The 42,569-nt window shown below is 43.6% G+C and carries 30 protein-coding genes and 5 pseudogenes; 9 read left to right on the forward strand and 26 right to left on the reverse strand.

From position 1 onward, the window contains the following. Window positions 1-247: 247 nt before the first annotated feature. From AB5170_RS16710 to AB5170_RS16720, 3 genes and pseudogenes are all read right to left on the reverse strand, one after another. Window positions 248-475, reverse strand: coding sequence for an HPr family phosphocarrier protein (locus AB5170_RS16710; RefSeq protein ID WP_118580104.1), 228 nt, complete (start codon window positions 473-475; stop codon window positions 248-250). A gap of 262 nt (window positions 476-737) precedes the next feature. Continuing rightward, complete coding sequence (purF, locus tag AB5170_RS16715; protein WP_173715499.1) at window positions 738-2,162, reverse strand: amidophosphoribosyltransferase; 1,425 nt, start codon at window positions 2,160-2,162, stop codon at window positions 738-740. Between the two features lie 96 nt (window positions 2,163-2,258). Next, window positions 2,259-2,384 (reverse strand): annotated as a pseudogene (locus AB5170_RS16720) (DUF6783 domain-containing protein); the annotation flags it as partial. On the opposite strand from AB5170_RS16720, the pseudogene AB5170_RS16725 reads away from it, so the two are divergent. From AB5170_RS16725 to AB5170_RS16735, 3 genes and pseudogenes are all read left to right on the forward strand, one after another. Then, window positions 2,334-2,477 (forward strand): annotated as a pseudogene (locus AB5170_RS16725) (DUF6783 domain-containing protein). The pseudogenes AB5170_RS16720 and AB5170_RS16725 sit on opposite strands and share 51 nt — an antisense overlap. Window positions 2,478-2,731: 254 nt before the next feature. Further along, entirely contained in the window at window positions 2,732-4,831 is a 2,100-nt protein-coding gene (locus tag AB5170_RS16730) for a glutamine synthetase III (RefSeq protein ID WP_173772402.1), read from the forward strand. A 329-nt stretch (window positions 4,832-5,160) separates the two neighbouring features. After that, window positions 5,161-6,888 carry an ammonium transporter gene (locus AB5170_RS16735; protein WP_173769737.1) on the forward strand — a complete coding sequence of 576 codons (1,728 nt, stop codon included), beginning with the start codon at window positions 5,161-5,163 and terminating at the stop codon, window positions 6,886-6,888. A gap of 136 nt (window positions 6,889-7,024) precedes the next feature. On the opposite strand, the gene AB5170_RS16740 is transcribed toward AB5170_RS16735, so the two are convergent. The 6 genes from AB5170_RS16740 to AB5170_RS16765 all read right to left on the reverse strand — a co-directional run bounded on the left by AB5170_RS16740 (window position 7,025) and on the right by AB5170_RS16765 (window position 14,372). Continuing rightward, entirely contained in the window at window positions 7,025-8,857 is a 1,833-nt protein-coding gene (locus AB5170_RS16740; protein WP_173772384.1) for an ABC-F family ATP-binding cassette domain-containing protein, read from the reverse strand. A gap of 24 nt (window positions 8,858-8,881) precedes the next feature. Continuing rightward, window positions 8,882-9,550: a TRIC cation channel family protein gene (locus tag AB5170_RS16745; RefSeq protein ID WP_330589305.1), complete on the reverse strand. Its 669-nt coding sequence runs from the start codon at window positions 9,548-9,550 to the stop codon at window positions 8,882-8,884. A gap of 314 nt (window positions 9,551-9,864) precedes the next feature. Then, window positions 9,865-10,737, reverse strand: a complete 873-nt coding sequence (locus AB5170_RS16750; protein ID WP_226814790.1) for a carbohydrate ABC transporter permease — start codon at window positions 10,735-10,737, stop codon at window positions 9,865-9,867. Beyond that, complete coding sequence (locus AB5170_RS16755; protein ID WP_118580131.1) at window positions 10,734-11,714, reverse strand: carbohydrate ABC transporter permease; 981 nt, start codon at window positions 11,712-11,714, stop codon at window positions 10,734-10,736. The genes AB5170_RS16750 and AB5170_RS16755 overlap by 4 nt, the downstream gene beginning before the upstream one ends. A 233-nt stretch (window positions 11,715-11,947) precedes the next feature. Further along, window positions 11,948-13,300: a hypothetical protein gene (locus tag AB5170_RS16760; protein ID WP_148462812.1), complete on the reverse strand. Its 1,353-nt coding sequence runs from the start codon at window positions 13,298-13,300 to the stop codon at window positions 11,948-11,950. Between the two features lie 43 nt (window positions 13,301-13,343). Beyond that, the gene (locus tag AB5170_RS16765) at window positions 13,344-14,372 is read right to left on the reverse strand and encodes a LacI family DNA-binding transcriptional regulator (protein WP_118580086.1); all 1,029 of its coding nucleotides are present in this window, start codon (window positions 14,370-14,372) and stop codon (window positions 13,344-13,346) included. Window positions 14,373-14,941: 569 nt separating this feature from the next. On the opposite strand from AB5170_RS16765, the gene AB5170_RS16770 reads away from it, so the two are divergent. Continuing rightward, on the forward strand, window positions 14,942-17,377 hold the full coding sequence (locus AB5170_RS16770) for a glycosyl transferase (RefSeq protein WP_226814789.1): 2,436 nt from the start codon (window positions 14,942-14,944) through the stop codon (window positions 17,375-17,377). A gap of 63 nt (window positions 17,378-17,440) precedes the next feature. Here the strand turns inward: AB5170_RS16770 and AB5170_RS16775 are convergent, their stop codons facing one another. Together AB5170_RS16775 and AB5170_RS16780 are read right to left on the reverse strand one after the other, a co-directional pair. Further along, the gene (locus AB5170_RS16775) at window positions 17,441-18,787 is read right to left on the reverse strand and encodes an MATE family efflux transporter (RefSeq protein ID WP_204452334.1); all 1,347 of its coding nucleotides are present in this window, start codon (window positions 18,785-18,787) and stop codon (window positions 17,441-17,443) included. 150 nt (window positions 18,788-18,937) lie between these two features. Then, window positions 18,938-18,988, reverse strand: a pseudogene (locus AB5170_RS16780) (hypothetical protein); the annotation flags it as partial. Here AB5170_RS16780 and AB5170_RS16785 point away from each other — a divergent pair. Beyond that, a pseudogene (locus tag AB5170_RS16785) lies at window positions 18,967-19,035 on the forward strand (hypothetical protein); the annotation flags it as partial. The pseudogenes AB5170_RS16780 and AB5170_RS16785 overlap by 22 nt on opposite strands. Here AB5170_RS16785 and AB5170_RS16790 read toward each other — a convergent pair. Further along, window positions 19,018-19,062 (reverse strand): annotated as a pseudogene (locus AB5170_RS16790) (hypothetical protein); the annotation flags it as partial. The pseudogenes AB5170_RS16785 and AB5170_RS16790 overlap by 18 nt on opposite strands. Window positions 19,063-19,437: 375 nt before the next feature. On the opposite strand from AB5170_RS16790, the gene AB5170_RS16795 reads away from it, so the two are divergent. Further along, window positions 19,438-20,091, forward strand: coding sequence for an L-rhamnose mutarotase (locus AB5170_RS16795; RefSeq protein ID WP_118580077.1), 654 nt, complete (start codon window positions 19,438-19,440; stop codon window positions 20,089-20,091). A 38-nt stretch (window positions 20,092-20,129) separates the two neighbouring features. Here AB5170_RS16795 and selA read toward each other — a convergent pair whose 3' ends face one another. The 3 genes from selA to AB5170_RS16810 all read right to left on the reverse strand — a co-directional run bounded on the left by selA (window position 20,130) and on the right by AB5170_RS16810 (window position 24,990). Next, window positions 20,130-21,632, reverse strand: coding sequence for an L-seryl-tRNA(Sec) selenium transferase (selA, locus tag AB5170_RS16800; protein WP_368365107.1), 1,503 nt, complete (start codon window positions 21,630-21,632; stop codon window positions 20,130-20,132). A 70-nt stretch (window positions 21,633-21,702) separates the two neighbouring features. Then, the gene (locus AB5170_RS16805) at window positions 21,703-23,568 is read right to left on the reverse strand and encodes an ABC-F family ATP-binding cassette domain-containing protein (RefSeq protein ID WP_173715491.1); all 1,866 of its coding nucleotides are present in this window, start codon (window positions 23,566-23,568) and stop codon (window positions 21,703-21,705) included. Window positions 23,569-23,628: 60 nt separating this feature from the next. Then, window positions 23,629-24,990, reverse strand: coding sequence for an MATE family efflux transporter (locus AB5170_RS16810; RefSeq protein WP_173735339.1), 1,362 nt, complete (start codon window positions 24,988-24,990; stop codon window positions 23,629-23,631). Between the two features lie 355 nt (window positions 24,991-25,345). On the opposite strand from AB5170_RS16810, the gene AB5170_RS16815 reads away from it, so the two are divergent. Beyond that, complete coding sequence (locus AB5170_RS16815) at window positions 25,346-27,283, forward strand: glycoside hydrolase family 2 protein (protein WP_368361901.1); 1,938 nt, start codon at window positions 25,346-25,348, stop codon at window positions 27,281-27,283. Window positions 27,284-27,458: 175 nt separating this feature from the next. On the opposite strand, the gene AB5170_RS16820 is transcribed toward AB5170_RS16815, so the two are convergent. Then, entirely contained in the window at window positions 27,459-28,082 is a 624-nt protein-coding gene (locus AB5170_RS16820; protein ID WP_173715489.1) for a hypothetical protein, read from the reverse strand. Window positions 28,083-28,305: 223 nt separating this feature from the next. Here AB5170_RS16820 and AB5170_RS16825 point away from each other — a divergent pair, with 223 nt between their 5' ends. Further along, a complete protein-coding gene (locus tag AB5170_RS16825; RefSeq protein WP_347161068.1) occupies window positions 28,306-29,010 on the forward strand; it encodes a LytTR family DNA-binding domain-containing protein in 705 nt (234 codons plus the stop codon). Window positions 29,011-29,082: 72 nt separating this feature from the next. On the opposite strand, the gene AB5170_RS16830 is transcribed toward AB5170_RS16825, so the two are convergent. The 7 genes from AB5170_RS16830 to pta all read right to left on the reverse strand — a co-directional run bounded on the left by AB5170_RS16830 (window position 29,083) and on the right by pta (window position 37,621). Beyond that, window positions 29,083-31,032: a GHKL domain-containing protein gene (locus AB5170_RS16830; RefSeq protein WP_237963467.1), complete on the reverse strand. Its 1,950-nt coding sequence runs from the start codon at window positions 31,030-31,032 to the stop codon at window positions 29,083-29,085. After that, entirely contained in the window at window positions 31,010-33,091 is a 2,082-nt protein-coding gene (locus AB5170_RS16835) for a hypothetical protein (protein WP_368361900.1), read from the reverse strand. Before AB5170_RS16835 ends, AB5170_RS16830 begins: the two co-directional genes overlap by 23 nt. A 184-nt stretch (window positions 33,092-33,275) precedes the next feature. Next, window positions 33,276-34,163 (reverse strand): alpha/beta hydrolase, encoded by an 888-nt coding sequence (locus AB5170_RS16840; RefSeq protein ID WP_347087409.1) that lies wholly within the window; start codon window positions 34,161-34,163, stop codon window positions 33,276-33,278. Window positions 34,164-34,300: 137 nt separating this feature from the next. After that, window positions 34,301-34,483, reverse strand: coding sequence for a 50S ribosomal protein L32 (gene rpmF, locus AB5170_RS16845; protein WP_077610953.1), 183 nt, complete (start codon window positions 34,481-34,483; stop codon window positions 34,301-34,303). Window positions 34,484-34,488: 5 nt separating this feature from the next. Further along, a complete protein-coding gene (locus tag AB5170_RS16850; RefSeq protein WP_347087411.1) occupies window positions 34,489-35,016 on the reverse strand; it encodes a DUF177 domain-containing protein in 528 nt (175 codons plus the stop codon). Window positions 35,017-35,298: 282 nt separating this feature from the next. Beyond that, window positions 35,299-36,489 (reverse strand): acetate/propionate family kinase, encoded by a 1,191-nt coding sequence (locus AB5170_RS16855; RefSeq protein WP_118580050.1) that lies wholly within the window; start codon window positions 36,487-36,489, stop codon window positions 35,299-35,301. 127 nt (window positions 36,490-36,616) lie between these two features. Beyond that, window positions 36,617-37,621: a phosphate acetyltransferase gene (gene pta, locus AB5170_RS16860; RefSeq protein ID WP_118580048.1), complete on the reverse strand. Its 1,005-nt coding sequence runs from the start codon at window positions 37,619-37,621 to the stop codon at window positions 36,617-36,619. 165 nt (window positions 37,622-37,786) lie between these two features. Here pta and AB5170_RS16865 point away from each other — a divergent pair, with 165 nt between their 5' ends. After that, on the forward strand, window positions 37,787-39,100 hold the full coding sequence (locus AB5170_RS16865; protein ID WP_368365108.1) for a nucleotidyltransferase family protein: 1,314 nt from the start codon (window positions 37,787-37,789) through the stop codon (window positions 39,098-39,100). Between the two features lie 86 nt (window positions 39,101-39,186). Here AB5170_RS16865 and AB5170_RS16870 read toward each other — a convergent pair whose 3' ends face one another. From AB5170_RS16870 to AB5170_RS16880, 3 genes are read right to left on the reverse strand one after another with little or no spacing between them, the layout of a single operon-like run. After that, window positions 39,187-39,978, reverse strand: a complete 792-nt coding sequence (locus tag AB5170_RS16870) for an ABC transporter ATP-binding protein (protein WP_118580042.1) — start codon at window positions 39,976-39,978, stop codon at window positions 39,187-39,189. 3 nt (window positions 39,979-39,981) lie between these two features. After that, complete coding sequence (locus AB5170_RS16875; RefSeq protein WP_173769730.1) at window positions 39,982-40,914, reverse strand: ABC transporter permease; 933 nt, start codon at window positions 40,912-40,914, stop codon at window positions 39,982-39,984. A gap of 16 nt (window positions 40,915-40,930) precedes the next feature. Then, entirely contained in the window at window positions 40,931-41,956 is a 1,026-nt protein-coding gene (locus AB5170_RS16880; protein WP_173718134.1) for an ABC transporter substrate-binding protein, read from the reverse strand. Window positions 41,957-42,569 lie beyond the last annotated feature (613 nt).

The raw sequence follows: 42,569 nt of genomic DNA on the forward strand, positions 1-42,569 counted from the left end.
CCTGAACGATTTAGTCGCAGTTAGCAGTTAGTTCGCTGGAGCGTTGCGCCGGCGAGTGAGCAATCACCATTGTCCGAGTGCGTCCGCCTTGAACAACTTTCAACACACTAAATAGCAATTTGAGTTATAAAAAAAAACAGATGCTGTCGGGATACCATGCTGTCTCATATTTCAAGTCGTTCCCGGCAATATCTGTTTTTTGCGATTTTATGGACACCTTAAAAGGCGCCAGTTTACAACTGCTTAATCAGGCAACTGCAAACTTCTGTAATGTACGGTTAAATTCCTTGCTCTCGCCATGGCACTGTACAGTAAGAACCCTTGTAAGATCCATGCTCAGAACTCCCAGAATGGATTTTGCATCAATGATGATTCTGTTATAAAAAACATCTATGTCAAAATCACATTTACCTGCTGCCCTTACGAATTCCTGAACATCTTCCTTCGCATTCAGCTTAATCTGCTTCTGACACATCGTTATCACCCTTTCTGTTTTACAGGAATTATAGTTTCCTTTTCTATCAAAATCAAAGGCTCTTGAAAACGCTTTCCTTTGATTGAAGCAAATTATGCACCAAGTCTCCATATTTGTCAAGTTTTTTCTCATACACTTTTTTGTAACATTTCAGAAATAAATATACCGATTGCACAAATATGCAATCGGTATTTTGGTAATTATGCACTTTTTTATTGTTATGAATGTTCTGGAACAACCTGTATAAACGAAATTATTTCTCTCATATCTTATGAATTTCAAAATCATTTTGTAAATTATTCTCATCTGGAATTACCATCGGATACTTTCCGTCAAAGCATGCCTTACAAATAGGAAGTCCACCTGCCATGCCCTCCAAATAATCAATCTCCATATAACCAAGGGAATCTGCCCCAATCATCTTACAGATCTCTTCTGTAGAGTGCTGCGCCGCGATCAGCTGGTCATTACTTGGCACATCGGTTCCGAAATAGCATGGATGTAAAAATGGCGGAGAACTGATCCTTACGTGTACTTCAAGAGCGCCTGCTTCTTTCAACATGCGGATCAGGTTTGCTATGGTGGTTCCACGGACAATAGAGTCGTCCACAAGCACAATGCGTTTTCCTTTTACAACAGCATCCAATACGCTCAGCTTCAGATGAACGCTGGATTCTCTCTCCTTCTGAGTAGGTTTGATAAAAGTTCTGCCGATATAAGAGTTCTTATAAAATGCAAATCCGAATGGAATACCAGATTCTTCAGAAAATCCTTTGGCAGCAGGAAGACCGGATTCCGGAACACCGGTGACAAGATCTGCCTCCACAGGATAAGATTTTGCAAGGGATTTACCGCCACGGATACGTGCATCATAAACCTTTACACCGTCCATGGTACTGTCCAGTCTTGCAAAATAGATATATTCAAAAACACAGTGGGCACGGGTTTTCACCGTATCCGCAAGAGTCATGTCTGACTTCACGCCCTTACGGCTGATCGTAATCATCTCACCAGGTTCGATATCACGGATAAACTCGGCACCTACAGAAGTAAGTGCACAGCTCTCAGAAGCCAGTACGTAAGCATTGTCCCTTTTTCCAAGACAGAGAGGCTTTAAGCCATAGGGGTCACGGACTCCGATCAGCTTACGGGGACTCATGATCACAAGACCGTATGCGCCTTGCAGCTTCCTGGCTGTATTCAGAACTGCCTCCTCTACACAGCTGGTATGTACCCGCTCTCTGGCTACATGAAATGCGATCACTTCTGAGTCAGTGGTGGTATGAAAAACTGCTCCGCTCTGGATCAGTTCCCATTTCAGTGTCCCAGTGTTAACAAGGTTTCCATTGTGTGCCAGTGCCAGACTTCCTTTTACATAAGATAAAACCAAAGGCTGTGCGTTCTCTGCAACGGATGCTCCTGTTGTGGAATAGCGTACATGTCCGATTCCGATATCACCACTCATCTTATGGAGTGTATCCTCGCGAAGCACCTCGCTTACCAGTCCAAGATCTTTGTGAAACTTTACATTTCCAATAGGTCCCTTCGTGTCCGACACTGCCAGGCCACAGGCTTCCTGGCCACGGTGCTGCAAAGAAGTCAGACCATAGTAAATAGAAGACGTCACATCATTTCCATCCAGGTCATAGATTCCGAAGACACCACACTCTTCTTTAATCTCTGCCATTTGTTTTCCTCCTCGGTACTGAGTTTTATTTTAATGATCAAATCCAATCTCCAAAATGCATCCCATTTCGTCGATTTGGCGTATTGCCAAATAAATTTACAGCCAGGGACGTATCGTTATGCAGGCTCTAGAGCGTGTTTGAGAAAGGCTTTCTGCAAGATGTGCGTCACAATTTGTGGGAGATTTTGTCCGGATGAAGGCGCCGTAGCGGGCTACGGCAACTGAATTCGAGCAAAATATACCGCAAAGTGGGGCGTGCAGATTGCGGGAATGATTTTTCAAACAGGCTCTAGCTGTAAATTTGCTTGGCTCTGAACAAAAATTATAATGGAAGAAACCTATTTGTCAAGTATGCCTATCCTAATTTGAGCAAGAACTTTTTTCAGTCAACCGCAAAATCTTTTTGGAATTTTTTTCAAAAAAACTATTGACATCTGTTTTTTTTTGAGTATACTACAGAACATAAAGCAAAGGCGCTTTGGAATACAGAAATGTATCCAAGGCGCCTTTTTCTTTTATCAAAAATAAGGATGAAGAAAGACATGAAAAGTGAAAGGAGCGTATCCGTTATGACACAGAATATTCCCGAAATCTATGGAAGTCTTGTTTTCAACGACAGGATTATGCGCAGTAAATTACCTAAGGACATGTACAAAGCACTGAAAAAGACCATCGAAAATGGTACTCACCTGGAGCTTGATGTTGCAAACTCCGTTGCAGTAGCCATGAAAGAATGGGCAATCGAAAATGGTGCTACTCATTATACACACTGGTTCCAGCCTATGACAAATGTAACAGCTGAGAAACACGACAGCTTCATTTCCCCAACAGGCGATGGACAGGTGATCATGGATTTCTCCGGAAAAGAACTTGTAAAAGGTGAACCGGATGCTTCCAGTTTCCCATCCGGCGGTCTTCGTGCTACTTTTGAAGCAAGAGGATACACAGCATGGGATCCAACATCACCGGCCTTCATTAAAGACGGAACCCTTTACATTCCTACAGCATTCTGTTCCTACAGCGGTGAGGCACTTGACAAAAAGACTCCTCTCCTTCGCTCTATGGATACCTTAAATAAAGCAGCCGTAAACATGCTTCACGTTCTTGGAAACAAGGGAATTAAACATGTTTCCACAACAGTAGGACCTGAGCAGGAATACTTCCTGGTTCCAAAGGAGCTTTATAAAGAAAGAAAAGATCTTGTATTCTGTGGACGTACCTTACTTGGTGCTCCAGCTCCTAAGGGACAGGAAATGGAAGATCACTACTTTGGAACTCTGAAGCCAAAGGTTGCAGCTTACATGCATGATCTTGATGTAGAGCTCTGGAAGCTTGGCATTCCTGCAAAAACAAAACATAACGAGGTTGCTCCTGCACAGCATGAGCTGGCTCCTGTATTTGATACCACAAATGTAGCCGTTGACCACAACCAGCTGACAATGGAAATCATGAAAAAGGTTGCTGACAAACATGATCTGGTTTGCCTGCTTCACGAAAAACCATTTGAGGGAATCAATGGAAGTGGTAAGCACAACAACTGGTCCATGATCACAGATGATGGCGTAAATCTTCTGGATCCTGGAAAAACACCATCCGAAAACATTCAGTTTCTGGTATTCTTAATGGCAGTTATTAAAGCAGTTGATGAATATGCTGATCTTCTTCGTATCTCCGTTGCAAGTGCAGGAAATGATCACAGACTTGGTGCTAACGAGGCTCCGCCAGCAGTTGTATCTATTTTCCTTGGTGATGAACTTACAGAAGTTCTGAAGTCTATCGAAAATGATACTTACTTTACTTCTCACGGCGCTGTACAGATGGATATCGGAGCAACTGTTCTGCCACACTTTGTAAAAGACAATACTGACAGAAACCGTACTTCACCATTTGCATTTACCGGAAACAAATTCGAGTTCCGTATGCTTGGTTCTGCTGCTTCTGTTGCAAACCCGAATATTGTATTGAATACAGCTGTTGCGGAAGCTCTTGACCAGTTTGCCAAAGAGCTTGATGGTGTAGCTCCGGAAGATATGGAACATGCAGTTCATGAACTGATTAAGAGAGCCATTAAGAAACACAAACGTGTGATCTTCAACGGTAACGGTTATACAGATGAGTGGATTGAAGAGGCTGAAAAACGTGGTCTTTACAACCTGAAGTTTACCCCGGATGCTCTCCCAATGTGGATTGCCCAGAAAAATATCGACCTGTTCACAAAGCACAGCATTTTCACCAGCGAAGAGCTGCACTCCCGTTATGAAATCTGGCTTGAGAACTACTCCAAGACCATCAACATCGAATCTAATACAATGGTTGAAATGGTTCAGAAAGACCTTCTTCCATCTGTTATGTCTTATATTGAAGAAATTGCAAGCACAGCAAGCCTGAAAGCATCTGTTGTACCTGGAATCACCTGTGAGAGTGAAACTGCTCTTATCACTAAGCTTTCTGAACTTCAGGATGCTATGACAAAAGGTCTTGAGAAGCTGAAATCTGATACAGCAAAAGCAAGAGCAACTGAAGATGTTCTGGAAAATGCAAAACTGTATCAGGCCGAAGTACTTGAGGACATGGAAGAACTGAGAAAATCTGCTGATGCAGCTGAAACTCTCATTCCGGATGATCTGCTTCCATATCCTACATATGGAAAACTTCTCTTCTATATCTGATCAGATTTACAGAGGAGAATTCTAAATGAAAGAAACTGTTCCTGTTTTTGGAATTTGTTTCTCACACAGGTAAATACAGGGGATATCTATTATGAAACTCTACTTCATAATTCATTATCGATTTCCTCATCCATTAATCACACGATACGGATATCCCCTGTTTTACATATTAATTTTACAACTGAATATTTCTGCAGACGCAGACAATATACCAGGATCGTAAAGGCGCGAAAGAAAAAACAAATTTGTTTTCTCTTTCGCGCTTTTTGATATTAAAAACGTGTTTTTCGAAACATTTCGAAAAGTGCGAAAAGAGGGAGGAAATTATTATGGATTATTCAGCAGTAAACACGATCTGGGTACTTGTTGGTGCCGCGCTGGTCTTCTTTATGCAGGCCGGATTTGCTATGGTGGAGACAGGTTTCACCAGAGCCAAAAATGCAGGTAACATTATTATGAAAAACCTGATGGATTTCTGTATCGGTACTCCGGCTTTCTGGCTGGTTGGCTTTGGAATCATGTTCGGTGCAGGAAACGGCTTCTTCGGAAGAATCGGTGGTATCGCTTCAGAAGCAAATTATGGCAGTGCAATGCTTCCTGACGGAGTTCCGTTCTGGGCATTCCTGATTTTCCAGACAGTCTTCTGTGCTACTTCCGCTACAATTGTTTCCGGTGCTATGGCTGAGAGAACCAAATTCTCATCGTATTGTGTATACAGTCTTATGATCAGCCTTGTAGTATATCCGATTTCCGGTCACTGGATCTGGGGCGGCGGTTTCATCAGTCAGATGGGCTTCCATGATTTCGCAGGTTCCTGTGCAGTACATATGGTAGGTGGTGTGGCCGCCTTTATCGGTGCCGTCATTCTTGGACCACGTATCGGAAAATATTCCAAAAGTGGAAAATCAAAAGCAATTCCAGGTCATAACCTGACAGTCGGTGCACTTGGTGTATTTATCCTCTGGTTCTGTTGGTTTGGTTTCAACGGTGCTTCCACTGTATCCATGGAAGGCGATGCAATTGTAAGTGCAGGAAAAATCTTCGTTACCACAAACCTTGCTGCTGCAGTTGCAACTGTAACGGTTATGATGATCACATGGATCCGCTATAAAAAACCAGATGTATCCATGTCACTGAACGGATCTCTTGCAGGTCTTGTTGCAATTACTGCAGGATGTGATACTGTATCTCCTGCATCTGCTGCTATTATCGGTATTGCAGCTGGTTTTGTCGTAGTATTTGGTATTGAATTTATTGATAAAGTATTAAAAGTGGATGATCCGGTTGGTGCTGTTGGTGTCCATGGCTTAAACGGTGCATTTGGTACTCTCGCCGTTGGTCTTTTCTCCGATGGAGCTGGTACAGACTGGAAAGGTCTTCTTGTTGGCGGCGGTTTCCACGGATTTGGTGTACAGCTTGCCGGAATGCTTATCACAATTGCATGGGTTGCAGTTACAATGACAATTATTTTCCAGGTTATCAAACATACTATGGGTCTTCGAGTATCTGCTGAAGAGGAGATTCAGGGTCTTGATATAAAAGAACATGGTCTTGCAAGTGCTTATGACGGATTTGCTATTCGCGATGCTGTTGCTTCTGTTCCCACTCCTATGGGAACTTCCAGAGAATTTACCGCTGCTCCCAGACCTTCTGCTCCAGCTGAATTCATTCCGGAAATCCCGACAGACGGCGTTCATAAGCTTACAAAGGTTGTTATCATTACCCGTCAGAACAAGCTGGAAGAGTTTATGCAGGCTATGAATGAAATCGGCGTAACCGGAATCACCATTACAAACGTTCTTGGCTGTGGTGTCCAGAAAGGGGCTCCTGCTTACTATCGTGGCGTTGAGATGGATATGAACCTGCTTCCGAAAGTCAAGATTGAAATTGTTGTCAGCCTTGTTCCTGTTCAGAAGGTTATCGAAACCGCCAAGAAAGTTCTTCATACCGGTCAGATCGGTGATGGAAAAGTTTTCGTATACGACATCGAAAACGTTGTCAAGATCAGAACCGGCGAGGAAGGTTACCTGGCATTGCAGGATACTCACGAAGAGTAATAAATTATTTTGACATCTTACTATATTTTTGTTTCCCTTATTTAAAAACAGCTCCTGGAATTTTTCCGGGGGCTGTTTTTCTTATACGTTTCCGGCACATATGTCCGTCACTGCTGCTTCCTATACAAATATTTTGTTATCCATTATATTTCCGCAAAAGTTTTTCCAGTTCTTGTGAAATTTTTTTCGCATCCTCATACTTGCCAGCCTGAAGTGCGAAAGCTATTCGATTCTCCAGTTCTTTTTTCTTCTGCTCATATTCCAGGTAATCCTTATCAAAGTGATCGGCGTAAATCATCTTTCGGAATTTTCGCATACTTACCTTGCGAAGGCCCTTATCCTCTGTGAGAAGCACATAATCCATGCAGTTGGCTACGGTATAAAAATCATGGGAAACCATGAGAACTGTCCCATTGTATTTCTCTACCGCCTGCTCCAGTGCCAGTTGGGAATATGTGTCCAGATGACTGGTTGGCTCATCCAGTAGCAGCAGACCTGCACCTGTTCTGGAAATCTTCGCAAGCTGGAGAAGATTCTTTTCTCCACCAGACAGCTCACACACAGGACTGTAGATCAGCTCTTTCTCAAAACCATAGGTTTTCAGGTAAGCTATCACCTGATCATCGGTATCAAAGCCTGCATCCTCAAAATTCTTAAGAACAGTGGCCTTCTCATCAAATACCTCCCCATGCATCTGGGAAAGATATGCCATCTTAACATTTTCGCCAAGACGGATTGCCGGGTTTTCTCCTTTGATAATATCACGAAGAAGGGTCGTCTTTCCAGTACCGTTTGGTCCCACAATTGCAACCTTATCCCCTGCATGAAGAACAAAGGAAACATGTTCCATAATCTTACGGTCAAAGGTCACATTATAGTCTTCTACACTTAACACTATCTTCTCAGCTTCATTTTCCGCATTCGTATCTCCCTGCCCGGACTTTCCTTCACTTTCCAAACATTCTTCCGCATTTTCATCAGAAACTTCCGCATTCAAAACCTCATCTGCATGAAATACGATCTCCGGCTGCTTAATATCCACAAATGGAGACTTTGTCTTTCTCGCTTCCAGACGTTCCAAAAGGGAAACTCGCGCATGAAGGCTTCTTCCCCTTGTTGCACTGTCAATGGCAGTAGCGCTGTTTCGAAGACGCTCTACAATCTTGCGATTACGCTCGATTTCCTCCATATCTGCCGCAGCCAGCTCCTGCTGCTCAATTTTCATCTGAAGAAGTGCAAAATTATAATCCACATAATTGCCATCAAATTCCTGCATCTCCGTATTCTCCAGATGGAGGATCTTGTTGAAGCAATGATTCAGAAGATAGCGGTTGTGGGTGATCACAAGCAATGTTCCCTTATGGGAATTGATCAGATTCCGAAGTGCATTTAAGTGCTGAAAATCCAGGAACACATCTGGCTCATCCATAATAATAAATTTCGGGCTGATCATCATCTCCCGGATAGCCTGCACCAGCTTGAACTCTCCGCCGCTTAAATTTGTAAGAAGCTGGTCTTCATACCCAGCCAGACCCGCTGTTTTCAGCTGCTTGCGGATATTACTTTCGTAAAAGTCACCGTCAATGGCATTAAATTCATCTAAAGTCTGCTGATATTCCTCCATCAGCTCCTCCAGATGATCTGTCGCTGCCATATCCTCGCAGATCTGGTTGATCTTATTCTGAAGCCTTACAAATTCTTCACTGATATAATCAAATACCGTAATCTCTTTTTCTTCCTCAACGGTGTAAAACTGACTGACATACCCAATCCTTCCAGGTACATCCACGATCAGCTTCCCATCGTATAAATATTTATCCGGATGAAGGATCATGTTCACCAGTGTACTCTTACCGGTTCCATTGGTCCCGATAAAGGCACAATGCACATCATCCTCCAGGGTAAATGAAATTTTATTATATAACTCTTTATGTGGAAAAGAATAGGATAAATTCTCTGCTTTAATCATAAGTACTCCTCTAATAGCTACCTTTTATTTTAATTTCGGCAGGTTCCACCTGTAATGTGCAGCCAGATACCGCATCAGGATCACCGCTGCAGATCCAAAGATCAAGGAGAACACCACTCCAAACCAGCGGTACGTATACACACAAACAATAGCTCCCACAATGGATGCACATGCATAAATATGCTTTACAAAAATATAAGGCGGCACTTCTGCCATCATATCACGGAGCAATCCTCCGCCAACACCGGTGATGGTTCCCACAAATACCAGCAGGAAAGTGTTGTCTGCAAACCCCTGACGGATTCCAGTATTTACGCCAACCACAGTAAATATCCCAAGTCCTACAGAGTCCATCACCAGCATTACTTTATCATAAGTAACATTTCCTTTCAGCATCTCCCTTTTAAAATAAAGGAGAAAAAACACCAGCACTGAAGTGAGCACTGCTACAGCCGCATATACTGGCTTCTGAAAAACTCCCGGAGGAGTAATTCCCAGCGTCACATCACGAATCATACCACCGCCAACTGCAGTGATCACCCCAAGAACCGAAACTCCGAAAATATCCATCTTCTGCTCCGATCCCACCAGTGCACCTGACGCCGCAAATGCAATAGTTCCAATCATCTCCAAAATAAATGTGATTGTTTCCTGATAACCCATAAAACAATAACCTCGCCCACTTTTATCCATGCCATTCTCATAAAGTTTGCGCAGTAAAAACTACTTCTTGTGTTTATCACAAGAGGGTTCTCCTTTCCCGCTTGTTCCCATAAATGACACCCAATCAGTATAACATATAATTCCCTGTTTGCCACCTGAAAACTCCGAAAAATCCAATTAATTTCAGCATATCCAAATTATTTTTTTGAAACAGCTCAAAAATATGACCGGAAGACTTCTCCTCCGGCCATACACTTATTTTTCTTTAATATTTTTCTTTAATATTTTTCTTTAATATTTTTCTTTAATATTTTTCTTAATCTAATATATTTTCATACACGCCATCAACCCTTAACACCGCCAAGTGCAACACCTGCGACGATGTACTTGGAAAGTACCAAGTATACAACAACCAGAGGGATAATAGTAACAAACAGTCCTACATAAACTACACCATAGTCAGTACGGAACTGGTTAGAACTCAGCAGCTGTACAAACATAGGAAGTGTTTTCTTGGAATCTGTTGTCAGCAAAATGGTAGGTGTAAACAGGTTGTTCCACTGTGCGATGAACTGGAAGATTGCCTGTGTGGCAACTGCCGGTTTCATAATTGGAAGGATAATTTTGTTAAAGGTATTCCACTCTTTTGAACCGTCGATTCTAGCTGCCTCGATCATCTCCAGAGAAAGTGTACTTTCCATATACTGTTTCATAAAGAAAACAACAGTTGGAGCTGCAATGGTAGGAATGATCAACGGAACGTATGTATCGATCAGCTTCAGATCCAGCATGAAACGGTAGAAACCGATGATGGAAATCTGACTTGGTACCATCATAACTGCCATAATAAATGCCCATGCAAATTTTTTGAATTTGAAATCATATACATGGATACCATAAGCTGTCAGAGATGAAAAATAAACTGACAGGAAAGTTCCAGGAATCGTAATGGTTGCAGAGTTAATGATCGCTTTCTGCAAAGTAATCTGCATACCGTTCTGCTTGATCATCAGGTTTTTCCAGTTCTCGATCAGGTGTGTGGACGGAATCAGGGAAACACCAGCCTTGATAGACTCAGAATCTCTTGTTGCGTTCATAACCAGAAGAACAAATGGCAAAAGTGCAATGATACAGAATAAAATACAAATAATGGTACGGAAGACTTTCTGATGCAGCATATTCTTGCTGTAGCTGTCTGCTGTTGCGGCTTTACTCATGATCTTCCACCTGCCTTTCTACGCTGTTTCTGCTCTTTTTTCATACGTCTGTCTTCGCTGTCGCTCATAGTTGCGAACAGGATCAGACTGACAACCAACGTGATAATAAACAGTACTACGGAAACGGCTGCTGCCTTTCCAACATCGCTGTTGTACAAACGCATAATATACATGGCCATTGTGGTAGTCTTATCATCTGGCAGACCAACAAGTCCGGTTTCCGGAACGTTAAACAATGCCGGGATATCATACATCTGAAGACCACCGATTGCGGAGGTAACCAATGTGTACAACATAATTGGTTTCAAAAGCGGTAAAGTGATGTAGCGGAATTTTTTCCAGCCTGTTGCACCATCAATATCAGCAGCCTCGAAAAGTCCCGGGTCAATGCCAAGAACGCCTGAAATCAGAAGCAAGGTCGTATTACCAAACCACATCCACCACAGAATTGTGGAGATCAGCCCACGGCTTCCTGCTACGCTGGACATAAAATCGAAGTTCTTGCCAAGAACGCCCCAGTCCTTCAAAGTCTGGGTGATTGGTCCGTACTGGGAAAACAAAGATTTAAACAATACAGAAACAGAAGCTGCAGTGATAACACTTGGAAGATAAACGATAACCTTCATCGCACCGGTTCCTTTTACCTTAACCTTCTCATCCGTCAGCCATACAGCCAGAAGAAGGGAAACCAGAATCTGAGGAACAAAGTTGCAGCCCCACATTACAAGGGTATTTTTCAGATAGCTGAGTACATAACCTCTCTCTCCTGCAGCCATACCAAGGATATTTACAAAATTCTGAAGTCCTGCAAACTCCATGAATTCACGCCCGTTACGTTTGTAGTAGGATAAGGTACTATAATAGAAAGTATTGATCAGTGGCCACAGCTGGAACACCAGATAAGTGATAAAAAACGGTGCAATAAAGAAGTAGCCATACCTTCCATAATCGATCATTTTTTTCTTTTTCTTATTCATAACAGCCTCCTGTCTGAAGTTGCCTGCTTTTCCCAGGCAGAATGCCTGACACTGGCGGGAGTACCTGCCCCTTTGGGCTTCTGCGCCATCCTCCTCTGCCACTGGCAGTCATTCTGCTTTTTTATAGCAAAAGCAGCTGCTCGCTTATATAAGAATGTGCTGCTCCTTCTTTTGGGAAGAAGCAGCACACTCACTACTTACTTATGATTGACTCTGCAAACTCTTAAACCACATTATTCTGCGCTCAGGTAAGAGAATGTATCATGGATAGATGCGGTCAGATCTGCAAGTGCAGTATCAAGGTCTTTTTCGCCTGTAGCATAAGCCTTGGTCTGAGTATCCATAAGGGAAAGGATCTGCTGATCTTCTGCTGTTACCATAGAAGCATCAAGTCCGTCTGCTAATGGAAGGAAGAACTCCATGAAGTTCTGTCCAGCGTCTGGATACAGATATCCGTTACCATCTGCGGATGTACCAGCCTCAATGATCTTGCTGACAGCTGCTGTATTATTTACATAGTCAGAGTTCAGAGCGTTGATTGCAACCATTCCATCTTCATCACATGTGAAGAATTTCATGATCTTAGCTGCAAGCTCGGTATCTGCACAATCTGTTGTAGCTGCAAGTCCTGTGCCGCCCCAATAGCATTTTGTCTGGGTAGGAACAAGGATTGTGTTGCCTTTCCAAGCATCACTTAAGCTCCAGTATACGAACCATGGGCATCCCATATAAGCAAGTGCTGCGTTAGAATCAACGCCATCACCACTCATGTTTGCACTCCAGTCAGCGCTCCACTGATCGGTATTGAAGGTAAGGTCTTCATCATAAAGAGTCTTAGCTGTTTCCATATATGTCTTGATGTTGTCATCAATTGTAATCTTATCGTTCTCATCATAGAAGCCCTGAGTTCTGGAACCGGTCAGGCTACGTTTGATCTCATCATAGCCGGAGAACAGTTTGCATTTTCCGCCGGAAGCATCGTTAACCTCTTTAGCTGTAGCAACGATGGTATCCAGATCTTTGAATTTCTCAGCTAATGCTGCAGGATCTGTTGTTCCAAGATATTTCTCAGCCAGATCTGCACGAACTGCGTAGCATCCAGGAGTTGCCTGCCAGAACAGAGCTCTTACGTTTCCATCAACATCGGATCCAAGATCCAGATTGTACTGATAGCTGTTTGCATAGTCATCAGCTGTGATTCCAAGATCTGCTACATTCTGTACCCAGTCGCTGTTTACATATTTCTGAACATAGTCAACTTCCAGGCCCATCATATCAGGATATAACTCATTTGAAGGATCATCAAGTACAGGATCCAGTTTGCTCTGATAATAATCAGATCCACCTGTGTTTACGAAAACGATTCTTTCGTAATCATCTGGATAAGCCTCTTTGAATGGTCCATCAAGGATCTTCTTGATATCATCGTTCCATCCCCATACTACAAAGGAATCATCTGCGGAAGCGTCACCGGTAACTTCGTTTTCCGGTGTTTCTGCATCTTCTGCCATAACCGGGACTGCACATAATGTCATTCCTGCCAGCATAGAAGCTGTTAATAATACGCTCACCATTTTTTTCTTCATGTTACTTCCTCCTTTAATTATATCTTTTAATTTTTTTTAATAACTACTTGAAATTTTTTGATGGATACAAAGTTTTCACGGAAGCTCCTTTAAAAAGGGTTCCATCCACTGTGTATTTCTCAATAACTGTTGTCTTCGGGTGCTCAATCAGCTCAATCAGCCTTTCTGCCGCTATCCTTCCGATTGCCGCTGTGTCCTGGCAAAGGGTTGTCAGCTTGGGTTCAAGAACCTGGGCGATATTAATTCCATCGTACCCGGCTACTGAAATGTCTTCCGGTATCCGAAGTCCTCTTTCCCGTATCTCGTTTATCCCTCCCATCGCTGCATAATCGTCAGGATAGAGAATACAGGTTGGCGGATCTTTCAAATCCAAAAGTTCACCGGTTCTCTCACCTGCCAGATCAGCATCTCTGTAAAAAGACGGTTTTACATATTCATCCGGTTCTTCAATCCCCAGTCTTTGCAAGGTCCGGTAAAAGCTTCCAAGACGATTCTTGGTAACCGATGTGTCATCTCCATGAATGTAAGCGATCTTGCGGTGTCCCTTCTTATATATATAGGTAACAAGTTCTTCCATTCCCTGGATGTTGTTGGATACTACCGATATCCTTCCATCACAGATATGATCGATGGTCACCACCGGAATGTCTGAAAGGAGAAGCTCCTGAACCTCTTCTGCGGTGAAATCCACACAGGCCATTACCACTCCGTCCACGCCCCGGTATCTGCAGTGCTCCAGGTAGGTCATCCTTTTACCGGAAACATTTCCGCTTGTAAAAGTAATGTCATAGCCTTTCGCCTCTGCGGTGCTTTTGAAGCTTTCCAGTACTCTGTTGAAGTAATCATGTGTGAGACCGCTTCGGGCCTCGTCCACAAATAAAACTCCCAGATTAAAGGTTCGCTTCGTCTTCAAAGCTCTTGCCGATGAGTTGGGAAGATATCCCATCTCTGAAGCCGTTCTTAATATGTAGTTTTTTGTTTCTTCTCCGATATCGGAGTAACCATTTAATGCTTTACTGACAGTGGCGACTGAGACATTACATTGTTTTGCGATTTCTTTCATGGAAACCATATGCCTGCCTCATTCTTTCCTGTTTTTCTTTCCTGTCATCTCTAAATCGTTTTCGTGAGCTTATAGTACCCCCTAGTGCACAAAAAATCAAGTGGTTTCCTGCATTTTTTGTGCGTTTTCACATCATTCTACCTATTGCACAATTTAGATATTTGTGTTTTTAACAATTTAATTGTGAATAAGAGCCATTTCCGAAATGTTTTCGCGAAAAGTTTCGTGTTTTAAATCTCTGATTTGTAATATATAATAGATTTCATTATTACAGTAATTTTTATGTTGCTTTTAATCAGTCTTTCTATTATACTAAGAGCAAATATATACCATTATTCTTTACTTTTATTTCTAATTGCCTTTACTTATTCGTTTTCGTATGTTAATTATCTCGCAATTCAATCCAATTGATTTTTTCGAAACTACTCATTGCATTTGCAAAACATTATTACTATATAAGCGTAGATCACTGTGCAGCTTCGAAAAATAAATTAATGCACCCTGATGTAAATCACGAATAGCAATCAACCAATTAGAAAGAATTCAGCAAGAATAAAATTTATCAAAGGAGATCCACTATGAATTTCGGACATTTTGATGACGCCAATAAAGAATATGTCATTACAACACCAGATACCCCGTTGCCATGGATCAACTACCTTGGCTCCCAGGATTTCTTCACACTGATTTCCAACACCTGCGGCGGCTACAGCTTCTATAAAGATGCAAAGCTGCTCCGTATCACTCGTTACCGCTACAATAACATCCCGGTAGATTCCAACGGAAAATACTACTATATCAAAGATGGGGATACCGTATGGAATCCAGGTGCAATGCCAACCCGCACTCCTCTTGATGTTTATGAGTGCCGCCATGGACTTGGCTACAGCCGTTTCCACGGTGAGAAAAACGGCCTGGCAGCTGATCTTCTTGCATTCGTCCCTGTTGACACAGCCTGCGAGATCAACAAACTGACTCTGCGAAACAATTCAGATAAAGTGAAAGAGATTTCGTTATTTTCATATGTAGAATTCTGCCTCTGGAATGCTGTGGACGACATGACCAACTACCAGCGAAACTTAAGCACCGGTGAAGTTGAGATCATCGGCAGCACCATTTACCATAAGACCGAATACCGCGAACGACGCAATCACTACAGCTTTTTCACTGTAAATACTCCTGTAGACGGTTTTGACACCAGCCGTGATGAGTTCTTAGGACTTGGCCGCGGCAACAATGCTCCAATCGTTGTAGAGGAAGGCAAGAGCCACAATTCTGTTGCCAGCGGATGGTATCCCATTGCCAGCCAGCAGATCAATGTTTCTCTGGCACCTGGTGAAGAAAAAGAATATGTTTTCCTTCTCGGCTATTGTGAAAACCCAAAAGACGACAAATGGGAAGCTTTAAACGTGATCAAAAAAGAGCCGGCCAAGAAGATCATGGAGAAATTCGAAACTTCCGAACAGGTAAATGAAGCTTTCGCCATCCTGAATACTTACTGGGATGATCTTCTCTCCCGCTATCATGTAGAGAGTAAGGATCCTCACGTAAACCGTATGGCAAATATCTGGAACCAGTACCAGTGTATGGTAACCTTCAACATGTCCCGTTCCGCTTCTTACTATGAATCCGGAACCGGCCGTGGAATGGGCTTCCGTGATTCCTGCCAGGATCTTCTTGGATTTGTACATCTGATCCCGGAGCGTGCAAGAGAACGAATCCTTGACATTGCTGCAACCCAGTTCGAAGATGGAAGTGCTTATCATCAGTACCAGCCGCTTACCAAGCAGGGCAACCTGGATATCGGAAGCGGATTTAACGATGATCCGCTGTGGCTGATTGCCGCTGTGGCCGCTTACTTAAAGGAAACTGGAGATTATTCCATTCTGGATGAAATGGTTGCTTTTGACTGCCATATGGAAAAAGCAGCTCCCCTTTTTGAGCATCTCCGCCGTTCCTTCAAATACAGCCGCACCCATCTTGGACCACACAAGCTTCCTCTCATCGGACGTGCTGACTGGAACGACTGTCTGAACCTGAACTGCTTTTCCAATGAGCCTGGTGAATCCTTCCAGACCACAGGACCATCTGAGGGACCAGTTGCAGAATCTGTATTTATTGCAGGTATGTATGTAAAATATGGAAATGAGTTTGCAGAGATCTGCAGACGTGTTGGAAAAGAGGAGGACGCTGCTATCGCGCAGAAAGCTGTTGAAGAAATGTACCAGGCAGTCCTTGACGCTGGCTGGGATGGAGAATGGTTCCTTCGTGCTTATGACGCCACCTCTCAGAAGGTTGGTTCCCACGAATGCGAAGAGGGACAGATTTTCATTGAACCGCAGGGCTTCTGTATCATTGCTGGCATTGGCGTGAAAGAAGGTCTGGCAAAAAAAGCTCTTGATTCTGTAAAAGAGCGCCTGGATACCAAATATGGTATTATGCTTCACCAGCCGGCTTACACCAGATATTACCTGAACCTTGGTGAAATTTCTTCCTACCCGCCAGGATACAAAGAAAATGCCGGAATCTTCTGCCATAACAATCCATGGATTTCCATTGCCGAAACTGTTATCGGAAGAGGAAACCGTGCTTTTGAAATTTATAAAAAGACCTGCCCGTCTTATATTGAAAACATTAGCGAAATCCATCGTACAGAACCTTATGTTTATTCCCAGATGATCGCAGGACGTGACGCAGCCCGCCACGGTGAGGCAAAGAACAGCTGGCTTACCGGAACAGCCGCATGGACTTTCGTGAACCTCTCCCAGGCAATCCTGGGTGTGCAGCCATCCTATGACGGCCTTTCCATTGATCCGTGTATTCCGGAGGGCTTCGGTGACTTCACCCTCACCCGCCGCTTCCGCGGTGCCACCTATTACTTCGACGTTAAGAATCCGAATAACGTGGAAAAGGGTGTAGCTTACCTGGAGGTTGATGGCAAGCATGTGAATGGAAATGTGGTACCTGTTGAGGACGGAAAGACAGAGTATCATGTAACGGTGCATATGGAATAAAAATAAATATTACGAATTTTAGCAAGAGCCCCCGGGACCGAAATTCCGAGGGCTCTTGTTTTCCTATCTATTTGATTTCTCGTAAAGCGGATGAATTTCTTTCTTATACGCATATCGTATAAACACAAAGCAGATCACTCCCGAGAACACCTCTGCAATGGGAAAGGACCACCAGCAGGCTCCAAGGCCACCTGCTTTTGACAGGATAAACGCAGCCGGGAGCAGTACTACCAGCTGGCGCAGCACAGACACTGCAAGGCTTAAAAAGCCATGTCCAAGCGCCTGAAACACAGAAGATGCAACTACAGAAAATCCTGCGATCAGAAAGCTGAGGCTGATGGTACGAAGTGCCGGGATACCGATTGCCATCATATCGTCAGAGGCACTGAAAATTCCCAGAAGACTTCCCGGAAACAGCTGGAATACAGCGAAACCAGCAAGCATAATACATACTCCGTAAATAATACTCAGCTTAATTGCTTTCGTAATACGTTTCGGTTTTCTGGCACCATAGTTGTAAGCAACAATGGGAACCATTCCATTATTCAGTCCAAACACTGGCATAAAAATAAAGCTCTGCAGCTTGAAATACACGCCAAATACCGCCGTTGCAGTAGAAGTAAAGCCCATCAGGATCTTATTCATTCCGAATGTCATAACAGAACCAACAGACGCCATAATAATAGATGGAAAGCCTACGCTGTAAATGCTGCGGATCACATCACCGGAAATCTTATATTTCACAAGAGAAATATGAAGCTCTTTATTCAGCTTCATATTCACGATCACACCTGCAATTGCTGCAATGATCTGTCCTGTAACAGTGGCAAGGGCTGCTCCTGTTACTTCCATTCTTGGAAAGCCGAATAAACCAAAAATCATGATTGGATCCAGAATAATATTGATAATAGCGCCAAGAAGCTGTGTTGCCATGGAATACACCGTCTTCCCTGTAGACTGCAGAAGCTTCTCGCAGGTCAGCTGGATAAACAGGCCGAAGGACATAATTCCGATCACTCTGACATAATCCACACCATATTCCATGATCTGTGGATCCGTAGTCTGCACCCTGAAAAAAGCAGGTGCAAAAAATCCACAAACAATTGCAAATCCAATAAAGCTGAAAATTGCAAGATAAATACCGTTATTTGCAGCACTGTTGGCATACTCCTGCTTTTTCTCCCCAAGAGAGCGCGACACCAGCGCATTGATACCAACACCAGTACCGGTTCCCACTGCGATCATCAGGTTCTGCACCGGAAACGCAAGTGAAACTGCAGTAAGTGCACTCTCACTTAATTTCGCCACAAACATACTGTCCACAATATTATAAAGTGCCTGGACAAGCATGGAAATCATCATCGGTACAGACATGGTGAGCAGAAGCTTTGCCACTGGCATCACACCCATTTTATTTTCCTGAACTTTTACTTCTTTTTCCAAAAACAATCCCCTCTCTTCTGTAATTAAACCTTTTCGTTTACGGTTCACTCCGTGACCAGTAACCCTTTTTGTTCTGTCGCCTTCTTTTTTAGAGCGTGTTTGAAAAAGATTTTCTGCAAGATATGCATCACAATTTGTAGGAAATTTTGTCCAGATGGGACGTCGCAACGGGCTACGCAGACCAAATTCAGGCAAAATATACTGCAAAGCAGGGCGTGCAGATTGCGGGAATGATTTTTCAAACATGCTCCAGGCCAGTCCTCTTATTGTATATAAGTACATGCTGAATGTCAATATAAGGGTGGATTTATCTGAGAAATTATGCTATCCTTATTACTGGTTACTGTTCACTCCGTTCACAGTAACGCGCTTCGCGATGCACAGAAATCATGCAAAGCATGATTTCGCGCCGCAATTCTCGGGTTTTCTGTGAACTTTGTTCACAAAAAACACCTCGCGGAACATTACCAGTGAACAGTAACTATTACTGTTCACTGGTAACATTCCGTGAGAAGTAAACTTGACTTTTTCTTAGATTAATATTTTTTTACAAGGTTCAAAACAGAAAAACCAGATATACACAATATCTTATTTTTATAAAACGGAGGATTTTTCTTATGGAAAGACACAGCTTTGCTATGGAAATCAAAAAAGGGAAAAAAAATGAATACCGCCAGATATTAGGAGAGATCTGGCCAGATCTGACTGCATTTCTGGATCAGGAAAAGGTACATAATTTCAGCATCTGGAACTGTGATTCCCTGATTTTCGGATATTACGAAACAGACGAAAATAACGAATTTTCAGAAGAGAAAAAAGCCAGCATCCAGGCTCTCACTTCCAGAATTGACCACACCTTCACCTGGATCTCCACCCCCGGCGAAAACATGCGTCTGATGTACCACAATTTCGGTGTTGTCCGCGAAAACAAAGAGCTGATCCGCCACAGAATGTTCATGACCAGACTGAAACCTGATTGCGAGGAAGAATATAAGGCAAGACATGACGGACTGGTTGCCGCGAGAGAGGGCAGAATTGACCCGGGTCCTGACAGCAACTTCAGCATCTGGAGCGCAGGCGGATATATTTTCGGCTACGACGAGATCGACACCACTATGGAGACTGAAGAAACACCGGAAGCCCATGAAGCTACCGTTGCCTGGGAAACCCGTCAGCTTGGCATCATGGACTGGATCACCAATGACTGCGACTGGCTCACAGGAACAGTCCACTCTGCAAGTGTAAGACTAGCATGGCATATAGGGAAATAAAATCATAATATGCCAAAACCCTCAATGATTTTCAAAGGTCATTGAGGGTTTTTCTTGTACAGATCATATTTCAATTCTTTTCTGAGAATCTCCAATTCTTCGCCAGTCCTTATGGTTCTCATTTCCAGATAGACCCAGTCGTCTACAATATGACCAATAACCGGAGTATCCATTTTCCGTAAGCAGTCACTGATTTCCTGCGCGGAAAGGCCCTTTCCATTCAGGCTTCTTATCTGCAATGCAGCTCCAGGCAGTGTTTTTCCAGGTGTAGTACCACCGCCAACAGGATTTCGTGTAGAGGTTACTGCAAATTCATATTCAGAAGCATCGGCCAACAGTTCACCCATAAGCCATAATGCATTCCGCTTAAGTTCTTCTGCACTTCGACTCATCATATCATAAACCGGAATCTCTTTCTCCAGCTGACCCTCATCCAGATAAATACTTACTGTCTTATCCAGCGCGGCAGCTGTAAACTTATCGATTCGCAGTGCCCGCATGAGAGGATGCCTGGAAATCTTTTCGATCAAATCTTTACGTCCTGCCAGTATTCCTGCCTGTGGTCCGCCTAGAAGTTTATCGCCACTGAAAGATACAATATCTGCGCCTTTCTTCAAAAGCTCCTGTACGGTCTTTTCAGGCTCGATTCCATAAAAAGCAATATCCACAAGGCTCCCGCTTCCAAAATCCACCAAAAGGGGAATTCCGCGGTTATGTGCTGCTTCTGCAAGTTCTACAAGCTCTGCTTCACGGGTAAAACCGGTAATCTGATAGTTGCTGGTGTGCACTTTCAGAAAGACAGCTGTATTCTCTGTCACTGCATTTTCGTAATCCTCCAGATAAGTCCGGTTGGTAGTCCCCACTTCCACAAGCGTCGTTCCACTCTGGCTGCATACATCCGGAATCCGGAACTTCCCGCCAATCTCCACAAGCTCTCCTCTGGAAACTACGGTTTCCCCTCCGGAGGCCAGCGCTGTCAGCATGAGCAGCACTGCTGCCGCGTTGTTATTCACTGCAATGGCAGCCTCAGCCCCTGTCAGCTTGCAGAGATTTTCAGCAAAATGTTCATATCTGTTTCCCCTCTTCCCATCTTCCAGATTCAATTCCAGATTGGTATATCCGGTCATCAAAGGTACAAGTTCCGACACAAGTCTGTCCCCCAGAGGCGCTCTTCCCAGATTTGTGTGGAGAATCACACCGGTAGCATTGATCACCCGCTGCATCTGCCTCTGGCTCCTGTGCGCAAGCAGACTCTTCATTTCCTGCAAAATGTACTCTGTATAATCTAATGTTATCCCAGACAAAGCCTTCAGATCAGACAGCTTTACTGGTAAGCCATCCTTCTGTCCTGATAGTCCGGATGTATCCAGGAACACAGCTGGCTTTTCTTCCGCCAAAATCTGCTGCCGCATGGCATCCCGCAGCTGCTCTTCCACCTTTCTGGCAGCTTCCAGTACTGCACGATACCCATACTGTTCCGTCAGTTCTTTCGTCAGCTCCATTCCCATGATCCTGTCAATTTTGGGCAGTCTGCGAAACAATTCATTTCTCCTGTTCAGAAAGCTTTTCTCTTCTTTATGGGCTTTCGAAACATGCAGCTTCCTGTCACCTTTATCCATTATTTTTCTGCGCCTCAATCCGCTCCGCCAGATCATTCAGATACACCCAGCGATCCATTTTTTCTTCCAGCTGTTTCTCCGCCGCCTCTTTATCTGCCATAATCTCACGAAGCTTCACGGAATTGGTGGCATTTGCCATCATATCATTCTCCAGCCTGGCAATTTTCTCTTCAAGTCTGGCTATATCCTCATCAATAACGGCATATTCCCGTTCTTCTTTATAAGTAAATTTCAGTTTTTCAGACTTCTGTCCTTGCTTCCAGTCTTTTCTGGTAGGTTTTTTCTCTTCATCCTCTGTACTGTTATTTCCGGAAGCCGCTTTATCTGACAAACTGCTACCGGCCCCGGCACCAATTTCACTGCTTCCAGCCCCGTATTTCCGCGCTTTTGCTTCTGCATAATCTGTATAACCACCCTCATACTGGGTCAGTTTTCCATTCCCTTCAAAGGCAAAAATGCGGTCCACCACATCATCCAGGAAATAGCGGTCGTGAGATACCGTGATCACAATTCCCGAAAATGTAGAAAGATAATCTTCGAGAATTGTCAGTGTAGGAATGTCCAGATCATTACTGGGCTCATCCAGAAGAAGTACATTTGGAGCCTCCATCAGTACCTTCAGGAGATACAGACGTCTCTTCTCTCCTCCTGACAGCTTGGCTACCGGTGTATACTGCATTGCAGAATCAAAAAGAAAACGCTCCAGCATCATAGATGCGCTGATCTTTCCATCACGGGTAGGAATAAACTCTGCCACATCACGGATATAATCAATCACCCGCTGGTTTCCATCCATGTCCGGCACTTCTTGGGCAAAGTAACCGATCCTGATCGTCTCCCCGATCTCCACGGTACCGGAATCCGGTTCCACCATTCCATCAATAATACGGATCAAAGTAGATTTTCCGCATCCATTTGGTCCGATAATTCCAAGTCTCTGGTTTCTCAGCACAATATAGTCAAAATCATCCAGAATCACCTTATCGCCATAGCTTTTGGAAATGTGATGAAGCTCTACTGTCTTTTTCCCCATTCTGGTCTCCACAGAGTCCATCTGCACATCTGTCTCCTGAACAGGCGCCTTGCCATTTTTTAACGCTTCCAGACGCTCCAGACGGGCCCGCTGCTTGGTGCTTCTTGCACGGCAGCCACGCTTCGCCCATTCCAGTTCCATACGGAGAATGCTCTGTCTCTTCCTCTCAGAAGCCAGCTCCATCTCTTCTCTTTGTGCTTTTAATTCCAGAAATCCTGAATAATTGGCATCATAGGAATATACTTTTCCATGACTGATTTCCAGAATTTTATTGGTAACTTTGTCAAGGAAATAACGGTCATGCGTAACCATGATCACAACGCCTTTAAACCGGTTCAGGTAATCCTCCAGCCAGGTTACCATCTCATTATCCAGATGGTTGGTAGGCTCATCCAGAATCAGCACATCAGAAGGGTTTACCAGAGTTCTGGCCAGAGCTACACGCTTCTTCTGTCCACCAGAAAGCTGCTCCACAGGGACATCATGTTCTGTAATCCCCAGCTTATTCAAAATATTTCTGGCCTCACTTTCCGTGCTCCAGTCCTTCTGCCATTTCCCATCAGCCACATAGTCCTGTACAATGGCACCCTTTGGAAAATCTGGCATCTGAGGCAGATAGGTGATACGAAGGCCATTCTGGGAAATCACCTGTCCCTCATCTGTCTCCTCTTCCCCTGCAATGATTTTCAGCAGAGTACTTTTTCCTGTTCCATTGATTCCAATGATTCCGATTTTATCCCCATCATGGATTCCATAGGAAATATCATCAAAAATCTTTTTATCTCCAAAAATCTTGCTTACATGTTCAATGTTCAGTACATTCATAAAAACCATAACTCCTTTTTCACCATCCACTGGCATTTATTTCAGTATTTTCCGCCTCTGTCAGTTTCTTTTTTTCTCAAAACCATGGATCCAGTCTGATTTCAGATAAAAAATCAAAAACAGAATGGAGCTTAATGACCAGGTCAGTGGATAAGCCCAGAATACAGTCTGGATCACCGGATGCAGCTTCACAGCGATGGTTATATAAGTCACACGGATCACGCACCAGCAGCCCAGCATAACAAACATGGGCACCGTAGCTCTTCCCGCTCCACGCATAAGTCCTGCAATGCAATGGGAAAAGGCAAGCAGAAAATAGAACAGAGTAATGATATGTGCTTCTTTCACTCCGAAAGCAATCACTTTCGGATCATTGTTAAAAGCGGCAATAAATACCGGGCTTGCAAAATACACAATAATTCCCACTATCTCTGCCATCGAAATACTGCAGAGGATACCAATACGTGCTCCTTTTTTTGCCCTGTCATATTTCTTTGCGCCCAGATTCTGACTGATAAATGTGGTCAACCCCATAGAAAAACAGGTAATAGGCAGAAAACCAAATCCCTCAACCTTGGAATATGCCCCGCATCCAGCAACAGCCAGCTTGCCGAAGCTGTTGATATTAGACTGCACTACCACGTTTGCAATGGCGATCACGGAGTTCTGGATGCCGGCAGGAAGACCGTTGGATACAATCTGTTTCAGCATATAGGAGTCCAGGCGAACATCCCTAAGGGAAACCGTATACTCCTCCGGGCTTTTTTTCATCAGACGGTACAGGCACAAAAATGCACTCATAAACTGGGAAATGATAGTGGCAAGAGCTGCGCCCTCCACGCCCATTCCAAATCCGCCTACAAAAACCATATCCAGAGCCACATTCAAAAGCGATGAAAAAATCAGGTAATACAATGGATGACGGCTGTCTCCCACTGCCTGCATAATGCCTACAAAATTGTTATAAAGAACCAGTCCCAGGGATCCCAGGGCATATACCTGGAAATACAGGGTGGATTTCGGCAAAATATCTGCCGGTGTTTTCATAAGGATCAGAATTTTTGGTGCAAGCACAACACCGCCAGCTGTAAGAAGTATACCGCACAGAATACCAAAAGCCACCGTGGTATGAATCGCCCTGTGAAGCTCCTTCTTCTGCCTTGCGCCAAAATATCTCGCTATGATAACGCCTGCTCCCATAGCAAGGCCCTGAAAAAATCCTACCAGCAGAAATGTAAGACTGCCGGATGAACTTACCGCAGCCAGTGCATCACTTCCCAGAAAGTTTCCCACGATCAGAGAATCTGCTGTATTGTACAGCTGCTGGAACAGGTTTCCCAGAAAAAGCGGGAACGCAAATCCCATCAGTTTCTTCCAGATAGACCCTTCTGTCAGCAGATTTTTGTTTTGTGAATTATTCATCTTTTTCCCCTCCATCAATCCTTTTTATCGTAACATACCACACCTGCTTTTTCAATCGTAAGTTGCGATGTGCTGTTCACTCTACGCCCTGCAACTGTGTTTCTCTTCACTTCATTCACAGCAACACGTTTCGCGTTACACAAAACTCATGCATCCGCAAGATTTCACGCTCAAATTCTCGTTTTTCTGTGAACTTTGTTCGCAAAAACACCTCGCGGAACATTACCAGTGAACAGTAATGTTGCGGATCAGGTTTTCACAAATCCAATTGCAAACGTCCATATTTCGTGTATAATAAGACATATCATTATAATTATTTTTTCATACTTTTCGTAAATTTAAGGAGGACATATATTTGAAAAATCTGGAAACCATTTGGAGCAAAGCGGCTGCCCTGGGACAGACTCTGAAAGAATATCCTCGTCCGGATATGGTACGCCGTCACTGGATCAATCTGAACGGCATGTGGGACTATCTGATTACTGACAGCCGCATTCTTCCATGGCAATTTTATAAAAGCGAATATTTCCCCTTTGACGGACAGATTTTAGTGCCCTTTTCACCGGAAGCACCTCTTTCCCAGGTAAAGCGCCAGCTTTTGCCTGATGAAACCTTATGGTATTCCCGTACCATCCAGTTGCCAGAGAACTGCTTAGATACAGAAAGTCAGCGGCTTCTTCTGCATTTTGGAGCTGTAGATCAGATCTGCAGTGTGTACATTAACAGAAAGTTCGTCACCTATCACAAGGGAGGCTACCTTCCATTTACCACAGATATTACAGACTTTATTACAGAAGATCTCACAGTCTCTATCCTAATAAGTGTCCATGACTTCAGTGACACCTCCTATCATGCCAGAGGCAAACAGCAGCTGAAGCGCGGCGGTATGTTCTATACTGCCCAGAGCGGGATATGGCAGACTGTATGGATGGAGATCGTACCAAACAAATACATAAGAGATGTGCGTGTTACCCCGGATTTGGACAATAGTCTGGTCCGGATGCGAATCCGCGTATCCTCCGCATCCTCGACCGAAAATGCATCTCCCGCCCATATAAGGCCCATGGCAGCGGATCAGACAGATTCTCAGGAAACTGTTTTGGCTTTTTTACCTGACAGGCAGAATTCATCCAATGTGATCTGTAAGGTTTATCCACCTGTTTTTCTCGAAGCAGACGGACTTAACGATACATTATGCCAGGATGAAATAACTACCACCGCAATCCGTCCCGAAAAAGAAGCCACCCTCTCCATCCCGGAAAATATGCAGAAGTCCTGGACTCCCAAAGAGCCATGGCTTTACCCCTATTCCCTGGAATATGGCAAAGACCGGATTCTTGGATATTTCGCACTCCGCAAATGTGACGTACAGATAGCTGACGATGGCTATCCACGCTTTTTCCTGAACAATCAGCCATATTTTCAGAGCGGCGTGCTGGATCAGGGCTACTGGCCCGACGGGCTTTATACAGCACCTTCAGATGAAGCTCTCATCTACGATATTCGTGCAATGAAAGATCTTGGTTTTAATATGCTCCGCAAGCATGGCAAGATTGAAGCAGACCGCTGGTATTTCCACTGTGACCGCATGGGAATGCTGGTATGGCAGGATATGCCTAACGGCGGTTCTTCCTACCATCACTGGTTTGTCACCTATCTGGCCACATTATTAAACTGGATGCGCATTCCAGTAAAAGACCTCCACGCCCGCCTGCTCTCCCGCACAGATGTATTCGGCCGTCAGGAATACATTGACGATATCCGGGATATGGTCAGGACACTGTATAATCATCCTTCCATCGTCACATGGGTACCTTTCAACGAAGGATGGGGACAGTTTTCAACCAAAAAAATCACAGATTTTATTCACCGGCTTGATCCTTCCCGCCTGGTAGATTCTGCCAGTGGATGGTTTGATCAGGGCTGTGGTGATATTAACAGTCTCCATTATTATTTTCTTGGACTTCCAGTACCAGAATCAGACCGCGTACTTGCTTTATCTGAATTTGGAGGTTACTCTCTTCGCCTGCAAGAGCACAGTGCCTGTAAAAATATTTACGGATATAAGAAATTTACCACCAGCGAGGCGCTTACCGACGGCTTCTCCAGGTTGATGGAAAACACTATCGTACCTTCTGTAAAAAAAGGATACTCTGCAACTGTTTTCACGCAGCTTTCTGATATTGAAGAAGAAACCAACGGACTGATCACTTACGATCGTAAAAAGATTAAAATGAATCCGTTGATTGTACAGAAATGGAATACGAAGCTGAAGAAATCTTTACACAACTAACTGTTAAACGCATATTTATCTGATGAAACAAAAAAACAGAAGCCATGCAGTCTTTTTCCATATACTGCATAGCTTCTGTTTTGTTTTCTTAAGCGCCAGCTTCAAAATTTATTTCCAGCTGACATTCACGTTTCGCATTTAAATTAGTTATTACTGCTGATTGCATTTATAGCAATTAGTTTGCTGCTTCTTCGTCAGCTGCCGCATCGGTCTCAGCCTCTGCATTTTCCACATTGTCTTCTGTCTTGATCAGAGAAACGAAAAGTGTCTCAGCGATAGGCTGAATGTCATCAGATTTCGGTCCGATCTGAACATTGTACATCATTCCCTCAGCATCCTCCAGGAAAGCGATTCCGTATGTACTTTCAGTCTCGAAGGAAACCGCATAGAGTCCGTTAATGCAAACCTTCTCAACATCTTCATACTCTGTAGCCAGCTCATCAGCCATGGAATGCAGATCATACTCTGTTCCAACATCTGTAGCGGTCACTACCATGTTCACGCCTTCTTCAGAATCTGGATCCTGTGCCTGGAACATAACACCGTCTGCTGCATCTTCATCTGAAATTTCCAGAACATCCCAGTTACTTGGTACATAGAGATCGAAGCCCGGCTCAAAAGATAACCATGTTCCTTCATATGCAGCTTCATCAAGCATGTCCATTGTTAATTCTGTAATCTCATCATCTGCAGTCTCAGTATCTTCTGCTGCATCTGCCTCAGCCCATACAGGAGCAGAAAATCCGGTTACCATTGCTGCGGTACATAACATAGCCATAACTTTTTTCCAGTTTTTCATTTTTCTACCTCACTTTTATCATATTTTGTGATATTATATAGAGGACCTAAAAAGTTTATAATACTTTCTAACGCCTCATCACCTTGAGGTTACTATATCCGATTTATTTTGAAAAAACAATATACATGGGATGAAATGACACTTTCAGTGATATTTTGATGTTCCTGTTCACAGCAACATTTTGATTTACTGCAGATTTTCATTCTTTTGGAGGATTTTAGCATTGAACATTGCAATAATTGATGATGTGCAGCAGGATCTTGATGCACTTGCAGAAGCTGCCCGGGAACATTATGACCCAAAACAGATATCTATCCAATTACATACCTTCTCTTCACCTGAAGATTTCTGGAACAGCTATTCTCCCGGCAGTTATGACCTGATTTTTCTTGATATCTACATAAAGCAGGCCAATGGTATGGACTTGGCCGCCCAGCTTCGGGAAAAAGGCGACTCCTGTGCTCTTATTTTTGTTACCAGCAGCGATGCTTTTGCGGTTGCCAGTTACGACGTGCAGGCAGCTTATTATCTTCTGAAGCCTCTTGATACAAACAAGCTCACAAAGGTATTGGACTCCATTCAGATCAAGCGTGCACAGGATACACGATATATAGAGGTGATCTGCGACCGTACCCTTCTACGTGTTCCTGTAAAAACCATTTTATATGCAGACACCTTTCACAATGCTGTCCAGCTTCACACAGACGCAGGAGTTCTGCGCACATACCTGACTTTCCAGAAATTCGAGGAACTGATTCACGATCTCCCCTGTTTTCTCTCCTGCTACCGCGGCTGTCTTGTGAATATGGACCGCATTTACAAACCACTGGAGGAGGGCTTTCTTCTGGACAACCAGGAAACCGTCCAGATCCGTAAACGGGGAGCTAACGCAATCAAGAAGGAATATCTGAATTATCTTTTCTCATAATACAAAAGTCTGCACAACTGGTTGCGCAGACTTTTTATGTGGAAGAAAGACCCGGCAAAATTTCTCAGCCTGTCAGTCAGCTTTGTCAGAAAGCCGTAAATCCATATCTTCCAATGGAATAAACACATTCGCCCGGAATATACCGTTTCTGGCAGAAAAGTCGGCATATCCACCATATTTCTCTGCTGTTTTGTAAACAGAAGCAATTCCAATTCCCTGCCCGCTGTGACTTGTGGAATAAAAAGCTGCCCCATTTCTCTGCACTTCTCCTGCATAGGTGTTTTCAATATTGATCAGAAGTTTTCCCATTTTTACTTTGCAGATGCAATTTACATAAGTCTCATCCGCGTTCTCTTCTTTTTGCACTGCTCTCACCGCATTTTCCATCAGATTACCAAAAATCCTGCAGATATCCAGATCAGAAATTTTCATTTTCTCTGGAACCTCTACTGAATATCTGTACTTTATACCTTTTTGCTCCAGCTGTGACGCATAGTAATGTAAGATTGCATCCACAGACATGTTCTTGCAATAGCATACTGGTGTCTGCATTTTTTCGGTGCTCTCCTGTGCGAACTGATGAAAATACTCTTTCAGTTCTTCATAATGTTCCTGTTCCAGCAGAATGGAAGCAGTACGGATATACTGTCTGAAGTCATGTCTTGTACGGCTTGCCTCTTCCAGCGCATCAGTTAACTTCTCATAATGCTCCTTTTGCATAAGCAGACGCAATTCCATCTGTCTGGACTGTTCTTCATAGATCAGCCGCATCCGATAGCCTTCTGTCAGTTTTCTCCAGAGAAGCATTCCAAATATACCTGTCAAAATGACGCCGCCCCATTCTGGAAACCAGCCGCCAATAATCGGATCATACAAAGACCATATGCGATCTGCTGCCAGAGATACTGCATAAATTACGGTTCCTGTAAGAAGCGAAATGCCCTGCATCCCTTCCGTATAGAAAAACGCAGTTAAAACAAGACATACAGCAGTAAACCATTTCAGCACCTCCGTTGCCGCTGAAATACCATAAGAAAGAGCTGCGGTCTCCATTCCCCCGGCAAAAATCCCGGCAAGCGTAACCCCAAGACCTGCCACAGCTGTAGCAAGAACCCCCCATGCCATCCACTTATACTTTTGCCCGGTGATCTCATATTCCAGCAAAAGCATTGCCGGAAAAGCGAGAAAATAGAACAGCATTTCAACAGAGAACCAGGGCTGTACTCTTAGCGCCAGGTATGTATGCAGAAGGGGATAGCAGGTATACCCGAGCACACAAAGGCATACTCCTGCAAAAAGTACATTTTCCCTGCTTCTGGTTTTAAAAAATGCCCATACGGAAAACGCCAGAACCAGAATGATCAAGGTAAATACAGAGGAATTGATAAACACCGCAATTCCCCTTATGGTGTTTATTTTTAAAGGATTTCCAAAAACAGGTACACTCTGGATTCCCGGCGAAGCAGAGCTTTTATCTGTCACTGCAATCAGAATTTCTAATGAAGTATTGGCCTTGAAGGTAAACATTCTGTTCTGAGTCCGTTCCACATAATGATCCGGGTCCGGATTTCCCATCTGTCCGACCAGAACACCATCCACATACAAATTATATGCTGAAAAAATTTCCGGCAGATACAAACCATATGTATGCTGCTCAGCGGGAAGCATGATTTTTAACCGGTATGTACCACTCCCATACGGACTTCTCCCACTGTTTCCAAGTTCCATTCCACCATATTCCCCAATAGAAATATAACGAAAATAATATTTATCCAGATCATCCTCCGGCGTAAGAAGTGCATCCGGATAATATTCCCATTCTCTGGACAAATAATAGACAGGAAAGCTCTCATAGGAGCCATCTGCATACAAAAGTCCGTGTATGGCTTTTTCCTCTCTTGTCATATATTTGTTATTTGAACAATACAACACGTAAAAAAACATAAAGGATAGAATCATGGTTATGATTACAGTTCCCCACAGCAGCTTCCTTCCTTTTTTATTTGCTTTGTTCTCCTTCACCCCGTTCCCCCTTTCGGAGCTTTTTGCCGCGTCTCATTGGTATATTCCATAACAATATTAACAAAATTACAATTATTATAACAATTGAAGCCGTTTTTTTATGTTGACTGTTAAGATTCTCATCTGAATTCGCTTTCTGGTTTTTGACATCTTCCGAAAGAAGTTCCTCAACCTGTTCTGACAGCTTTTCTTCTCCTGAGTCCGCCGCATTTTCCAGACTGTCTCCTTCCGGATCATCCTCTTCTGTGTTTCCACCATTCTCTGTCTGATTTTGTGGTTGCTCTTCCACTGTATAATCTCCAGTTTTATCAATGGGAATCACCGCAGCGTTCTGTGCATCATTTACCGAACATGTATAGGAGTTACCTTCTTCGTCTGTCAGCATAGTCTGAGAGTCACGGTTCGCATACGGAATCTCCACGGTAGCTCCTGGAATATCTGTAACAGCTTCTCCGTTTTTGGAAATTTTTACAGAAACATCACTTCCCACCCAGGAAATGTCTGTCTCAATCTGATCCTCCGCTTTTATATTCCAGTTTTTTACCACTTCCACAGGAACCCTTACCAGCACTCCGTCTCCTTCAAAAGGAATCAGCTTTACACCATTCTTCATAAGATCCAGCAGCCTGTTTCCTACAAGGATGGTGGAAGTATCCGTTACCCGCTCCGTTTCATCGTCAATATCCGGAAGCTCTTTGCCATCCCTGTCTGCATAATTGCGCTTGTACCAGTGCTCATTAGAAATAAGCTCCCCACCATACACAAAAGTATATACCCCGGTACTTCCACCTGAATAGGTTACGTAAATTCCATATTCCCTGCCAGCTTTAAGAACACTTTTTTTCAGATACAGCCCCTTTCTGTCAAAATAGGAATTACTTTTGCCTATTTCTTTATCTTCATTATTTTCCAGCAGATATACCTGCAGATCGTCCAGCTGTTCATCTGTAAAACAGTCTAATATCATAGGAAAGAACAGAACATCCACGCCAACCACACAGCACGTCTGTACTTCCGGCTGATCCGGGCGCTGAACAGTAATATAAGCAGCTGCCCCCGGAACAGTAAGCTCCTGATCCACCGTGCAGCCTTCTGGAGCTGCAAAAGTTCCCGTCACTTTATAAACGCCAGGAGCATTCACATCAACCTGACTGAAATCCCATACTGAATGCATGATAACAGCCGGATGGGCCGCAGTATCCTCATATTCTTCACAGGTGCTCCCAAAAATATAAAAAGTCTCCTCCAGCTCGGTCCGTACTTCTGCCAGACTCTGCCCCGCCCGCACCGCATATACCATGCAGCGCTGCAGGCTCTTTTCGTCAATCTCCTCGCAGGAACGGATAACAGTATCTTTTGATACTGTCCCGCCAATTGTTCCAGGCTGATAACTGAGTATCTCCAGGCTTCCATCTGACTGATAGCGGTATTTAAGATTTCTGGTTTTCCCTTCATTATAAACAACTGTCAGTGTATATATATTTTCAGCTATCATACTCTGGCAGGAAAGATACATCCCATCGGTATCCGCAAATCCATATCCTTCCTCGCTTACATTTACCCAGTCCTCTCCTTCTTTTTGAAGCCATATTTCCATCATATCTGGATTCTGCTCTGTGATCCATGGAAAATAGTAAATACCTGCTGAAATCATTCGGGAATACACCTGAATCTCCGGCTGTCCCGGATTCTGTACAGAAATCCATGCTGTCCATTCCGGAAGACCGACATTGCTTGTATATCCTTCCGGAAGTCTCACTGTCCCTGTAATCTTATAGGCTCCCACAGTCTGAATATCAATTCCGGAATAGTCCCAGATTGCATCCAGATAAAGCTCTTCTCCATCTTCTGTATATGCAATGCAGCTCATGCCATCATAAATTTCCTGCAGTTTCTGCAGGCTTCCGCCTTTCAAAACTGCTCCGGCAGGTATGTAGAAAATTCTGGAAAAATCCCTTATTACATTTTCTGCTGCCCTTACTTCCTGCACGCTTTTCCAGGCAAATATGCAAAGCAAAAAGAAAAAAACACTTATCAGACCTTTTAACCTTTTTTTCATTGATTTTCTCCCTTGTCCCAAGCATATAAGATTTTATCGTATAATACAAGAAACCTGTGGCGAACCGCAGGTTTCCGTGAAAAATGGGTGTTACTGTTTACTTTATCACAACAACAAGAGCGTGTTTGAAACAGGCTCTAACTTTGCATTGTACCGTAATATGTTTTACATGAATGTCTTACTATCAGAAACAAAACTCCCTGAAAAAATCACATTCTGCATCATTGCACTGGGCAGCATCAATTGTTTTTACATCGCAGTGGAACACGTGACCAAGTTTATTAATCTTATCTCCAAACACACGATATACAAAGGGCACATTGTTCTCCATCAGTTTCTGGACTAATGCAGGTGCCTGTGCTTTCTGATGATCTGCCACGGAAGTCATGCAAAATACAGGAGGATAAACATCTGTAATGCCGTTCAGTACATCAATGCTCTCCAGTTCTTCCTCTGTACCGCCTTCCGGAAGAAGTTCCTTCATGATCAGCATAGTCATATTGTCTGCCCCTTCCCTTGGGATCCTGTACACACCGCAATTTAAAGCAATTGCAGTAAGGGCAAAGCCCTCTGGTACAGCAAAATCATATTTGGCAGCATATGCCGGATTCGTACAGATTGCTGCATAAAGTCCCAGAAGATGAGCTCCTGCAGAATCTCCTACTGCAAAAATACGTTCTGTATCAAAATGGAATCTTCCTGCACGCTTCATCACCCACTTGCATACCAGATTTACATCCTCTAACTGTGCTGGAAATTTGCTCTCAGGAGCCAGACGATATGTAAAGTTTACAACAGCAAATCCTCGCTGTGCAAGACTCATACAATAGTACTGGTATCTTTCTTTATCTCCATACATCCAGGCTCCTCCATGAACGCTGATAATGATCGGAAGGTCTTCTCCCTGTGCCTGCTTCGGTCTGTATACATCCAGCCTCTGCATCTCCCTGTCATCATGTCCATATACAATATTATCCCAACGTTCGATGTCTTCCGGGGTATTCATAAGAGCATCGCGCTCATCATCTGCCTTTTTAAATTCTGATCTGATCTTATCGCTTAATTCAGACATTGTGGTTCCTCCAGGTAATGTATTTTTCTGTGAATATTATAAATGAATTATATAGAAAAAACAACAGGAAAGAATCCTGCTTGCTGCATAAAAAAAAGAACACCCAATCAACTCAGGTGTTCTTTAAAGATTCGCTATTAGTCTTCAACTTTAACGATCTCTTTTTTGTTATAGCTTCCGCAAGCCTTGCAAACTCTGTGTGGCATCATAAGTGCGCCGCATTTGCTGCATTTTACAAGGTTCGGAGCGCTCATTTTCCAGTTTGCTCTTCTCTTATCGCGTCTTGCTTTGGAAGATTTATTCTTTGGGCAGATGGACATTTCGGTTACACCTCCTTAAATTTACTGAATATATCACTGATAGCTGCCATACGGGGATCCTTAGGCTCCTCGGCACATCCGCAGGGACCATCATTCAGGTTCTTCCCGCATCTGCTGCAAATCCCTTTGCAGTCTTCTTTACATAAGACTTTCAAAGGCCAGCTCATCAGTACCTCAAGATAGACCAAACGGTCCACATCCAGGTCATAGCCGGTGAGATAGCTGCTCTCATCCAGATCATTCACACGTTCTTCATCCGTAAGCTTCATGTCAAGTTTCCTCTTGAATTCAAAAGGAATCCTGGTCCTAACCTCTTCCAGACATCTGTCACATGGAATTCCAACAGTCACAAGACCGCTTCCCTCCAGTTCCAGAACTCTGTCGCCGGTATTCGTAATCGTAAGCTCTACAGATTCCTTAGCCAGTACTGGAAAGGTTCCCTGCTGGAAGGTGATGGTATCCATCTCAAAAGCAACACTGTAGTGCTGGCTCTTACCCTCGCTGGATGAAATGTCTGATAAATGTATCTGCATAATCGTCTCCCTATTCACACTTAATCAATTATACATACCCTGTCATTATTTGTCAACTTGAATTTTCCCTTATATACAATAATTTTTCAAAAAAATTACAAAAGCTGGCGAAATTTCAGGTGGAATATTAAATCAATTTCCTGTTGCATATAAAATCCTGCCAGAGTGTATGATTCTCTGACAGGATTTATACATTTTTATAAAGTAATGCAGTATTACCGCAAAGCAGCCTGCCTCTCAGCAACTGACTTTGCCATGTACTGCTAATCACACTGCAGCTAATTATTTTACAAGTGCTACCGTATCACGGCAGATTGCAAGCTCCTCGTTAGTCGGGATAACTGCAACCTTTACCTTGGAGTCAGCACCGGAAATAACAACTTCCTCGCCCATAGCCTCATTAGCCTTAGCATCAATTGTAACACCAAGGAATCCAAGATAAGAGCAGACTTTCTCACGAATCATGCCAACATTCTCACCGATACCAGCTGTAAACACGATTGCATCAACACCGTTCATAGCAGCTACATATCCACCTACATATTTCGCAATGCCATAGCAGAGAACTTCGATTGCATTCTTAGCATCCTCGTTGCCCTCAGCGGCTGCGGCTCTAAGGTCACGCATATCACTGGAAACACCGGACATACCCTGAAGACCGGATTTCTTATTCAGAACATTCATAACACCTGCAAGATCCAGGTTCTCTTTCTTTGCAATGTACTCAACGATAGCCGGATCAATGCTTCCGGAACGTGTACCCATTACAACACCTTCAAGAGGAGTAAGACCCATTGTAGTATCTACGCATTTGCCATTCTGTACAGCACTGATGGAAGAACCGTTTCCAAGGTGGCAAACGATAACCTTGGAGTTATCTTTGTCAAGGCCAAGGAACTCAACAGCACGTTTGGATACGAAGCTGTGGGAGGTTCCGTGGAAGCCGTATCTTCTTACTTTGTAGTTCTTGTAGTACTCGATCGGAAGTCCGTACAAATATGCTTTTGCAGGCATTGTCTGATGGAATGCGGTATCGAATACACCTACCTGAGGTACGTTTGGCATAAGCTCGGAGCATACGCGGATACCGATCAGGTTTGCCGGGTTGTGAAGCGGTGCAAGATCGTTGCACTCTTCTACTGCTTTGATCATCTCATCTGTAATGATTGCAGAAGAAGCAAATTTCTCGCCGCCATGTACGATACGATGACCAATTGCATTAACCTCTGCAAGACTCTTGATCGCACCTGTTTTCTCATTGGTAAGAGCTTCCAGAACCATCTGGATTGCTTCTTTATGAGTCGGCATGGAAGCTTCTGTGATCTCTTTGTCATTTCCGGCTTTCTGGTATACCAGTCTTCCGTCAATTCCGATTCTCTCGCAAAGTCCTTTTGCAAGAACAGCTTCTGTGTCGGAATCGATCAGCTGGTATTTTAAAGAAGAACTACCGCAGTTAATTACCAATACATTCATTTTTTTACTCTCCTGTTTACATGATTATGTATTACCTGACACCAGATATTTTATTCCTCTGGTATCTCTTCAAGGGCATGTGCCCTCAATCACAATACGATTCAGCCCTTTTCAGACTAATTCCAAATTAGTCCTGAGCCTGGCACTGTACAGATGTGATTGCTACAACACCAACGATATCGTCAGCGGAGCATCCACGGGACAGGTCATTTACAGGTTTTGCGATACCCTGGGTGATAGGTCCGTAAGCTTCTGCTTTTGCAAGACGCTGAGCCAGTTTGTATCCGATGTTTCCTGCATCAAGGTCTGGGAAGATCAGGACGTTAGCCTTACCTGCAACCGGGCTTCCTGGAGCTTTGGAAGCACCTACGCTTGGAACGATAGCGGCATCAAGCTGGAACTCTCCGTCAAGTGCAAGGTCTGGATTCTGCTCTTTCGCGATCCTGGTAGCCTCAACAACTTTATCAACATCTGCATGTTTCGCACTTCCCTTTGTAGAATGGGAAAGCATAGCTACTACAGGCTCTTCCTGTACAAGAAGCTTGAAGGACTCAGCAGAAGAAGCTGCGATTGCTGCAAGTTCTTCTGGATTCGGGTTCTGGTTCAGACCGGAATCACCGAATACGAATGCACCGTTAGCGCCGTACTCGCAATCCGGAACGATGATCAGGAAGAATGCGGAAACAAGCTTGGTACCTGGTTTTGTCTTCAGGATCTGAAGGCATGGTCTTAAGGTATCAGCTGTAGAGTGGCAAGCTCCGGAAACCATACCGTCTGCATCGCCCATCTTAACCATCATAACACCATAATACAGATACTGGTTCAGAAGGATCTCCTTAGCCTGCTCTGGTGTCATGCCTTTTTTCTGTCTTAACTCTACTAATTTGTCAATATATCCCTGAGTCTTCTCAGATGTTGCAGGATCTACGATCTGTGCACCGGAAATGTCGAAGCCGCCTTCAGCTGCGCTCTTCTTAACTGCTTCCTCATTACCAACAAGTACAAGCTTAGCAATTCCCTCTTTTAAAATTTTGTCTGCTGCTTCAAGAGTTCTCATGTCCTCTGTCTCTGGCAGTACGATTGTCTTAATGCTGGATTTTGCTCTTTCTTTGATTACATCAATAAATCCCATGATTAAATGGCTCCTTTCATTTGTTACAGTAATCCTCTGGGAACTGGCATAAGTATCCATTCCCCATTCAGTAACTTAACCTCATTATACGCCACCCCGCCTTGTATTTCAAGCTTTTCAATGTTAGAATATGGAAGAACAACGTATTTTTTGAGGTGCAATTTTATGAAAACAGCCGGAATTATTGCAGAATATAATCCATTCCATACAGGACATGAATATCAGATAAACTATATAAAAGAAAAACTAAGGACAGACTATGTAGTTATCGCCATGAGTGGTGATTTCGTACAAAGAGGAACTCCTGCCCTTTTTTCAAAATATGTACGTGCAGAAATGGCTCTTCGGAACGGCGCAGACCTGGTTCTTGAGCTGCCGGTTTCCATTTCTTCTGCCAGTGCAGAGTTATTTGCCAGAGGAGGCATACAGCTTCTGGATGGACTTGGGGTTACAGATATACTTTGTTTCGGAAGTGAATGCGGTGATACGGATGCGCTTATGGAGCTGGCCAAAATCCTGGCAGAGGAGCCGGAAGCTTTTCAGGACGCCCTTCGCCGGAATCTGAAAGACGGAATGACTTTTCCAAAGGCCAGAAGCATGGCTCTCTCTGCAGTTTTTCCCGAATCAGAAAAATACCAGCAATTGCTCTCTTCCCCCAATAATATTCTGGGAATTGAATACTGTAAAGCTATTCTACGGGAAAACAGCTCTATTTCACCGGTTTCCATTAAACGGGAAGGAAATGATTATCACGAAAATACTCTGTCTGAAAATCACTTTCCTTCTGCTTCTGCTATTCGAAATGCCATTTTGGATTTCAATACTCCACCCAAAGGGGACTCATCCGATACTGAGCATTCCCACTGCTTTTTATCTGAATCATCAGAAACCGCAATACAGAATTTTGCGTTTCTTGCTGATATGGCAAAAAAATTTTTACCAGCAAATTCCCTGGAACTATTTTTACAGGCAATTTCCGGAAATCGTTTTCTTCTGGAAAACGATCTGGACACGCTTTACCGTTACTGTCTTCTTCAGGAAACAGAAGAAAGCCTGTGCACATACCTGGACATGTCCCATGCTCTTGCCAGAAGGATCCTCTCCTGCCGGGATCAGTATGAAACCTTTTCCCAGTTTGCCAACCTTCTGAAAACCAAGGAGATCACACAAACCAGGATCCAGAGAGCACTGCTTCACATGCTTCTTCATATTCAGAGTGTGCCCGCGCAGATTCCCTATGCCCGGGTTCTGGGATTTCAAAAAAACAATTCTGCGCTTCTGGGCAAAATAAAAAAATGTGGCAGCATTCCTCTGCTTACCAAACTGCCGGATGCTGCCGCAGTGCTTGAAAACGCACCACAAGCTATGGATTTACTAAATGAAACAACTTTCGCATCCAATCTTTACGAAAGCATTCTGGCACAAAAAAACAGTACTTCTTATGTTCATGAATACAGACAACAGATTATTATTGTATAATATTCTCAACTGCATAAAGAGCCCCGGCTACTGCAATTCCGTACAATAGCCAGGGCTCACTTTTATCCATTTCGTCTTACTCAATCTTACTCATTAGAAAGAAGAATGCGGTCATTATCCAGCTTCTTTCCTGCTCCAACTTTAAACTTGTCAAGCAGCCCTTCCACAGTAAGACCTTTTTTCTCCTCTTCCTTGATATCCAGAACAATATCACCGGAATCCATCATCAGAATACGATTTCCAAGTTCCAGTGCAGACTGCATATTGTGGGTGATCATCAGACAGGTCAGATGATGTTCTTCCACGATCCTGCTGGTCAGGTTCAGCACCTTCTCGGCTGTTCCCGGATCAAGAGCTGCTGTATGCTCATCCAGAAGAAGCAGTTTCGGTGGATTCATAGTTGCCATCAAAAGAGTAAGTGCCTGTCTCTGACCGCCTGAAAGAAGTCCCACCGGATGGTTCATGCGGTCTTCAAGGCCAATATCCAGAAGTGCAAGCTGTTCACGAAAACGCTGTTTATCACTTTTGGAAATACGGGAAAGCCAGCCTCCCTGACCTGCAGCAAGCGCAAGGTTCTCCAGAATCGTCATTCCAGGAGCAGTTCCCCGCATCGGATCCTGATACAGTCTTCCAATATTTTTTGCTCTGGCATGCTGTGGCAGAAATGTAATATCCTCTCCATCCAGAACAACAGATCCGGAATCTGTGAGAAAATCTCCACAGATGGCATTAAACATAGTAGATTTACCAGCTCCGTTGGAACCGATAATTGTTGCAAAATCGCCTTTTTCAAGATGCAGAGACAGATCTCTGATTGCCACTTTTTCATTTACTGTTCCCGGATTAAAGGTTTTGGAAATATGTGAAAGCTTTAACATGGATCAGATTCCTCCCTTCTTGTGCGTCATTCTTCTTTTCAGCTGCGGCCACTGTCGTTTCAGATAAGGGCCGGAAATTGCCAGAATAACAATCACAGAAGATACCAGTTTCAGCATAAACGCTGGCATATTAAATCTTAAAGCCACCGTATAAACCAGTCGGAAAACAAAAGAACCCAATACCATTCCCACAGCTCTTACAAAAATTCCGCCTTTTCCAAGAATTGTTCCTCCGATCAGAAGGGATGCAAGCGCAATGGTAACCATTCCCTGACCGATGTTAATGTCCACAGATTTCTGGGACTGGGAAAGAAGGCATCCGGACAGTGCTGTAAAAGAGTTTGCAATACAAAGTCCGATAATCGTTGTAAATACCGGGTTGATAGACGACGACTTCACCATATCTGCATTATTTCCTGTAGCACGGATTGCAAGGCCAAGTCGTGTCTTTAAAAATACCACCAGAAAAGCAACCACTGCTGCTACTGCGATCAGCGCAACAATTATATCTGTTCTTCCCTTCAGAGGGGTATCTGCCAGAACATCCTTCATCATGGAAAACACCGTATCTGTACGGTTCATGTTGATCAGGGAAGAGCCTCCCATCACTGCTATGTTAATCGAATACAATCCTGTATTCACAATAATTCCCGCAAGCAGACTGTCTACTCCCATTTTTGTCTGCAAAAATCCGGTTACAAAACCAGAACAGATTCCGGCAAGCATTGCTGCTAGTATTGATAAAAAAGGATGTCCGCTGACCGCCACGGCGGCTCCTACAGCGGCTCCTAATGTAAAGCAGCCGTCTGTAGAAAGGTCGCAGACATTCAGCATGGAATAACTTAAAAACAATGCAAGGACAGTCAGGGAACAGATCAGTCCAAGTTTCAGGGCAGTTTCTCCTAAGGAGAGTGCAGTAGCCAGTGTCACAATCATTTCCTCCGGTTAATCGTTAATTTGCTTCCAGTTCGTCAAAGCTCTCTGCTGTCACGATCTCATTTACCTGTGTACAGAGCGGCTCCATAGCAGCTTTGACAGTTTCAAAATCAAGACCGAGTGCTTCGCATGTTTCTGTGTTTACAGTAGCAGTACCATTATCAAAGGTTTCTACAGGAGTGGTTGCCGGATCAGCACCATTCAGAAGAATATCGGCAACCATATCTGCTGTTTTTGCTCCAAGATTTGCATAATCAACACCATACCCTGCGAAAGCACCATTTAACGCAAAGGAATCAGCTCCTGTGTAATGCGGAATTCCTGCATCAATAAATTTCTCATAAATGGAAAGCTCTGCTGTCATAATGGTATTATCAGTTGGGGTAAACACTGCGTCAACACCATCTGCAACCAGTGCATCTGCTGCAAGCTGAACTTCATCAGTAGTGGTTCCGGTACGCTCAACATATTCGATTCCGTTCTCATCCATGTAAGCTTTTGCTGCCTCGATGGCTGCTGTAGAGGAATCCTGTCCGATATCATATAAAAGTCCGATCTTCTTGGTATCCGGATTAACAGCTTCGATCAGTTTCATAATGGAAGCGGTATCCAGATAATCGCTTGTTCCGGTAAGGTTTGCGCCAGGTGCCTCCAGGGATTCTACAAGGCCTGCACCAACCGGATCCGATACTGCGGAAAATACAACCGGCGTGTCGGTTCCTTCTGTGCTTGCCTGCATACGCATAGCTACCGGTGTTGCAACACCAACCATAAGGTCTACACCGTCTGCCTGGAAATCAGAAATAATCTGCTCCATAACATTGGCATCTGCATTACAATTGTCATAGGAAATATCAAAGTTTACACCCTTCTCATCACCGATTTCTTTCAGGCGGCTTTCCAGATTGTCTACGATCTGGTTCAGAGATGCGTCATCTACATAATTGCAGATACCGATCTTGTAGTCCTCTGCAAGAACAGGTGTTGCCATCATCATAGTTGCCATTGTTGCTGCTGCGATTGCGATCATTCTTTTTTTCATAGTGTTTTTCCTCTCTCTCTTAAAATTGGCGGGAGCATGTTAAAAAAGGCTTTCCGCATAATATGTGTCACACTTTACGGAAATGATTTTCAAACAGGCTCCAGAAGATAACTAAGCCGATCTTCTGCATCTTGTCTGCGAGAAAGAATGAGTGGTAAAATGGATATCAAAAAACCGTCTTCAAAAAACAACATTCCCTGTTGCTCTTTGAGACGGTAATAAAATCTTATTATCGCGGTGCCACTCAAATTGACAAATCGTCCACTTTCTCATGTACAAACATACACTCCTGATTGGTAACGGGTTCGGTTCCCGTCGGCGCCTACTCTCCTGAAATATAATTTCGGGCCGCCCTCGAAAGTCCATTCCATCAGCCGCTTCATACGAAGATCACACCATCCTTCGCTCTCTGATAAGTCATTATTCAGTCCATTCATAACGACTAAATGTCACATCTGATTTACTACTCTTTCTCATCGGTTTAACTGATTTATACTTTAGCACAGTGATGTAAGAATGTCAAGTGCAAATTTATCTAAAAAAGTGTCTTCGACACTTCAACTCCCCTGCCCCTCAATCTTGAGGGGATAGGGGTTTCTTTTTTTCAACTTTT

Origin of the sequence: Ruminococcus sp. RTP21484sp1_RTP21281st1_A8_RTP21281_210402 (assembly GCF_040914025.1) — a bacterium.
Taxonomy (GTDB): Bacteria; Bacillota; Clostridia; order Lachnospirales; family Lachnospiraceae; genus Blautia_A; species Blautia_A faecis.

Bases quoted from the DNA above. Each gene is read 5' to 3' on its own strand.
- AB5170_RS16710 (WP_118580104.1), bottom strand. From the start codon at position 475: ATGTGTCAGAAGCAGATTAAGCTGAATGCGAAGGAAGATGTTCAGGAA.
- purF (WP_173715499.1), bottom strand. From the start codon at position 2,162: ATGGCAGAGATTAAAGAAGAGTGTGGTGTCTTCGGAATCTATGACCTG.
- AB5170_RS16730 (WP_173772402.1), top strand. From the start codon at position 2,732: ATGACACAGAATATTCCCGAAATCTATGGAAGTCTTGTTTTCAACGAC.
- AB5170_RS16735 (WP_173769737.1), top strand. From the start codon at position 5,161: ATGGATTATTCAGCAGTAAACACGATCTGGGTACTTGTTGGTGCCGCG.
- AB5170_RS16740 (WP_173772384.1), bottom strand. From the start codon at position 8,857: ATGATTAAAGCAGAGAATTTATCCTATTCTTTTCCACATAAAGAGTTA.
- AB5170_RS16745 (WP_330589305.1), bottom strand. From the start codon at position 9,550: ATGGATAAAAGTGGGCGAGGTTATTGTTTTATGGGTTATCAGGAAACA.
- AB5170_RS16750 (WP_226814790.1), bottom strand. From the start codon at position 10,737: ATGAGTAAAGCCGCAACAGCAGACAGCTACAGCAAGAATATGCTGCAT.
- AB5170_RS16755 (WP_118580131.1), bottom strand. From the start codon at position 11,714: ATGAATAAGAAAAAGAAAAAAATGATCGATTATGGAAGGTATGGCTAC.
- AB5170_RS16760 (WP_148462812.1), bottom strand. From the start codon at position 13,300: ATGAAGAAAAAAATGGTGAGCGTATTATTAACAGCTTCTATGCTGGCA.
- AB5170_RS16765 (WP_118580086.1), bottom strand. From the start codon at position 14,372: ATGGTTTCCATGAAAGAAATCGCAAAACAATGTAATGTCTCAGTCGCC.
- AB5170_RS16770 (WP_226814789.1), top strand. From the start codon at position 14,942: ATGAATTTCGGACATTTTGATGACGCCAATAAAGAATATGTCATTACA.
- AB5170_RS16775 (WP_204452334.1), bottom strand. From the start codon at position 18,787: ATGGGTGTGATGCCAGTGGCAAAGCTTCTGCTCACCATGTCTGTACCG.
- AB5170_RS16795 (WP_118580077.1), top strand. From the start codon at position 19,438: ATGGAAAGACACAGCTTTGCTATGGAAATCAAAAAAGGGAAAAAAAAT.
- AB5170_RS16805 (WP_173715491.1), bottom strand. From the start codon at position 23,568: ATGAATGTACTGAACATTGAACATGTAAGCAAGATTTTTGGAGATAAA.
- AB5170_RS16810 (WP_173735339.1), bottom strand. From the start codon at position 24,990: ATGAATAATTCACAAAACAAAAATCTGCTGACAGAAGGGTCTATCTGG.
- AB5170_RS16820 (WP_173715489.1), bottom strand. From the start codon at position 28,082: ATGAAAAACTGGAAAAAAGTTATGGCTATGTTATGTACCGCAGCAATG.
- AB5170_RS16835 (WP_368361900.1), bottom strand. From the start codon at position 33,091: ATGAAAAAAAGGTTAAAAGGTCTGATAAGTGTTTTTTTCTTTTTGCTT.
- AB5170_RS16840 (WP_347087409.1), bottom strand. From the start codon at position 34,163: ATGTCTGAATTAAGCGATAAGATCAGATCAGAATTTAAAAAGGCAGAT.
- rpmF (WP_077610953.1), bottom strand. From the start codon at position 34,483: ATGTCCATCTGCCCAAAGAATAAATCTTCCAAAGCAAGACGCGATAAG.
- AB5170_RS16850 (WP_347087411.1), bottom strand. From the start codon at position 35,016: ATGCAGATACATTTATCAGACATTTCATCCAGCGAGGGTAAGAGCCAG.
- AB5170_RS16855 (WP_118580050.1), bottom strand. From the start codon at position 36,489: ATGAATGTATTGGTAATTAACTGCGGTAGTTCTTCTTTAAAATACCAG.
- pta (WP_118580048.1), bottom strand. From the start codon at position 37,621: ATGGGATTTATTGATGTAATCAAAGAAAGAGCAAAATCCAGCATTAAG.
- AB5170_RS16865 (WP_368365108.1), top strand. From the start codon at position 37,787: ATGAAAACAGCCGGAATTATTGCAGAATATAATCCATTCCATACAGGA.
- AB5170_RS16870 (WP_118580042.1), bottom strand. From the start codon at position 39,978: ATGTTAAAGCTTTCACATATTTCCAAAACCTTTAATCCGGGAACAGTA.
- AB5170_RS16875 (WP_173769730.1), bottom strand. From the start codon at position 40,914: ATGATTGTGACACTGGCTACTGCACTCTCCTTAGGAGAAACTGCCCTG.
- AB5170_RS16880 (WP_173718134.1), bottom strand. From the start codon at position 41,956: ATGAAAAAAAGAATGATCGCAATCGCAGCAGCAACAATGGCAACTATG.